Origin of the sequence: Streptomyces sp. GS7, from assembly GCF_009834125.1 — a bacterium.
Lineage (GTDB): Bacteria > Actinomycetota > Actinomycetes > Streptomycetales > Streptomycetaceae > Streptomyces.
The window spans coordinates 4861503-4919173 of record NZ_CP047146.1 but is presented as its reverse complement, the minus strand read 5'-3'; the positions used below and the strand labels follow the sequence as shown (position 1 = coordinate 4919173).

Below are 57671 nucleotides of genomic sequence, written 5' to 3'. Positions count from 1 at the left end.
ACCTGGGCAAGCACGAGTGTGAGGTCCTGTGTTCGTGGGCTCCGCCGGCTGTGATGGCGGGCGCAGGAGCGACGCCATGTGTGGCGCGCACGCCGGCCCCTGGGGTCAGGGCTGTTGGAGCGGAGTGTCTGCACCTGTCGCGGCCAGTCGATGCCCGTCCTGCCCAGGGCGCAGGGCGGCTCCCGACAGCTGCTCGTTCGCAACGGCCGTGAATCCGGCGCGTCATCGATTACCTCCGGAATATTTCGTATTAGCCTCCTATGACTGTACGAAGTCGCTATATCACGGATTGCATCCGTTCGACCACCGGAGAAAAAATGCGCAAGCTTCAGAAGGCCGCAGTCGTGGCCGCCGTCCTCGGCAGCTTCGGCTTCGTGGGCGCCGGCACCGCGTACGCCCATGGCGAGAAGGAAGGCGGGAGGGGCGGCACCGACTTCGAGGTCAGGCAGGGCAGCCAGTGCCGGTCGCACGACACGAACGTCGACGTCCTCGGCGAGGTCGGGATCCTCAACGGCGTGCTGGGTAACGCGCTCGGCGGCGAGGGCTCCCCCGGTGCGCAGAGCACCAGGATGGGCTCGTCCATGGGCTGCGACAACAGCGTCGACTTCATGGGTGACAAGGGGGGCGGCGAAGGCAGGAGCGGAGGTTCGGAGGGCAGGGAAGGCAGGGGAGACAAGAGGGGCGACGAAGGCAAGGCCGGAGGCTCGGAGGGCCGGGAAGGCAAGGGGGACGAGGGCGACAAGGGAGACAGGGGAGACAAGGGGGGCGATGAAGGTAAGAGCGGGGGCTCGGAGGGCAGGGAAGGCAAGGGAGGCAAGGAAGCCGGGGAAGCCAAGGAAGGCGGGGAAGGCCCGGTACGTGCGGTGGGTGGGGGCGCCGGGGAATAACACCGGGCCCGGCGTCCGCGCCACAGGCCGGTCCCGGACCCTTTCGGCCTCTGAAGGGCCAGACCGCGGGGCACTGCTCGACCCGCAGTCGGAAGAAAAGGCCGCCGGCCGGGCTTCTCGGGGAAGCCCGGCCGGCGGCCGGAGTTCGGCCCCGGCCGGACTCCCCTCGGGAAGTCCGCTGTCTCGGTGCTACGACGAGCCCTGCTGTCGCGCTGGCGGCATGTACGCATGGTGCGGAGCCATCGAGCCATGCTCACGCCACGCTGGCTGCCCTGCTGCTCCCCATCCGGCCGCCGCGGCACCGCTTCCCCGGCAGGTTCCCGGCGGACAACCGCGTTGCCCTGTCCGACAGTCGGCGGCTGTCGGGTCACCGCAGGGCGGCCATTGCACAGGTCAGGCGATCGAACTGTCCGCCATGTCAATGGTGTTGCCGGTCGGAGGCGCTTGCTGCTCATGTGATCACTTCCTGGACGCCGGGCCAGGCGGAAGCGCGAGGCGTACGGTCACGTCCGCGGGCGGTTCCGATCCGTGCGTCAGAGGGTCTTGATGGTCTGGGTGACCGCTGCGGTCTCCATGTGCTGGATCGAGGGCAGCGCCGCGACCCTGGTGGTGAGGTAGGTGAACAGGGCGCTGGGGTCCGGGCACAGCACGTTGGCGTAGACGTTGGTCGAACGGGTGGTGGCCGCGGCGAAGGGGTGCCGGGGCTTACGGGTGGTACTTCTCCTCGACCGTCTCGGCACCGCCGGACTTGGGGTTCATGGTGACGCGGACGGTGACGCTGTTGGTCTTCGCAGCCGTCTCCAGTTGGTTCACGGTGCACTTCGAGGTGCCGTAGCCGTCCCTGCCGATGGTCACGCTGCCGTCGGAGTCGGAGCAGATCGCGGCCGCGCCGAGGATCCGCGTGGCGTTGGAGATCAGGAATGCCTGGTCGGTGCCGCCTCCCTGGGGCTTGACGATCAGTTTACCGGGCGCGAGGTAGTTCAGCGTGCCGACGATCGTGCGGTGGTTACCGGCGTGGGCGACGCCGCCCCCGGTGGAGGCGGGCTTGCCGCCGGTGCTGCCGCCGGTGCCCGAGCCCCGGGCGGCGGACGGCGCCGCGGTGGACTTGCCGCCGTTGTGGCCCTGCGAGTTGGACTTGTCGGAGGGAGAGCCGCTCGTGGGCTGGGCCGAGGCCGAGGGGCCGGCGGCGCCCGTTGTCCCGGAGCCCTGCCCGCAGGCGGTGGCACCCAGCCCCAGCGCCGCGGTGGCGACGACGGTGGCGGCGAGGCGGCGGCCGGCACGGCCGCGGAAGCGGGTGGTGGCGGTGTTCATCAGGTCTCCCGTTGCTGTGTTCTCTTGTCTCTCACTCCGGACGAAAATCAGCTTCGAAGACCGGGTTGGCGTTCTGCTAACGGACGGCTAATGCGGTGCGACGGCACACCGCAGCGCGCTTGCCGCCGACGACGTGAGTGGCGGATCCGGAGAGGGAGCGGAACGTCCTGCCTTTGGCGGGCCCTTACGGTGCAAGGGAGTTGAGCTTCCGACCGCCGGAGTCACTGGCTTCGGCGGGTGGGCCCTCTTTGTGAGTGGGGGCGACCTTGGAGCCGTGCGGCATCGGCGGGCGCTGTGCGATGGATGTCTGACGCGTGGGCCCCGCCGGCCGTGCCCGTAGCGGCTCGCCCACGACTGTCCGCGTCGGGCCGGGGCGTGCGCGATTTTCTCGGTGCGGCGGCCGTTCAGCCCTCGCGGACGCCGAGGGGCGGATACCGGACAGCCGGCGCGTCATCGAAGGTTCGTGAGCGCGCTGTTGCCGGCTTCGTCTGGGGCGCCGTGCTTCGCGTGTGGCGCGGATACGCTCCCGGTCGTCGTGTCCGGCCGGCATCAGTCCGATCGTTCGTCGTGCCGGTTCGCGACCGGCCCGCAACCGGTCTACAGCCGACCCGCGCTGTGGCAGCTGCCCACGCTGTGCGTCTGCGCGTCGAGTGTGCGTCGTGGACCGGTGATGGAGCCGGGCGGGGAGTGAAGGGAATGAAGGGAATGAAGGGTCATGGAGCATGCCACTCCGGTTTACCAGGGGTATGTGGAAGACCGTATGGGATACGGGGAAATGCCGCCGCTGGGGAAATGTCGCCGCGGCGGCGACGTGTCGGAGAGGTCGTGATCAAGAAATGCGGCTGGAGTTGCTTAAGTGTGATCGTTGTTCAGGGAATGTGTTCCAGGGGCAAATCGCTTGTGTGTGGAAGTGGTTGGAGTGCACGTCAACGTGGGGGCTGCAGCCTTGTGTGCCGGTTGCTGAATAGCGTGATCATGCCGGGTGGAGCATCCGATTCCGCATGCGATGGTTTTGTCGAAGATCATGTCGGGAGTTGGCTCAATTTCGCTAGCCCGGGCCGCTCGGGCTCCGCGTAGCGTAAGCGCCGACGGGCGCAGGCGGATGCCCGGTGAAGAACGACGGGGGAAGCGGAAGTGTCGATCTCTGTTCGCCCTTTAAGATCAAGCAATTCGCGTGTTCAACTAGCGGACGACCTGGAGGCTCTCGGAGCAGACGAACTCGCGCGCCTGCGTAGCGACAACCTGTTGGCGACGGTGGACGCCATCGTGAAACGTCCCGCCGCGGCAGCCCGATGGCCTGGTATCGAGGGCGTCCGTACCGCGGACGACCTGTCCGAACTACCCCTCATGTCGCCCGACACGCTTGAGGACTTGTGCCCGCCCGCGGTGACCGATCTGGTGCTCGACAGCGCCGACAGCGGAATGGTGCTGCGCTCCAGCGGCACCTCGGGAAAGCGCAAAGTCCTCTACCACTCCTGGGAGTTCGACGTCCGGGTCACCCACCTCGGCGCACGGGGCGTACGCGCCGCGCTGACGACGGCCCCGAGCCGGGTGGGCAACTGCCTCTACCCCGGTGAACTGAACGGGGCGTTCTCCTTCGCCCAGGACCTCACCCGGCGCCTCGGCGCGCAGACGTATCCCCTGGGGACCTCGATGCGCACGGAGGAACTGCTGGAGGTCATCCGCGAACACCGAATCGACACGCTGATCGGCTCGCCCGCGATGGGCGCCGACCTGCTGTCCGACCCGGCGAACCTGGCGTCGCTGGCGTCGCTGCGTACCTACCTGTACATCGGCGAGAACCTCGGAGCGGCCCGCGCGGCGGTCATGACCGAGGCGATCCCCGGATTGCGGGTGAGGTCGCTGTCCTACTCGACCAGCGAGACGGGCCCCATCGGCTACCAGTGCCCCTTTCAGGGCGACGGCACCCACCATGTGCACGACGACGCGATGTTCGTCGAGGTGGTCGACCCGGAGACCGGCGCCGAGGTGGCCGACGGCGAGGAAGGCGAGGTCATCACCACCACGCTGACCGACACCGGGATGCCCCTGGTGCGCTTTCGGATGGGCGACCGTGCGATACGGCACACCACCGGCGGCTGCGCCTGCGGCAGCCCCACCTCGCGGATCACGCTGACCGGACGCGTGCCCCGCTCGCTCAACGTCGACGGCGCGACGATCTCCCAGGACCTGGTCATGGCTCAGCTGCGCGGCCTCGGAGTGGCCGACCCGGCCGACTGCCAGTTCCAGGTACGGCGCGCCCCCGACCGCGGATTCGACGTCGTCCTCCTGCTCGCCGACCGGCTCGCCGTCCGCCCCACCGGCGACGAGGTGCTCCGGCGGCTGCGCGAGGGTTACCACCTCGGCCGGGTCTTTGCCATGCCGGGCTTCCGGGGCTTCACCCTGCGGCACGTTCCCACAGCGGACTTCGTGCGCAACACACGCGGCAAGACTCCGTTCTTCGTCGAGCTCTGACCGCCGACCCAAGTCCGGATCCACCCCCCCCACTCCGGCACTCGAACGTTCCCACTCATCTGAGGACTGTCTGTGGCCCTGCTGGAGATCTCCAAGAACTGGCTGACCAACCGCCTTGAGAACACGACCGACGCGCTCGCCCTCGCCACCGAGCGCGACCTGACCTCGCACGTCTTCCACTGCCGCCGGGGCAAGGTGGTCGAACTGGCCGACGGCAGCGAGGCCGTCGAGTTCGTCTCCTGCTCCTACCTGGGGTTGGAAGTGCACCCCCAGCTCCTGCACAGCGCGAAGGAGGCCATCGACCGCGCCGGCGTGCACTTCGCCTCCGCACGGACCCGGATGCGGCTGGACGACCTGGAGGAACTGGAATCGATCCTGGACCGCATCTACGGTCTGCGATCGGTCACGGCCTTCACCTCTGTCGGCAACGTCCACCTCGGTGTGCTGCCGCTGCTGGCGGCCGACGCGCTGCCCAGCTACCCGATGGCCGAGGCCGGACCGGTGTTCCTCGTCGACCGCACCGCGCACGCCTCGATCCAGGTACTGCGCGGCATCTTCGAACAGATCGGCCCGGTCAGCCGGTTCGACGCGCACGACACCGCCGGGCTCGGCGCCCTGCTCGACGAGGCGGTGGACGCGGGACGGACCCCGATCGTGCTGGTCGACGGCATCGGCTCGATGGGCGGGCTGATCGACGTCGTCGAACTCAACGCCCTGACCGCGGCCGCGGGCGGCTACCTCTACGTCGACGACGCGCACGGGATCTCGATCGCCGGCCCCCAGGGCGGCGGCTACGCGCACGAGGCGTTCGGCACGGACCTGCCCGACTCGGTGATCCTGGTCGGCTCGCTGTCCAAGGCGTTCGGCGGCGCCGGCGGATTCGGCGTGCTGCGCGACCGCGCGGACACCAAGGTGCTGCGCAAGTTCGGCAACCCGCTGATCTTCGGCGGCCCCATCGCCCTGCCCATGGTCAGCGCCAACCTGGCCTCGGCCCGGCTGCACCTGAACGGTGCGGTGGTCCCGTTGCAGGACCGGTTGTGGCAGAACACCGAGCTGTTCGACCAGCACACCTACGGCCGACTGGTCAACGCCGGTGAACGCTCGCCGGTACGGGGCGCGGCCTTCGCCGCCGAGGCCGACGCGCTGGCCGCGGCCGAACGGCTGCGGAAGGCCGGGATCCTGGTGACCCCGGCCTTCTACCCCACCGTCGCCCGAGGCACGGGCCTGGTGCGGTTCGCCGTATCCGCGCTGCACACCGACGAGCAGATCGCCCGCGCCGCCGAAGCGCTCGGAGATCTCGACTGACCAGCACCCCATGGACGTACGGAAACCAGGAGACATGACCCGACGGCCCACCGAACCCGTACTGACCTGGATCTGCCACCCCGACGACCTGACGCCCGACTACGCCGCCGCCATCGAGGCGGACATGACCAAGGAGTACACCGCCGCCGCCGAACGCAACGGATTCACCTTCCGGTTCCTGCCGGCCAACGAACTCGTCCCCGTCGTGGCCGACCGGCCGCGGCTGCTGCACCGCGGCGAGGACCTGCTGGCGCGCCGGCACTGCTACCTCGTCGACGACGTCAGTGCCGACCCGCAGGCCGCCCACTTCCTGCGGGCTCTCTATCGCACGGTGGATGCCAGCGATTCGGTCCTGCTGAACAGGGCGTTGCGGGGCCCCGAGTGCCTGGAGCGCGACAAACTGGCGATGATGCTGCGGGCGGCGAGCCTGGACGTGCCGACCCCGCGGACGGTGGCCGTGCCGTTCGGCCGCTACGCCCGCCAGGCACTGCCTGTGGTGCGCGAGGTCGTCGGCGACGGCCCGTACGTGGTCAAGCCCCGGGAGATGGGGATGGGCGCGGCGGTACTGCGCGTGGACACCCCCGAGCAGTTGTCGGCGGCGTTGGACGTGGTCGCCCAGACCGGCCAGAACTACCTGGTCCAGGAGTGCCTGCCGATCACCGGCGACCTGCGGGTGATGCTGGTCGGCGGTGAGGTGCTGGTCTCGCTGCTGCGCCGTCCGGCCGCGGGCCGGTACCGGGCCAACCTGCGGCAGGGCGGTGTCGCCGAACTGGACCCGGACATCGCCGGCGTACGGGAGATGTGCCTGCGTATCGCCGGGAGCCTGGACGCCGGCTATCTGCACGTGGACTGGCTGATGACCGAGAACGGCCCGGTGCTGGGCGAGTGGGGCACCGCGCTGGCCGGCTTCTCGCTGATGCCGGAACCGGCGCGGACCAAGGTGGCCGACGCCTTCTTCCAGTGGGCCCACCGCATGCTGACCGGGGTGGGGGAGCGGTGAGCGGCGACGGGGTACGGCGTCGGCTGATCGGACAGATCACCGCCTATCGCACCAGCAAGTGCCTGTACGCGGCGGTCGAGTTGGGCATCCCGGACCTGCTGGCACGGCGCCCGATGACCGCCGCTGAACTGGCCGCCGAGACCCGGACCGAAGTCGACCCGTTGCGCAGGGTCCTCGATCACCTGGTGGTGGCCGAGGCCCTGGGGCTCGACGCGTCCGGCGCATACGTCGGCACCGAGGCGTCCCGGCTGCTGTGCCGGGACGCGCCGGACGGGATCGCCAACTGGGTGCGCTGCGAGCTGCAGGAGGGCTACTGGCACAGCTGGGACCGGCTCGTGGAGCAACTGCGCACCGGCACCCCGGCGTTCGAGCTGACCCATCAGGAGCGCTTCTTCGAGTGGCTCGCCCGGTCACCGGAGATCAGCGACCTGTTCGACGCGACCATGCGGGACGGTTCGCGCGACCTGGACGGCGGACTGGCGGCGGCCATCCCGCTGCGGCCGGGCCAGACCGTCGTCGATGTCGGCGGCGGTGACGGCTCGCTGCTGGCGGCGCTGCTGACGGCCAGCCCGGGGGCGCGCGGCATCCTGTTCGAACTGCCGCGGGAGAAGACCGAGGTGGTCCCCGCGCTGGCCGCGCTGATCGCCGCGGGACGCGCCCGGGTGGAGCGCGGTTCGTTCTTCGACGGGGTGCCCCCCGGTGGGGACGTCCACGTTCTCAAGCGTGTCCTGCACGACTGGGACGACGAGCGGGCCTCGCAGATCCTGGGCCGCTGCCGGGACGCGCTGGCGCCCGGCGGACGCGTCGTGGTCGTCGACATGGTGCTCGACGACGACCGCCGCGTCCCCGTCGGGCGGTCCCTGGACGTCCTGATGATGATCCTGATGGCGGGCCGGGAACGCACCGCGGCGGACTTCTCCGCCCTCGGCACCGCCGCGGGGTTCCTCCCGGCCCACGTCACCGCCACCGGTACCCCTCTGTCGGTGGTGGAGCTGTCCCTTCCCGCACCGGAGAGGCCCGAACCCCATGCAGGCCGCTGAGACGACGCCTCCTCAGCCCACGCAGACCAGCGACCGCGGATCGGTCCTGGCCGCGCTGGTGTTCACGTTCGTCACGAACATCGACATGACCACCGTGCTGACCATGCTGCCCGTGGCGGTCTTCGGCGGTACCCGGGTCGCCCCGCTGACGTTCTCCCTCGCCCTGTCCATCCAGGTCGTCGCCTCGCTGATCGGCGGCATCGTCGTACCGATGGTCTTCCGCGGCGTGAACAGCGGCTGGATGCTGTCCATCTCCGCACTGCTGAAATCGGCCGGTTTCGTGGCGCTGCTGGCCACGGTGCATCCGCCGGGACTGTTCGTCTTCGCGGTGCTCGCGGGGTTCGGCCGCGGGGTCTCGAAGGTCGCGGTGCGGGTGCTGCTGACCGACGCCACCGTGGAGAAGGACCGGGCCAGGGCGTTCCAGCTGTTCTTCGTGGTCATGAACGTGGCGCTGCTGCTGGCCCCGCTGGCCGCCGAGGCCGCCGACCGGTTCCACGTGGCACGGTACGCACTGGTGCTCCTGCTCCTGCTGGAACTGGCGGGCGGTGCCTGGGCCGGCGCGACCGCGCGACGGCTGACCTCGGACACCGGGAAGGCCAAACGGCTCGCCGTCGGAGGCGGCCTCGGGCTGCTGCTGCGCCCCGGACCGGTGGCGGTGCTGGCGTACACGCTGGTCGCGTACTTCGCCATGGGGTTCATCATGGCCATGTTCCTGCTGTACGACGAGGTCAACCCGGCCTTGTCGGGCTACCGGGAGCTGTTCCTGAGCTTCGAGCCGCTGGCGCTGATCGTGATCCAGCTGGCGATGATGCCGGTCCTCGCCCAGACCGGCCGCAGGGCGGTGTACGCCGGGGCCGCGATCACCTGCGGGACCGGGGTGCTGCTGTCGTTCACCTCGTCGCTCGTCCTGGTCCTGCTCGGCCTCGCGCTGTTCGCCTTCGCCGAATGTCTCGCGCTGCCGCAGTCACAGGTCGACGCCGGGAAGGCCGTGGCCAAGGAGCAGGTGTCCGCGATGCTGTCGCTGGTCACCATCATGAGCGCGGTCGGCGAGATGGCGGGCAACGTGGCAGCCGGCTGGATCGTGCGCAACGCGGACGACCTGCTGCCCTCGGCGACCGCGTCGGCCATGGCGGTGGCCGTGGTCGTGCTGGCCGGCTTCGCCGCCGCCGGATACGGCATCGACCGAGCAGTCTCCGCCCGAGAGGTGGCATGACGCGAACACGGTGAACACGACACCCCCCTTCCCGCCGGCGACCCGCCCGACGGCCTTCCGACCAGACTTCTCGCCAGGAGAGGAGGAGACGGCATGAGCACACCGCAGAGCACCGGCGCCATCGCGGCCAGCCGCCGCATCCCGCGCTACCGCGGTTTCGCGATCCTCGCGCACTGACCCCCGACCGCACAGACCGGAGAACACATGACCGTCATGCTCGCACCTCCCCATACCCAACCGGCCGTGCACAACGGCACGTTACCGTCCGGAGTGCTGCCACGGATCCGCGCCGTGGGCACCGCGGTGCCGCCCGAGTCGTACACCCAGCAGGACATCCTCGACATCTTCGGTGTCACCGACGAGCGCATCCGTTCCGTCTTCCTCAACAGCGCGATCAACACCCGGCACCTGACCCTGCCGCCGCCCGGTCCGAACCGCGAACGGCGCGTCGAGACGCAGGGCGAACTGCTGCGCAAGCACGTCAACACCGGAATCGACATGGGCTCCCGCGCTCTGGAGACCTGCGTGAAGGAAGCGGGAGCCGGCCTCTCCGACATCCGCTACCTGTGCTGCGTCACCTCCACCGGCTTCCTCACCCCCGGCTTCAGCGCCCTGTTGATCCGGGAACTCGGGCTCCGGGTGGACTGCTCCCGACTGGACGTGGTCGGGATGGGCTGCAACGCCGGGCTCAACGCCCTGACCGCCGTGGCCGGCTGGGCCGCCGCACACCCGGGCCAGCGGGCCGCCATGGTGTGCGTGGAGTCCTGCTCCTCGGCGTACGTCTTCGACGGCACCATGCGTACGTCGGTCGTCAACAGCCTCTTCGGCGACGGCGCCGCGGCAATTCTCGTCGAGGCCGGCGACGCGCCCGGCCAGGACACCAGCGGCCCCGCGCTGGCGGGCTTCTCCAGCCGGATCATCCCCGAGGCCGCTGACGCCATGCGCTACGACTGGGACGACGACGAGGGCAAGTTCAGCTTCTTCCTCGACCGCGACGTGCCCTACGTGGTCGGCGCCCACGCCGAGGAAGCCGTTGACGCGCTGCTGGCCGGGGCGGGCCTGCGCCGGACGGACGTCGACCACTGGGTGGTGCACTCCGGTGGCAAGAAGGTCATCGACTCGGTCCGGGTCAACCTGGGCCTCACCAAGCACGACGTACGCCACACCACCGGCGTGCTGCGCGACTACGGCAACCTCTCCAGCGGCTCCTTCCTTTTCTCCTACGAGCGCCTGGTCGCCGAGGGAACGGTGGCGCGGGGCGATCTCGGGGTGCTGATGACGATGGGTCCGGGATCGACGATCGAGACGGCACTGGCGCGATGGTGACCGCGGCGGGCACCACGAGGACCGACACGGCGACGCAGCGAAAGGACGCACGCACGATGACCCGCAAGAACGATTCTCGCGCCGACCACCAGGTGGGCACGGACGGCCAGGCACCTCCGGGACCGGCCGCCGACCACCGGGTGCACACGCACGGCCAGCCCCTCCCCGCGCTGATCGCCGACCTCGACGCCGCCCGGGAGCGGGTCGAGGACGCCGGCGCGGGCGCGGTGCTCGTACTGGCCCTGGGGCCCGCCACCACGGCGCCCTGGCCGGGCCCCGGCGTCGCCGTACACGAGGTCAACAAGTGGGAGCGGGCGCTGCGCCGGGTCGAGCGGCTGGACGCGCCGGTCGTCGCGGTGGCCGAGGGGAGCTGCGCCGGGCCCGCCGCGGACATGCTGCTGGTTGCCGACGTCCGCATCGCCCGTACCGACCTGCGGATCGCGCTGCCGCGCAACGACGACCGCTGCTGGCCGGGCATGGCGCTGTACCGGCTCGTCCATCAGTACGGCGTCGCCCGGAGCCGGCGCATCGTACTTTGCGAGGCCCGACTCACCGCCGAACGCGCCCTGGCCATGGGCCTGGTCGACGAGGTCACCGACGAGCCCCAGGCGGCGCTCGACGCGGCGCTGGCGACGCTGCGCACCGTGTCCGGGACGGACTGGGCCATCCGGCGCCGGCTGCTGCTGGAGGCCCATGACGCCACCTTCGAGGACGCTCTGGGCGCGCACCTGGCCGCGTGCGATCGCGAACTCCAGCGGATGCGCGCCGGCGAACTCCGGGAGGTACGTCCGTGAGCGCCGACGCCCACCCGCCCACCCCGCCCGCCACCGGCACCGGCGCGGACCTCGGGCCCGCTCCCGAACCGCCCCTGACCGGGAACCTCGTCGAAGACGCTGCGACCCTCGCGGAGTACGCCGCCGCAGCAGACCGGTCGCTCGCGGCCCTGCCGCCCCGCCCCGAGCGCGACGCGCCCCAACAGGCCGCGGCAGAACGGGTGTTGTCCGCAGCCCGCCGGCTGCGCGCCACCTTCCTGGACTGGCACGTCGAGGCGGTGTACGGCAGCCTGACCGGCGACCGGACCCACCACGTCCGGCTCCCGGAACTGTTGCGCGCCGCCGGTGAGCAGTGGCCCGGCCTGGTCCCCACCGAGGCCCGACTCGACGCCGAGCGCAAGCACATCCAGGCGCACAAGGAGGGACTGGAGATCGACCAGGGGCTCTTCCTGCGTGCGATCCTGCGCGATCCCGCCTCCGGTGCCCATCTGACCGACGCGATGCGGACACCCTCACGGCGGGCGCTGGACCTGCTCGCGGACTTCACCGCGACCGGCCGGGCCGAGCTGGAGTCGGTCCTCGTCGAACGCCGGGGCCCCGCCGCGCACCTGACCGTGCACAACGAACACTGCCTCAACGCCGAGGACGACACCCTGATCGCGGACATGGAGACCGCGGTCGACCTGGCACTGCTCGACGACCGGGTCCGTGTCGGCGTGCTGCGCGGCGGGGTGATGACGCATCCGAAGTACGCGGGCCGGCGGGTGTTCAGCGCCGGAATCAATCTGCGTCATCTGCACGAGGGACGCATCTCCTTCGCCGGCTTCCTGATGCAGCGCGAACTGGGCTACATCAGCAAGATCCAGCGCGGCCTGCACCGTCCGGACCGCACCGGTGCCGGGACGCACCACCCCGGCGGCGCCGTCGCCGGGAAGCCGTGGGTGGCCGCCGTGGACGCGTTCGCCATCGGCGGTGGCATGCAACTGCTGCTGGTCTTCGACCGCGTGATCGCCGAGCGCGGCGCGTTCTTCGCCCTTCCCGCCGCACAGGAGGGCATCGTTCCCGGCGCGGGCAACCTGCGCCTGAGCCGTTGCGCCGGCGCCCGCCAGGCCCGCCGGGTGATCCTGTGGGGCGACCGGATCGCGGCCGGCGACCCGGGCGCCGCGGCGGTGTGCGACCAGGTCGTGGCGCCGGAGGAGATGGACACCGCGATCGAGGAGGCGGTGTCGGCTCTCGACAACCCGGCCGTGGTGACGAACCGGGCGATGCTGACGCTGGCCGAGGAACCTCCGGAACTGTTCCGCACCTACATGGCGGAGTTCGCCTACGTACAGGCGACCCGGCTCTACAGCCTCGACGTCATCGGCAAGGTGGACCGCGCCTGGTCCCGCGCGGGCGGTCGGCCATGAGTGCGGCGCCCGGCTTCGTGCTGGCCGGGGGAGACCTGCACGCCAGCCTGGAGAACCCGGTGCTCGGCTCCGTCGCCTTCCTCAACGAGGTGATGACGCGCTACCCGTCGGCGATCTCCTTCGCCCCGGGCGCCCCGCACCTCGCCCACCTCGCCGACGTCGACGTCACCGCGTACGCCGCGCGCTACGAACGGCACCTGGTCGAGGACCGGGGCACGACGGCCGAGCGGGCCCGGAACCTGCTGCACGAGTACGGACCGAGCCGCGGCCTCATCAACGACCTGATCGCCGCCGCGCTCCGCCACGACCAGGGCATCGACGTGCCGCCCCGGTCCGTGGTGGTCACCGTCGGCGCCCAGGAGGCCATGCTGCTCACCCTGCGCGCGCTGTGCCGCTCGCGCGACGACCTGCTCGCGGTCGTCGAACCCGCCTACGTCGGCATGACGGGGGCCGCCCGGCTGCTCGACGTCGACCTCGTGCCGGTCCCGGAGACCGCCGACGGGGTCGACCTCGACGCCCTGCGCGGTGCCTGCGCGGCGGCGCGCAAGCGGGGACGGCGGATTCGCGCGCTGTACGTCGCCCCGGACTACTCCAACCCGTCGGGCAGTGTGCTGGACCTGGAGACCCGGCAGCGGCTGCTGGCCGTGGCCGACCACGACGACCTGGTGCTGATCGAGGACTCGGCCTACGGCTTCACCGCGCCGCCCGGCCATGCCCTGCCCTCGCTCAAGGCGCTCGACACCGACTGCCGGGTGGTCCACCTCGGCACGTTCGCCAAGGTGTGCCTGCCCGGCGCTCGGGTCGGGTTCGCCGTCGCCGACCAGCCGGTCGTACGGGCCGACGGCACCGAGGGAGTCCTCGCCGACGACCTGGCGGTCCTCAAGGGCATGGTCACGGTCAACACCTCGCCGCTGTGCCAGGCGGTCATCGGCGGGATGCTGCTCGCGCACGGCGGGTCGCTGGCCGCGTTGGGCGATGCCACCTCGGCGCACTACCGGCGCAACCTGGCGCATCTGCTGGCCGCACTCGACCGCGAGCTGGGCGGTGCGACGCCTCCCGGCGTGCGGTGGAACAGCCCGTCCGGCGGCTTCTTCGTCCGCGTGCGGCTGCCCGTCCGGGTGGATACCGCTCTACTGGAGTGGTGTGCCACGGAGTTCGGCGTGCTGTGGACCCCGATGGAGCACTTCTACCTTTCCGGGGGTGGGACCGACGAACTTCGCCTGTCCTGCAGCTATCTGACGCTCGATCGGATCGATGAGGGGATCGGGCGGTTCGCGGAGTTCCTCCGCGAGGTCGCCGGCCCGCCGCGCCGAGGGCGGCGGGCCCTGCCGTAGACCGGCGCCGGGTTCAGCGCGGCGGCGCGCAGGAGCAGGACGTCTCGACCCAGCCGGGCCGGTGCCAGTCGTGGCTGAAGTCCGCCTGCGCGCCCCGCAGCGGTGCTGCGATCCGGTTCCGCCGCACCGTCGTGGCCGCCGCCTGCCGGAACGGGCGGAGCAGGTCGTCCACCGAGTGCAGCCGTCCACCGGTCACGACCATGCGCACGGCCGCCGCGGCCTTGACGTCCGCCAGTGGATCGCCCGCCACGACGGCCAGATCGGCGAAGCGCCCCGGCTCCACCGTGCCGAGCCGGTCGGCCAGCCCCAACACCCGCGCGGAGTTCGCGGTGGCCGTGCGCAGGACGTCGTAGGTGCTCAACCCGCCCTGCGCCAGGGCCCGCAGGTTCAGGTGCATCGCCAGTGCCGGGGTGTCCAGCGGCGCGTCGGTCCCGGCCACCACCAGGCCGCCGGCCGCGTGCACCCGCTTGAGCAGGTCGACGGCGCCGGCCAGCAGGAAGCGGAGGGTGTCCGCCGCGGGCCCCACCGCGTTCCGCGCCAGCTGCTCCACCAACTCGTACTCCCAGAGCGGGAAGAGCGCCTTCGTCCGCGGGTCCTCCAGCAGCGACCGGTCCTCGGCGTACAGCACGGCGGCGTAGATCAGGGTCGGGGTGATGGGCATGCCCGAGCGCGCGAACAGGTCGACCACACCGTCCGAGGTACGGCCCAGGCGGCTCACCGTGTGGGTGTAGCCGAGGCGGTTGCCGCCGCCGACGTGCTCCATCGCGTCCAGGCCGGTGTGCGCGGCCGGGTAGGCGTAGTGCGAGGTGACCGGCACCCCCATCCGGTGGGCCCGGGCCACGACCGGTTCGGTGAGCGCGACCGGGAGCCGGATGTAGCACTTGAGCAGGTCGTAGGCGAGCGCCTCGGCCCGGGACAGTTCCAGGTCCAGCTGCGCCGCCGACTGCACCGGGCGCATCGCGTTGTACAGCACCCGGTTGCCGTCCAACGCCTCGCCGGTGCCGAGGAAACGCGGCATGACCCTGACGCCCGCCTCGGACGATTCGCGGGTCTCCACCATCTGGTAGACCGGGTCGGCGACCGAGCGTGCGGTGGTGACGCCGTACGACAGCCACAGCCTGCCCTGGCGGTCACCCCACCCGCGCCCCCGCATGAACCAGTGGGTGTGCAGGTCGATCAGCCCCGGCATGACGGTCAGCCCGGACGCGTCCACGATCCGGCCGCCGACGGCCGAGCCGGCCGGTACGACGCCCGCGACCTTCGTCCCCTCGATCACCACGTCGACGTCACGGCGCAGTTGCCGGGAGACGCCGTCCCACAGCGCGCCCGCCCGCAGTACGAGTCGGTCGGTGCCCTCGTGCACCCGGTATGTCAGGGGGACCGGCACGGTGCGCGGGGTGCCGCCGGCCAGCGGCACCGTGCGCAGAAGGCCGTTGGACAGGTACATCAGCGTCCGGCCCCGGTCACCGACCGAGACCGCGTCGGTGACCTCCCGGGTCAGCTGCCGTGCCGGCCCGGTGGCGCGGCCCGCGCCGTCCACGGGCAGCGCCCAGGCCGTGCTTTCCATGACGAACACCAGACTCCGCCCGTCCGGCGTCCAGAGCGGGCCGTCGTCGCCGCGGGTGGCGACGGAGCGGTGCGCGGCGGGTTCGGCGTAGGTCGTGGCGCCGGTTTCCAGATCGACGGTGAGGATCTGGTTGGTGCCGGACTTGTTGCGCAGGGACGCCGGTCTGACGGCGGCGACGGCGAGGGTGCGGCCGTCCGGCGACCAGGCCGGCCGCCCCGGCTGGAACAGCGCCGGCAGCACCTGCCGCACCGACCCGTCGGAGACCGCCAGCACCCATATGGCGCCGTCCGCGTCCTGGTAGGCGATCCGGCCGCCGTCCGGCGACCAGCGCGGGGTCATCGCGCCCCGGGGCACGTCGGTGAGCTGGGTGGAGGATCCATCGGCCAGGTTCAGCCGCCACAGGTTCGCGGTGCCGGAGCGGTCGCTGCCGTAGACGAGGCTCGTGCCGTCCAGGTGGAAATCGGGGTCGGTGTTGAAGAACCCGTCCGACACCCGTGCCGTCGGTCTGCCTCCGACCGGCATCACCCACAGCGCGTTCAGCGCCCGGAACGCGACGCTGTGGCCGTCGGGGGACAGGACGGGGCTAGCGATGCCGCGTACCGGGCGCGGCGCGGGCGAGGTGAGGTCGCGCACCTGTCTGCGGTAGTCGCGCGCGGCCAGGGGCAGGGTCGCCGTGAACGCGATCTCGCGGACGGAGCCGTCGAGGGTGCGGCGTCGGATGAGGCCGTCGGCGGTGTAGACGAGTTCGGTGCCGGACAGCCAGGTGGGAGGGAACCCGAAGACGTCCTCGCCGGAGGTCAGGGTCCGCTCGCCGACGACCAGGTCGGCGGTGCGGCCGGTGAACCGGGTGTAGGCGAGCCGTGTGCCGTCCGGGGTCCAGGCCGGCCCGCACAGGGTGGTGCCGGTGGGCGCGGTCACCGCCGTACTGCGGGCGCCGCCGGCGAGTTCGACCACGTCGATCGCCGTGTCGCCGACCGTGAAGGCGATCCGCCGGCCGTCAGGCGACCAGGTCGGCGTGATCTCACGGGCCTTGGCGGTGGTCACGCGGCGGCTGGTTCCGGCGCCCAGGTCCATGACCCAGATGGCGTTCATGTTCTCGGCGTCGGAGGCGAAGGCGATGTGCCGGCCGTCCGGGGAGAAGGCGGGCTCCTGGTGGTCGGCGGGGTCGTCGGTGAGCTGCCGCAGCCCGGTGCCGTCGGTGTTGACCAGCCACAGCTGGTAGTACCCGTCGCGGAACGACTGGAAGACCAGGCGCTGCCCGTCCGGCGACCAACTCGGCCGGCTCGCGTCCTGTGCGTCCTCCGTGAGGCGGCGGGCCCGGCCTCCGCCGACGGGGACCAGCCAGACCACCGTGAACAGGTCGAGTGCCAGCCATCGCCCGTCCGGTGAGACCGCCGCGGCGAAATTCGTGCCCGACGACACCGTCACCGACGGCTCCCGGTCACCTTCGTCCCGCGCCTGCGCGGGAGCCGCCCAGCCCAGCGCGTCGCCCGCCCACAACGCGCCCACTCCGGACGCTACTTGCCCTCCGCGTTTCAATAACTGTCGCCGGTTGAGACCTCTTGCCTGGAGGTGATCGTCCGTCACCTGGCACCGTCCCTTTCGAAAGAACAGTCGAGAAGCCCCATTCTAAGGAGACTTGACCGGCCTCACAGCGGAAGTCCCCAACGATGGACGGCAAGTTGGGCATCCGGCGCTCGGCCGCAGCCACTCGTGGCGGCGCCGGCGGCTGACCACGATCTTCCGCTTCCGCTCGGGGGCGGCGGCGCGACCGGAGGACGAACCCGCGGCGGTGCGCGGGAACCATCCAAGAGCCTGGGACGTCAGACGGACGTCGGGCGGCGCATGCCAACTCGCCTGCAAAGCAGACGTATTGCGGAGGTCAGTGGTGGCCAAGTATCTGAAGGTGTCCCGCCGGTTGAAGTACGGTTCCTCCCGTTCCGAGCTCCGCCCGGAGGACTTCACCGACGAGGGCAACGATGACGGCGGCCAAGCTGGAGTGCGCGAACCGCGCACACCGCTTCCCGACGGTCCGGGCCCGATGGCTCTTGAGCCTCCCAGAGGCTGAGTGGGTGTCCTTCGCCCGCAGTCGGAAAAGTTGATCACGCCGTCTGTGCGAGCGGGGCCACGCCACGGTATCGGCATGTCTTGATCGATGTGCCCTGTGAAAGACTCGCCACATGATTATCGAACGTGCGTACGCTCATGTGGCTTCGCGGAAGGATGAGGAGTGGCCCTGGTCCGTGCCCTGTGTGCGGGGGCTGCTGGCAGACGGACTGCGTTTCACCGCACCGGTGACCTTTCTCGTGGGCGAGAACGGCTCGGGCAAATCGACCTTGGTCGAGGCCCTCGCGGAGGGTTTCGGCCTGGACTCCTGGGGCGGCTCGCACGACTGGCGCTATGCCAGTCACCGCCCCAAATCGGTGCTCGGCGAGAGGATCCGCTTCGACGCGGCACCGCGGGGGCGGCGCATGTTGGGCAGTTGGTCCGCCCGCAAGGGGTTCTTCCTGCGCGCCGAGACCGCCCTGGACGCGTTGGGCCGGGAAGGGTTCGCGCCGGATTCCGTCAGCCATGGGGAGGGCTTCCTTGCCGCGTTCCGAGGAAAGTTCCTGCAGCCGGGGCTGTATGTGATGGACGAGCCGGAGGCGGCGCTCTCCTTCGCCTCCTGCCTGGAACTGCTCGGCCATCTCCACCAGCTGGTGAAGAACGGGGGCCAGGTCATCTGCGCCACCCACTCTCCGCTGCTGACGGCGCTGCCGGGTGCGGACATCATCGAGGTCGGCGAGCACGGTATGCGCCGGGTGGCATGGGACGAACTCGCCCTGGTCGACCACTGGCGCCGCTTTCTCGCCACCCCGCAGTCCTATCTGCGCCATCTCCTCGACTGAGGTCCTTCTCCGCGCGGACCCCGCCCGGCCGGCCCGGTCGACGGTGCGGGCCTCGGCCCACCTCCCGACGCGTCCGCCCGGCGAGCCGGCCACGGATCCGGCCGACGATGCCGGCCGCCACCATCGGCCGATGACCTGGTGCGCCAGGGCGTTCCGTAGCCGCTGCGGTTACGAGCTGAAGCGGTGCGTTGCGCACCTGACCGGTCATGTCCGTCCCATCGCGGACGGCACGCTGTATCCGGCGATCAAGCGTCTGGAGAAGGCGGGTTGGCTGAGCCGCCAGACCGAGCCTGGAAGCCGAGCGGCTCCCCGGCATGTGCTCACCCTGACCGACGAGGGCCGGGACGAGCTGCGGCGTCGACTGCGGGAAGCCCGCGGCGTGGAGATCAGCGACGAGAACCACTGGTCCACCGTCCTGGCCTTCCTGCGGCAGCTCGATGACCCGGATCAGCAGACGGCCGTGCTGCGGCGCCGACTGGACTTCCTCCGGGAGCCGAGCAGCTTCTTCTACGAGGGCGAACGACCTCTGGGGGCTGAGGAGTTGGGTGATCCGTTCCGGCAGGGAATCCTGCAGATCGCGCGTGCGACAAGCCAGGCAGAGGTGCGCTGGTTGAACGCGACCCTGAAGGCACTCGCGCGTCAGGACCCGTGCTGACGCAGGTCGATGACGCGATGGTGGCCCAGGGCGCTCCGGGCTCGTGCAAGTTGCCCGCCCCCTCGACGCCGACCAGCCTGCCGGACGGCAGGCTGCGCGGGGAGAGCGGGCGGGCGGGCAGTCGCTGGTGCGTGTGCGGGTCGGCGATCAGTGCCCCGCGGCCGGGCCCTGACCGAGAGCGTCCAGGAACGCGGTGAGCTCGGCGGTTTCGGGGGCGCTCAGCTCGCCGTGGATCGCGAGCGCCCGCTCGGCGTGGTCGCGGGCGGAATCGGGGTCGTCCGGGGCCAGGGTGTAGGCGATGCCCTGGTGGGCGCGGGCGATTTGCGGGCTGCTGTCGATGGCGCGGGCGATGTCCAGCGCCCGCAGGTGTCGACGGCGGGCGGCGTCGCGGCGGCCGGCCGCGTGGTAGGTGGCACCGAGGTCGTTGAGGATCTCGCTCTCGGCGCGCCGGTCGCCCATCCGGCGGCTGAGGGAGAGCGCCTGTGCGTGGTGGTCGACGGCCTCCCCGAACTGTCCCAACTGCCGGTAACCGGTGCCCATGTTCGTGAGGGTGAGGGCCTCGCCCCACGGGTCACCGATCCCCCGGTAGCGGTCGAGCGCCCGCCGGTGGTGGTCGAGAGCCTCCGCTGCCCGCCCGAGCCGGGCGTAGACCGTTCCCAGGCTGGTCAGGCTCAGGGCCTCGCCCCAGGGGGCGTCGACGCCGCCGTAGAGGGCCAGGGCCTGCTGGTGAAGGTCGATGGCCTCCTCGCTCTGCCCCAACTGCCCTTGGACGATGCCGAAGTTGGTGAGGATGACGGCCTCGCCCCATGCGTCGCCGATCTCCCGGCACAGGGCCAGCGCCTCCAGCCCCCGGTTGAAGGCGTCCTCGTAGCGCCCGGCGTGCCAGCAGGCGACGCCGAGGCTGGTCAGGATCTCGGCGTGGGCCAGGCGGTTGTCGAGGTCCCCAGTGGTGGCCAGGGCGAGTTCGTGGGTGCTGACCCAGTCCAGGGTGCGCCCCCGGATGTCGAAGAAATGCTGGAGGAGATGGGTGTACTGCCAGACATGCTCGTTCCTGCCCCGCGCGGCGGCATGCGTGATCATCGCGACGAGGTTGGCGTGCTCGGCCTCGTACCAGGCCAGGGCCGAGGCCCGGTCGCTCACGTCCGGGGTGTCGGCCGGTGGGCGGGCGACCTCGAAGGGGAGCAGCCGCTGTCCCGGTGCCACCAGGGGGCGGGCGTGCAGCGCGGTGTGCAGGTAGTGGTCGAGGAGCCGGAGTTCCGCCTCTTCCCGCTGTGCGGGGGGCTCGGTCTCGTGCAGGACCTCCTGGGTGTGTCGGCGGAGCAGATCGTGTAGTTGGTAGCGATGGGGTTCGTACTGCTCCAGCAGGTGTACGTCGACGAGTTCCTCCAGCCACTGCCGTGCCGTCACCGCGTCCGTACCCGCCAGGGCCGCGGCCGCGTACGCGTCGAGATCGGCGCCGGGGTGCAGGCCGAGCAGCCGGAACAGCCGCTGACGGCCCGGGCTCAGGCGTGCATAGGACAGGGCGAAGGCCGCGCTGACCGCCTGATCGTTGCCGCCGGGGCCGGACCGGCGGCGGCCCCTGCGGAGCTCGGCGGTGAGATCTTCCGCTGTCCACGCGGGCCGGTGGGCGAGCCGGGCCGCTGCCATCCGGATGGCCAGCGGCAGGTAGCCGCACAGCTCGGCGATCTCGGCGACGGCCTCGGGCGCGTCGGCGACCCGGTCGTGTCCCGCGATCCGGGCCACCAGCGCGCACGCCTCCGCCTCGGACAGCACACCGAGCGAGAGCGGGACGGCACCCTCCAGTGCCAGGAGCCGCCGCCGCGAGGTCACCAGCACCGCGCACGAGGCGGAGCCGGGCAGCAGCGGACGCACCTGCGCCGCGTCGGCGGCGTTGTCCAGCACCATCAGCGCCCGCCAGTCCGACAGCGTGGTACGCCACAGGGCCGACCGCTCCTCCAGGGTGTGCGGGATGCGTGCGCCGTCGACACCGGCCATGCGCAGCAGCGCCTCCAGCGCCGAAGCCGGGCCCACCGGGTCGTACCCCGGGGTGAAGCCGTGGAGGTCGCAGTAGAACTGGCCGTCCGGGAACCCGTCGGCCAGGAGATGGGCGGCGTGCACCGCCAGCGTGGTCTTGCCGACGCCCGCCATGCCGTCGATCGCCGACACCACCACCGCGCTCGCGGTGCCGCCGCCGACGAGCTCCGCGAGCCGGGCCACCTCGGCGGTGCGCCCCGTGAAGTCCGGTATGTCATAAGGCAGATACCGTCGGCGCCCCAGGGACACGGACCCCGCCGCCCCCTCCCGCTCGTCGGCCGCGGCGAGCAGGCGCCGCTGGTCGTCCGCCCCCAACCCGAGTGCCTTCGCGACCTCCCGCACCGAGGCCATGCGGGGCACCCGTCCCTGCCCGGACTCCAGCGCGCGGATGGTCCGGGCCGACAGCCCCGCCCGCTCCGACAGCTCCTCCTGGGTCAGCCCGGCCCGCCGTCTGTAGGCGCGCAGCACTGTGTCGAACCGTTCCGGCATGCCCTCTCCTCGCCCCGCGGGCCCGGACCGCGCGGCCCCCGGCCACACGGCTTCACTTCCGATGAGGCACTGTGGCCGACCCGGGAGAACGTCCGCTAAACGTCCGCTGGACGTCCTGTCGGCGGCGCGGGACGGACGGCAGCATCATGCATGCCCCGCTTCCCAGGGGGCGCGCGGAGTGCCGCACTGCGGTCAACCCGCAACGGGGGAAGGTCTGTTGAAGCGCCGCGAGGTCGTCACGCGGCCGACGCGTCTTCCTCGTATTCCGATCCGCCGTCGGAGGGGACGCCGCCGACGGCCCGCATCTGAAGGAGCACGGTGAATACACCGCGAAGAATCGTCGCCACCGCATCCGTCCTCGCCGCGAGCCTCGGTTTCCTGGGGATGACCTCCTCCTCGGCCTCGGCTGACGACGGGGTCCGCGTCACCAAGAAGGCCGCAGCCGCGTCGGACTGCGCCTTTGCCGTCTTCACCCCCGGCAACAAGTACTGCTACAACGACGCAGGCAGCTACGACATCGGCCCCATCACAGGCGTCAGTCAGGTCTGCGTCTACTCCGGCTGGGCGGTCTACGCCTGGGCCCCCAACCCCGGAGAGCCGCACCAGCGCAAGCTCCAGCACGCGGCTGACCAGTGCGACGACTACACCAACGTACCGGGCAACACGGTCGTCGACTGGGTCGAGCTGCACCCCTAGCAGACAAGCGAGGGCCGAGCAGGGCCCCGCAGCTCCGGGCCGGAGCTGCGGGGCTTCTTCGCGTCAGGAACTGGTCACCGACAGCAGACGCTGCAAGCCGTCCGGGGGCGCGTTCCTTGCCTGCTCGGCGAGCGTCCAGCAGTTCCGGCGCGGCAGGTCCGACAACGGGCCAAGCGCGAACTCCCCTGCCCGGCACCGCGGTTCCACCCGCGCGAACCGCGACGCGATGCGGCCCATCAGGTACTCGAACGTGTCCTGCCGACGAGCGGGATCATGATCTGCGGGTGACGTGAGGCCCGGCCCAACCGGTGGCGGCCACTACCTCCCGCGCGATGTCAACGACGAGCCGTCCGTCCGTCGCCACTCGCACGGTCTCTCCGAGGGCCCGCTGGTCCAGGAGCCGTGCCTTGCGGATGCTTCCCTCCAGCTCCTGCTCCAGCTCCGAGCCGAGTTCTCGTCCCACCAGCCGCGTGCGGGCGGTGGCGTCGGAGGCGGTGAGCAGGACTCGTGTGATCCCCACTCCGGCCCCCATGGCACGCTCGAACATGCCCGTCGCCTCCGGGAGCACACTCGTGGTGTTCGTATAGATCAGGCGTCGGTAGCCGCGCTGGGCGAAGTTCGCCCACACGGCAGTCAGATTGCTCTCGGTGACCTCCGCGCGGTGAGGGTCTCCCTCTGGTGCCGGATGTACCTGCCCCATGAAGTCACCATCGATGATCGCGTGAGCGACCGACTCGGAGCGCAGCAGCGCCGAAACCTCCCACCCCACCGTCGTCTTGCCGACACCAGCACGTCCTCCGATGAGCAGTACCTCTGTGTGATGCATGCGTGCAGCGTGCCAGCGGGCGACCACCTCACGCGATCCGGCTCAGCTTACCGGTAGTCAGTGGCACCGAGCAGCCCGCGTGACACCCAGAGCGACGGACGCCATCGACGCGCTGACCGCGGTGTCCGAGCCTGGGTGGGAGCGCCCCGGCCGGGTCACCAGCCCGCGCGGTGGCGGGGCTCGTACGCGCCGAAGGCGCACACGCCGCCGGCGGGTGGGTCCGCCCGGCCTCGGTGGACGGAGTCCGCGGCGCTGACCTCGGACACCGCACCCTCGTCGGCCTCCCGCGCCCAGGGCGGCGCCGGAGGCGGCTGGCAAGAGCGGCGAATGCGACAGGAGGTGTGTGCTTCAGGTCAGTTACGGCCGTGGGCCATCAAGGAGGCGCATCGTTTCTCCACAAGCGGAAGCATGTTCGCCATACGTTTACCTATCGTCTGTCTCTCCTTCCCGTTCTCTCGGATCCGTCCGATCTCCGCACCGACAGGGAGCACAGCCATGGAATCGTTACGGCACCTCATCGCCCACCTCGGGCTCGACCTCGCCGCCGTCGGCGTGCTGACCTTCGCCATCTACTATCCGCGGCACCGCCGGCGTGACCTCGTACCGGCCTATCTCGCCCTGAACACCGGCCTCTTCACGGTCGTCACCGCCCTCGCCGAAGTGCGCGGCGCCGGGGGAGCGGCCCTGGGCTTCGGTCTCTTCGGCGTGCTCTCGATCGTCAGACTCCGCTCCGACGCCGTGCAGCACGAAGAAGTCGCCTACTACTTCACCACCTTGGTCCTCGGCTTGCTCTGCGGACTGCCGAGGCTGCCGTTCGTCCTCACCGCCGGACTGTGCGCCGCCCTGCTCCTCATTGTCTGGGCGGCTGACAACCCCCGCCTCCTCGCCGGCACTCGGCGCGCAGTCGTCACCCTCGACACCGTCCACGAGGACCCCGCCGCCCTCCGCGCCGACCTCGCCCGGCGACTGGGCGAACCCCTCCACTGGACCGTCATGGAAGTGGACTTCGTCCGGGACCTCACCGTCGTCGACGTCCGCTACCGCGAGCCCGCGGCGGCGCCGGCCGAGCGGGGCACCGTCCCCGCCGCCGGACCCGCCCCCCGGACCACGCCCGCCTGGGAGACGGTATGACCACCGCACCGGTCCGCTCCGCAGCCGCGGTCCGCGCCATCGGCGACGCCGCCGACGGCGCCGGCCCCATCTCGCTCGACGAACTCAACGAACGGGCCGCCCTCCTCGCCCGCTTCGACCACAGCTATCTCGTGCCCGCGGACACCTTCCTGCGCATCGTCGGCCGGCTGACAGACCCGCGCCGGCCCGGCGGGCGCCCCTTCCGCGCCCTCGCCATCGACGACCGGCGTGCCTTCCGCTACCACTCCGTCTACTACGACACTCCCGAACTCCGCTCCTTCCACGACCACCGGCAGGGCCGCCGGCTCCGCTTCAAGATCCGGGAACGGGTCTACGCGGACACGGGGGAGCGGCAGTTCGAGATCAAGCTCAAGGGGCCGCGCGGCGACACCGTCAAACGCCGTCGCCCGCTGACCGGAGCCGGCACGCCGCTCGACCCGGACTGCCGGGGGTTCCTCGCCGAAACCCTGCGGACCGCGTACGGCATCGGTGCCCCGGCCGTCCTCGAACCGTCCCTGAGCACCGACTACATCCGCGCCACCTTCGTGGCCGACGGCGAGCGCATCACCTGCGACGCGGCACTGGTCTGCGACGACCTGCGCACCGGACACACCGTGCGGTGCGCGGACGACCTCGTGCTCGTCGAGACCAAGACCACCGGGCATCTCACCGAGGCCGACCTCCTGCTGCACGCCCACGGGATACGCCCCGCCGTCTTCACCAAGTACTGCGGAGCCTTCGCCGCACTGCACCCCGCTCTCCCCGCCAACCGCTGGCGTCGCGCGGCCCGCCGTGCGTTCGGTTAGGCGGCCCCGGGAACCGGCGTGCTGAACGGCCGGTGACAGCGCGGCGGCGCGACAGTCCCCGCCGCCGGGAAGAGCCCTGCGGCCGGGAGGTGATGTGCGACCTCCCGGCCGCAGACGGGCCCCACCGGCCGCCGCCGAACGAAGCCGATGCCCGGTTCGGCGAACACCCCACAGGCGGCGGTGGAGCAGGAGGCCCGGCCCCACCGTGAGGGCTTCGGCTCGGGTACTCCGAAGACGTCGGACGTCCCGCTTCCCGTTGGTTCCGGAGATCGGCGGCAGCCGCGACAGAACGCCGGGCACCTTACGTTCGGAATGCGCGAGTGACGGAGAGTAGCGCAGTGGCGGTGGTGCCTGGAATGCCTGGGACACGTCCAGGACGTCGCGGCTAGCATGGCTTGTCCGGCGCGCACCTCGCGGTGAGGGCGCGACCTTTCTTCGGCAGGAGTGTGACGCTGTGCTGCGCACCATGTTCAAGTCCAAGATCCACCGGGCCACCGTGACCGAGGCCGATCTGCACTACGTGGGGTCGGTCACGATCGACGCTGGGCTGATGGAGGCCGCCGACCTGCTGCCTGGCGAACTCGTCCACATCGTCGACATCGACAACGGTGCCCGGCTGGAGACGTACGTCATCGAGGGCGAGCGGGGCTCGGGCGTCATCGGTATCAACGGAGCCGCCGCACACCTGGTTCATCCCGGTGATCTGGTCATCCTGATCAGCTATGCGCAGGTGGACGACGCGGAGGCCCGTACGCTGCGGCCGAAGGTCGTGCACGTCGACGGGGACAACCGCATCGTGGCCCTCGGTGCCGACGCCTCCGAGCCGGTGCCCGGCAGTGACACGTCACGCAGTCCGAGGGCCGCGGCGGTCTGAGAAGCACGGACCCAGGCTTCTCCGGCAGATCCCGGTGATCCTCGGCGGAGTCGTCGGATTGCCGATGCGCCGGTCGCTCCCTTGCCGACGGCGGTGGATCCCCTCCGGTGGGGGGCGCTGATCGTCCTCCTCGTGGCGACCTTCATGGACGCGGTGGACGTGACCGTCGTCGGCATCGCCATCCCGCACATCCAGGAGGACACCGGGGCCTCGAGGCCCCAGAGGGGTGAGCGGGTGTTTCGCCCGGTGTCTCCGACGGTGGAGGTCCCAGCGGGACGCCCTGGTGATGGAGCCGGCGCGCCCTCCTGACAGGCCCACCACCGCCCGGCGGGCCTACGGTCGCGGCCCACCGGTCCGGCCGGAACCAGGGTCGCAGGTCCGCCCGCCGGCGTACGGGGACGAGCGGTGTCCCCGGGCTGTGATGCCCGTGAGCAGACCTGCGTAGGGGTCAGGAGGCGTAGGGGAGCATGTGGGTGGACTTGCCGTCCGGCTCCACGTCCAGGGCGTTGGCGAAGCCGCAGACAAGACGGTAGTAGCCGACCAGGATGAGGGTCTCGGTGACTGCTCGGGCGCCGCAGAGCAGGTGTGCACGCTGGATGGCCTCGCCCGTGCAGGTGGCGCTCTGGAGGAGTTCACGGCCCACGGCCAGGAGCGCGGCTTCTTCTGGGAGGAAGGGGCCCGGCAGTGGTTCCCGCTGCCGAATGAAGGACGCTTGCTCGCCGGTGATGCCCACGGCTTGCCCGAACGGGACATGAGCCTGGGTCACGTAGGCGGATCCGGTGCTGGTCGCGGTATCGAGGATCAGCAGTTCACGTTGCCGTGGGGTGAGGACGAGCTTGCCGAGGCCGACGAGGCCGAGGTCGATGAGGCCGCCGGTGTAGGCGGGGGCATTGCCGAAGGCGCGGAACAGATTGAGCGGCGGCACCTCCTTCAGCGGCTCGGGGTGGTCCTCGGGGCGTGGGTAGGGCAGGCGCACCGCGGTCACCACCTGCCTGCGCGGCGGTCGGTGAGGGCCGACCGCAGGCTGGTGACGCGGGTGCCGAGTGCCCAGGGGACCTCGGAGGGGTCCACGTGAACGTCGATGAGGAAGGGGCTGTCGGCTTCCAGGGCCTCGCCGAGGGCTTGGGTGAAAGAGTCCAGGTCCGCTGCGGTGCGGGCTTGGGCGCCGAGTCCTCGGGCGATGGCTGCTGCGTCGATGGGGCAGTCGTACATCGAGCGGGATCCGTGGCCGTAGATGCTCTCCTGGATGTTGAGGACCATGGCGTTGCCGCCGTTGTTGAGGACGACCCAGATGACGGGGAGACCGAGTTCGGCGGCAGTGTGCAGTTCCATCCCGCTCATCGCGAATGCCGCATCGCCGGTGACCGCTACGACGGTACGTCCCGGGTGGGCGAGCTGGCCGCCGATGGCGGCCCCGGTGCTGTACCCCATGGACGCGACGTTGAAGGAGAAGTGGATCTGCCCGTCGGGCCGGGACCGGTAGTGCTGGCCGACCCAGCTCAGGCAGTTGCCGTTGTCGACGTAGAGGATGGTGTCCTCAGGCAGCTGCTCGCTCATCCTGCTCACCACGGCCGACGCGGACAGGACCTTGTGGTCCTTCTGTATGGCGGACGCCGGAACACGCACCAGGAGCTGGTCCTGTGCCGCGCTGAGCACGGCGTCGGGGACACATGGTGCGGCGGGCGCATCCTCCAGTTCGGCAAGCAGTGCGCGCAGCACGGTGTCGGCGTCGCCGGCGACGGCCAGGTCGAGATCGCAGCCGGCACCCAGACGCAGCGGGTCGAGGTCGATCTGGATGACCTGACGTCCCGTCACCAGGCGGGAGTCGAAGGCGTTGGCGGCCGCCTCGCCCAGCCCACTGCCGACGATCAGCAGCAGGTCGACTTCGGGGGAGAGCAGATAGTCGAACGCGGCAGGGTTGCCGCCGAGCCCGAACACGCCCAGCGCCCACGCGTGGTCTTCAGGGAAGACGCCCTTGCCCTTCAGTGTGGTCGCGACCGGTATGCCCGCGGTCTGGGCGAGCTGTTGCAGCGAGCCGGCCGCGCCGGACAACTTCGCGCCCTGCCCGGCAAGGATCACCGGCCGCCGCGACCGTCGAAGTTCCTGCGCGAGCACCGCCACCGCAGCCGCATCAGGCACGGTGGACGCCGCGTGGCAGGGCGAGGGTATGGAAACGTCCGGCACGGGGCTGCTCATCATGTCGGAACTCAGGCTCAGATGGACCGCGCCGGGACGCCCGTTCCAGATGGTCCGCATCATGTGGCAGAACAGCCACGGCAACTGGCCGGGATGGGCGAGCCGGGTCGACAGCTTGGTCGCGGTTCGCAACATCTCCACGGTGTCGACCGACCAGTTCCCGCCGCTGCTGTCCTGCAGTCCGCTACGGCCGAACGCCGAAGCCGCGGTCTGCGCGGTGATCACCACCAGCGGCATCGAGTCGCTTGTCGCGCTGGCGACACCGGTGAGGGTGTGCATCGCGCCCGGCCCTGTCGTCGCACACACGACCGCCAACCGCCCGCTCGCCTGGGCGTACCCGTCCGCCATGAAGGCCGCGGCTTCCTCATGCCGGGTCAGGACCAGCCTCACCCCTGGTGAGTTCGCAAGCTCCTCGTACAACGACAGCAGCGGCCCACCGGGGACAGCGAATACGTACTCCACTCCTTGGGCGCGTAATGCGTTCACCAGCCAGCCGGAGACCGACAACGGCTCCCGCGATGCGAAGGACACGCTGGGCTCGCTCATGATGTGACACACCGCTCCGTCGGAGCCACCGCCTTCAACCGCTGGGGCTTGCGCGAACCGGGCCCGCAGGTCTTCGGGCAGATTCCCGAGACCCTCCCCTGGGCCGGCCCACAAGCCTCCGGATCCGATATGTCCGCCCGAGCCTGATGCGTAGCGCGCAGGTCCCGGACCGTTTCATTCGACGTCACTTGGCACTCCGTTGTCGCTGCTTTGCTATCCGCGGACTTCCCTTGAGGTCGCAGGCCCATGGCCGGCGCCGGACGCACCGCCATACCCGCCGCGGCGCCCCTGGCAGCGGTGACCACAGCCCGGGCCCGGTCCGGAAACGCACGACAGCCCGGTCGGCACCGCACGCATGGAGGTGGGCACGGCAGCCCCCTCCGCCCAGCCAGCGCACCCCCACCGACGCCGGGCCGCAGCGGCCCGGCCGCGGAGCACCACGGCACCGGCACGGCGACCAGGCAGGCCCCGGCGCCGCTTGGGAGTCCGCACCGTTCGGTGCGTGCCCGCCGCAGCTGCCGTACGTTGCCGAATCGGCAACGGGTCTTTCAGGCCAGCTAGTAGTTCCGCCGTCTACAACACTCGCCGCAGCCCGCCCCGGCAACTCCTGGCCCAGGGCGCACAGAGTCGACACGGCACAGTCAAGCCATCTTGCATATGACAGGGGCACGTCGCATGCAGGCGCACGCCGACCACGCTTCCGTACGCCGCGCGGCGCACGGGCGACGTCTACCCCGGGCTCGCGCTGGAGCGCTTGAGGGGACGTGAGCGCCGGTGTGCACCGTGAGCCGCTGGCGCGGGCACGCCCTCCTACGTCAGCTTTCCCGCCCCTCGTTCACGCCACCCCGAAGCCGGCCGGGCTCCCCGCACCGCGTGGTCTGCGATGCCAACGGCATCCCCCTGGCCGTTACGTTGACCGGCGGCGATCGCAACGACGTCACCCGGCTGATACCGCCGCCGGCAGCCGTTCCGCCCGTCCGCGGCGAACGCGGGATCGCGTGGCGTCGTGTGGCGCGCCTTGTGCGGCGAGGTCAGGTGGCGGGTGGGGTGCGTAGGGCGAGGATGGCCATGTCGTCCTGGCCGTTGCTGGGGTGGTGGTCGGCGAGGGTCCGCACCAAGTCCTGCAGTGGCTGGTCCGCATGCGTGGTGGCCAGTGCGGCCAGGGCGTCCAGCCCCTCGTCGATGGCGTGGGCGGGGTGTTCGATGAGTCCGTCGGTGAAGAAGATCAGCGTTGCGTCTGCGGGGAGCGGGCGGCTGTGGTCGGGGCGGCTGTGGGCGGCGTTGATTCCGAGTGGGACGCCGGGGTCGGCGCGGAGGTATTCGGCCCGCCGATCGGGGGTGATCAGCAGTGGGGGGAGGTGTCCGGCGGTGCTCCAGTGCAGCGACCAGCCGTGGTCCCGGGGTTCGATGCGGGCCAGCAGTGCGGTGGTGATGGGGTTGGGGGTGGTGGCGTGCAGGGTGTGGTCGAGCTGGGTGAGGATGTTGTTGGGTGGAGTGCGGTGGTCGTAGAGCAGGGCTCGGAGCATGCTGCGGGTCTGAGCCATTGCGGCGGCGGCGTGCAGGTCGTGGCCGACGACGTCTCCGATGACGACACCGACGGCTCCGTCGGGCAGGATGACGGCGTCGTACCAGTCCCCGCCTAATCGGTTGGGTTCAGCGGCGGGCCGGTAGATCGCGGCAGCGGTGAAGGGCCGCAAGTCTGGGAGGGTCGGCAGGAGCAGGCGTTGGAAGGTTTCGGCGCTGTCGCGGATCTGGCAGAACAGGCGGGCGTTTTCGATCGCGATGCCGGCGGCGCCGGCAAGGGCGACGACGACTTCCTCGTCGACTTCGTCGAAGGGGCGTCCATCGTGGCGCTCGGAGAGGTAGAGGTCGCCGTAGATCTCGCCGCGGACGCTGACGGCCACCCCCAGGAGGGTGCGCAGGTGGGGGTGGCCGGGAGGGAATCCGGCCGACGCCGGGTGGGAGTGGATGTCGTCGACCCGCAGGGGTTCGGGGTGGCGGATCAGGTGTCCGAGCATGCCGCGGCCGTGGGGGAACTCCACCCCGGCCAGATTGTCCCGCTCCTGCTCTGTCAGTCCGGCGGCGATGAACTCTTCCAGGTACTCGCCGGACTCGTGCAACACCCCCAGGGCGCCGTAGCGGGCGCCGACCAGGTCCATGGCGGTGGTGACGACGCGGTGCAGTACGGACGGCAGGTCCAGCTCCCGGCTGATGGCCAACACCGCGTCCAGCAGACCGTGCAGTCGGTCCTTGGCGGCGGCCAGCTCCCGCAGTCGCTCGGCGATATCGCCCGGATCGGCCTCCTGCAGTCGCCCCGGATCGGGGATGGGCGGCCGTTGCGGTTCTCCTTCGTGCCTGGCCATCATGAACCCCTCGTGGATCGGCCCTCGTTCCGGGTGGCCTTCGGCCGGCAGGAGTCGGGGCCGGTCTGGATGAGGGTGCCTGTGGGTCGGTCGGCGAACGCCGCGCGGAACCGGGGGCCGGTGAAGGTCTTGTTCCACTCGCTGAACGGAGCGTCGGAGGCCACGCCCCCAGCATGGCACGGCCCAACAGCCCGACCCTGCCCGTCGCGCCGAAAGCGATGTGCCATACCCGAACAGACCCGGGTGGCGCCCAGTCCCACCGCCGGGGGAGCAGTGCCCACGATCTCTCGGCCCCGAAAGTTCCGGTTCACCGTGTGACGGCCGTTGTGGCGTCGACGTAGCTGTCTGGCAGGGGTACAGGTCAGGCGGGGGCGATCCTCTCCGCGGTCGCCCCGGGACGACATCGTGGCCCGCCCGATCGACGGCCGGGCACTGGCCCGGCGGATCGGTGTGGCCGTGCCGCGCACCAGCACGGCCGGCAGCGCCGATCCATTGCTGGCCGAGCTGCGGAAGGAGCCGAACGGATCCGGGCCGAACATCATGGGCCGGGACCCACGCCGACGGTCACCTTCCACCACTGATCGTGGCACGAGGCCCCTTGCGGGGCCGCGGCTCCCCGATCGCCCGCCGCCCAGGGCGCCGACCACGGGCCGGTGACCTCGCCCTGCGCCTGGACGCTTGGGTTCCGGGCATGGCCGAAACCGCCTACAGCCGGGGCCTGTTGAGCAGACGGGACAGCACGATCACGCTCTCGGTGCGGTCGATGACGGGAGCCTCACGGACCCGCTGGATGGCCTGCTCCAGGTGCGCGATATCCCGGGCCAGCATGTGGAGCATCGCATCCGCAGCACCGGAGACCGTGCACGCCTCGACGACCTCCGGGATCTCCTCCAGGGCCCGGTGCAGTTCGGCGGGGGTGGGATTGCCCTTGCAGTACACCTCGACGAACGCCTCGGTCCGCCAGCCCAGCGCCTGGGTGTCGACGAGCGCGGTGAACCCGCGGATCGCCCCCGTGGCAACGAGGCGGTCGAGCCGCCGCTTGGCGGCCGGCGCGGAGAGCCCCGCCGCCTCACCGATCTCGGCATAGGTACTCCGGGCATTCCGCAGAACGCAGCGGATGATCTCTTCGTCGATGGCGTCCACGCCGTTACCTCCGGGGGAGGGGCACACACTGCGTGCGCAAGAAAACTTCACAGCAGCCCGCATTAAGCAAGAAATCGAGTCCAACAGACAAGATATGGCAATTGATTGCGTCAATCGCCCGAACATAGCATCCGGACCCATCCGCTCAGCCGCGATGTGACAGGAGTGACCATTGACCGCAGCGCTCAGTGCCGAGGAGTCCGCCGCTCTGGCGGAAATCGATGAAGGAGCCATCGCCCGGACGCTCCTGGAGCTGCTCGCGATCCCCAGCGTGACCGGGAGCGCCGCCGAGTCCGACATGCAGCACCGCTTGGCGGGACATCTGGACCGGCTCGGTCTCGACGTCGACCTGTGGTCCATGGACCTGTCCACGCTGCGCGCGCAGCCCGGCTTTCCCGGGACCGAGGCACCGCGCGACGAAGCGTGGGGGCTGGTGGCGACCACGCCGGACGGCGGTGACGGACCGGCCATGATCCTTCAGGGGCACGTCGACGTCGTTCCGCCCGGCGACCTTCGGCAGTGGGACGGCGACCCCTTCGTCCCGCGCGTGGCAGGGAACGTCGTCCAGGCCCGTGGCGCCTGCGACATGAAAGCCGGGCTGGTCGCCAACCTCGCCGCCCTGGCGGCGATCCGCGCGAGCGGGGCCAGGCTGCGCGGCCGGGTGGCCGCGCACTGCGTGGTCGGTGAGGAGGACGGCGGACTCGGCGCCTTCGCCACCCTCCAGCGCGGACACACCGGTGACGCCTGCCTCATCACCGAACCGACCGGCGGCACGCTGGTGACCGCGAACGCCGGTGCGCTGACCTTCCGTATCGAGGTCCCGGGCCTGGCCACGCACGCGAGCACCCGCGACGCCGGCGTCAGCGCCATCGACGCGTACCTGCCCCTCCACCGGGCGCTGGCCCGGCTGGAAGTCCGGCGCAACGCGGAAGTCGAGCCGCTCATGGCGGAGTCACGCATCCCGTACGCACTCTCCGTCGGCACGCTCCGCTCGGGTGACTGGGCGAGCAGCGTGCCGGACCACCTCGTCGCCGAGGGCCGGCTGGGCGTCCGGCTCGGCGAGGATCCGGCCGAGGCGGTGGCCGACTTCGAGAGCTGCGTGGCCGAGGCGTGCGCGGACGATCCGTGGCTGCGCACTCACCCGGCGACCGTCAGCTGGCCCGGCGGCCGGTTCGCGAGCGGCCGGCTGCCGAGCGGCCATCCGCTCGGGTCCCTGGTCCGGGACGCACACGCCGACGCGGTGGGCGGGCCGCGGCTGCGCGAGCGCGGCGCGCCCTACGGAAGCGATCTGAGGCTGTACGCCGCCGCGGACATCCCCACCCTGCAGTTCGGGCCCGGCGACGTGCGCCTGGCGCACAGCTCCCGGGAGCAGGTCTCCCTCCCCGAGATCGTCGCGGTGACCCGCACCCTCGTACTCGCGGTACTGCGCACCGTCGGCACCGCATAGGACGCACAAGTCGCCGTCCCTGAGCGGATGTTGGGGCCATCCACCTCGGGCGGGACGGGTGGCCCCCAGAGGGTCCGGACGAGTCGGCCACACCGAGCAGGACAGAGCAGGACAGCACGTGGAGCATCGAGCCGTGGAGCGAAAGGGCACCACCATGACCTCAGCGAAGACCGCACCACCCCGTCTCGGCGGCGACGCCGGCACGGAAACACCCGACGAGGGCTACCGGCGCGGACTGAGCGCCCGCCAGATCCAGATGATGGCCATCGGAGGCGCGATCGGCACCGGGCTCTTCTACGGTTCCAGCACCGGAATCGCCGAGGTCGGGCCGAGCCTGCTGGCGTGTTACGCCGTGGCGGGCGTCGTCATCTTCTTCGTCATGCGGGCGCTGGGTGAACTCCTTACCTACCGCCCCACGTCCGGCAGTTTCGCGGACTACGCGCGCGAGTTCTGCGGCCCGTTCGCGGGCTTCGTCACCGGCTGGTCGTACTGGGCCGCATGGGTCGCCGCGTGCATGGCCGAGGTGACCGCGGCCGGCCACTACGTCGCCTACTGGTGGCCCGCCGTCCCGGTCTGGGCCACGGCCGCAGCGGCCCTGATCGTGCTCTTCGTCGCGAACCTGGTCTCCGTCGCGCTCTTCGGCGAGCTGGAGTTCTGGTTCGCCACCATCAAGGTCGTGGCGATCACCGCCCTGATCGTGATCGGCGTCGGCGTACTGACCTTCGGCTTCTCCTCCCTCGGGCAGGACGCCTCCATCCGGCATCTGTGGGCCGACGGCGGGTTCGCGCCGCACGGCGCCTGGAAGACCATGGCCGCCATGCAGGGCGTCGTCTTCGCCTACCTGGGCATCGAACTCATCGGCCTCACCGCCGGTGAGGCGGAGAACCCCAAGCAGACGCTCCGCAAGGCGATCAACACCCTTCCCGTCCGTATCGCCGTCTTCTACATCGGCGCGCTGGTCATCCTGCTCTCCGTCCTCAGCTGGACCCGGTACACCCCCGGAGTCAGCCCCTTCGTCCAAGTCCTCGCCCAGGTCGGCATCCCCGGAGCCGCCGGGATCATGAACTTCGTCGTCCTCAGCGCCGCCCTGTCCTCCTGCAACTCCGGTATCTACTCCGCCAGTCGGATGGTCCGCGGACTGGCCGTCAACGGCGAGGCCCCGAGGGTCATGAGGAACCTCACCAAGCGCCACCTTCCGCTGCCCGCACTGGTGCTGTCCACCGTCGTCATGGGCATCGGCGTCGTCGTCAACGTCGTCTCCCCGGACAAGGCGTTCGTCTACGTCACCTCGGTCAGCGCCTGCGCCGGCCTGTGGACCTGGGCCGTGATCCTCATCGCGCACCTGCGCTACCGGTCCAGGGCGCGCGCCGGGCTCCTGCCCGCCGTCGACTTCCGGATGCCCGGCGCCCCGGTCACCAACTGGATCGCCCTCGCCGCGCTCGTCTTCGTGGTCGTGCTGATGGCCGCCTCCAGCGACACCCGCCTCGGCCTGTACGTATGGGCCGTGTGGTGCGCGATCCTCACGATCGGCTACCAGGCCACCAAGCGGCGCGCCCGGCGGTCGGCTCCCGCCCGCCGGTAAGGGCGGGGAAGGCGCCCAGTCGCCCCTGCCCGGCCTGCCGTGCTTGTCGGCGGGCGATGTCCGCAGGCATGGCCAAGTCGTCGACGTTCCGGTTCCCTTGGTGCCGGGTCTGGGGTTGAGTTGCGGATGCGGGCGACGTGACCGGCATCCTTTCAGCTCAGGGGTGGTGTGATGTGCTTCTGGCACATGTGCGTGCATCGCCGCCTGTCACCACCTCTGAAGGGATGGAGGCTGACCTCATGCTGCACCCGCCCTCTCTGAAACGGCCCGGCTCGCCGCCCAACCACCCGTCAGGCCGACGACACCGCTTCCCCCTACCCGGTTAAGGAATCACGCCATGACCAGCCCGCACGCCTTCCCTCTGGAACCCACCCCGATCCATGTGCCCGACGAGGTCCTCGATGACCTGCGCGCCCGTCTCGCACTGACCCGTCCGCCGCTGGACGAGGGGAACGAGGACTGGTCCTACGGCGTCCCGGACAGCTATCTCCGTGAGCTGGTCGCCTACTGGCGGGACGGCTACGACTGGCGCAAGACCGAGGCCGCGATCAACGCCTACGAGCACTACCAGGTGAGCGTCGACGGTGTCCCGGTGCACTTCATGCGCAGGCCCGGCCGCGGCCCCCGCCCGATCCCGCTGATCCTCACCCACGGCTGGCCGTGGACGTTCTGGCACTGGTCGAAGGTGATCGACCGGCTCGCCGACCCGGCCGCGTTCGGCGGTGACCCCGCCGACGCGTTCGACGTGATCGTGCCGTCCCTGCCCGGCTTCGGCTTCCCCGGCCCGCTCACGGGCTTTCCGGACGTCAACTTCTGGAAGGTCTCCGACCTCTGGCACACCCTGATGACCGAGACCCTGGGATACCAGAAGTACGCCGCCGGCGGCTGCGACATCGGCGGCATCGTCTCCAGCCAGCTCGGCCACAAGTACGCCGACGAGCTGTACGGCATCCACATCGGCTCCGGTCTGCCGCTCGACTTCTTCACCGGCCCCCGCGCCTGGGACTTCGCCCGGAACCGGCCCCTCACCGACGACCAGCCCGCCGACGTGCGCGCCCGCATCACCGAGCTGGACCACCGCTCGGCGTCCCACCTCGTCGTGCACATGCTCGACGGCGCCACCCTGGCCCACGGGCTGAGCGACTCACCCGCCGGACTGCTCGCCTGGCTGCTGGAGCGCTGGAACGCCTGGAGCGACAACGGCGGTGACGTCGAGTCCGTCTTCACCAAGGACGACCTGCTCACCCACGCCACGATCTACTGGGTGAACAACTCCATCGCCACGTCGATGCGTTACTACGCCAACGCCAACCGCCACCCCTGGGCCCCCGCCCACGACCGCACCCCGGTCGTGCAGGCCCCGGTCGGCCTCACCTTCGTCACGTATGAGAACCCGCCCGGCATCCACACCGCCAACGAGCGCGTCCGGGCGTTCAAGGCCGGCCCGCAGGCCGATTGGTTCAACCACGTCAACGTCAACGCCCACGACCACGGCGGCCACTTCATCCCCTGGGAGAACCCCGACGCCTGGGTGAGCGACCTGCGCCGCACCTTCCACGGCCGCAGGCCCTGAACGACCCTGCGGGCTCGTCCGCCGACGGGCCCGCAGGGTCCGCCGAGGCCACGTGGTTTCCCCTGCGGCAGCTGGCCCCAAGCCCAAGGCACACGACGCTCTACGGCTGAAGCAAGGGCAGTGAGGCCTGTTGCGACATGACCGTCGTCAAGCTCTTGGGATTCTCCCTGGCTGCCGCACTGTCGGTGGACGCGGTGGTGGTCCGCTCCGATCTCGTACCTGCGGTGATGCACCTCGTCGGCATCCATACCTGGTGGGAGCCACGGAAGGGCTGGTTGCGGCGTGAGACGGCGAACGAGCAGTCACCGCCCGCTCGTTGCTCCCGAGGGACTCACGACCTGCTGAGTCTCACCACATCCCCCGCCGCATCGCCCGCGAGCACGTCGATGCGGACGCCGTCGTCCGGGTCCGTGAAGTGTTGGCCGGGTGTGTACGCCGCCAGGTCGAGGGCGGTGCAGCCGGCTTGCGGCTTCGCGGACGGGTGGCCGTTCATGACCCGGACCGGTCCCTCGCCGGTCCGGGTGGCGGAGTTGACCTTGTAGATGAGGACGCCGCGCGAGCACGAGTCGGTGTCGTGGCCCTCGGCCCTGCGGGACTCCGCGACGTATGCCGTCGTCGCACCGGTGCGCAGTACGGCGATCTTGGTGCCGGCGCGTCGTTCCACCGGGGTCAGGCGCACGGTGCGTCGGCCGGGTGCGGCCAAGCACGCGACCTGGGCGTCACGGGTCCAGCCGAGCTTCCAGGAGTGCCAGCCCAGGTACTGGGGTGCGGGGCCGGCGATGTTGCCCATGACGTCCCAGCCGCCGACGTACTGGTGGGTGGCGCCTGTGAAGGAGTACAGGTCGGGCAGGCCGAAGGTGTGGCCGGTCTCGTGGTCGGCGACCTTGGGGCCCCAGTGCCACAGGTCCTGGCCGAAGGTCACGGCCCACTTGATGCGGGTGCCGTCGGCGGTCACCCCGGGCGTGGTGGGGTCGTAGAGGTAGGTGGGGGAGAAGGAGATCGCGGAGGCCGCCCTGGTGGGGACGACGTAGACCATGTCGTAGCGGGAGAAGTCCGCGTACGGGTCGGCGGCGGTGATCGCGTCGCGTACGTACTTCTCGTGGGCCTCGAAGGTGAGGCCGCGCCGGAATCCGTACGAGTCCGAAGTCGCCGGCATGCGGACCCAGCGGTGCAGTGCGGTGAGGGCGAGGCGCGTGCGCCCGTAGCTGGCCGTGCGCATCCAGTCGGCGGCGGGGGCGAGTTGAGCCGCGTACTGCCGTGTCGAGCCGGTGGCCTTGGCGTCGGGGAAGTCCACGAACAGCATCAGGACGCGCCTGGTTCCGGTGGCGCGCTGGAACCGGGTGTGGTCCGTGTCGTGGCCTTCGTCGGTCCATCCGGTCCTGCCAGGCAGTGCGCAGTCGGCGGCGGGGGACGAAGGACGAGGGGGCGGCGGTGGCGTGGCCCCGTTCGCCGATGCGGGGGTGGCGAGGCAGGACGTGAGGGCGAGTGCCGCGGTGAGGGCGCGCAGACGTGTGGGGCGGGGGGACATGTCACTCCTGTCGTGGGAGGGAGGAGGGGCGGCGCGAGGCGAGAGGACTACGCGCGTCCGGCGGCCAGGTCCATCAGGCGGGCAAGCACACGGCCGTTGGAGACGGTGACGCCGTCGTGCTCCCATTCGTTGGTGACCCAGGTGCGGGTGGCGCCGACGTCATGTGCCGTGCGCAGGGAGAGTCCTGCGTCGACGTACATGTCGTCGTGATAGACGACCGCGGCCAGGGGGACCTGGTTGGAGGCGAGGCGTCGGGGATCGTAGAGCGGGGGCCAGTCGGTGCGCCGGGCGAGGAGGTCCGCGGCGCCCGCGAAGGGGCGCAGGCCCTTGATCTCACGGAACATCCAGGGGTAGATCATTTCTCCGGTGAGGAGGAGGGGGTCGGCGTCCTCGGCGAACTCGGGGAGGCCGGTCAGTGACCGGGTGGCGGCCCAGTCGGTCGGGCCGGCCCCCTGCCCGTACAGCGTCTCCTGCATGACGGCGAACAGCGGGTTGTCGGTGAAGCCGGTCAGGGACTCGACCTGGTGGAGGAAGGTGTCGGTCAACTCGCCGTCCGGGCCCCGGGATTCGTCGAGCAGCCAGTGGAGGCGTTCGAAGCCGTCACCCATCCCGAGGACGAGGCCGAGGGTGCGTAGACGGCGGATGGTGAGGCGGTCGCCGCCGGGCAGCCGGATGTCGTCGGACGCGAGGAGATCGGCGATCTTGCGGAGGCGAGCGGCGTCGTCGGGGTAGCGGGCGTAGAAGTCGAGGACCCGGGCCCGTACGCGGGGGTAGGTGCGGGCGTAGACGTCGTCGGCGGTCGCGGTGAGTCCGGGCAGGCCGCCGGTGACGTAGCAGGCCCGCAGGCCGTGGGGGGCCCGGGAGAGGTAGGTGAGGGTGATGAAGCCGCCGTAGCTCTGGCCGAGTGTCTCCCAGGGTTCCTCGCCGCACAGTTGCCTGCGGATCAGCTCCGCGTCGGCCACGATCGCGTCGGCGCGGAAGTGGGCCAGGTGAGCGGCCAGTTCGGACGGAGAGGCGAACCGGGAGGCCGTTTTGGCGGTGACCGGAGTGGAGCGGCCGGTACCGCGCTGGTCGAGGAGGAGCACCCGGTGGGTCTTCAGCGCCTGGGGCAGCCATCCCGGCGATCCGGCCGAGGGGCGAGGTGCCTTGCCGCCGGGTCCGCCCTGCAGGTAGAGGAGCCAGGGCAGTTGGTCCTGGGTACGAGCCGGGTCGACGACCTCACGTGCGAACACCTGGAGGGTCGGGCCGTCCGGGAGGGAGTAGTCCAGCGGGACGGTGAAGATGTGATCGGTGGTGGCGTAAGCGGGGTTCATGGTGCCCTTTCACGGCGAGGCACGGTGAAGGAGGGGTGGCGGATACGGACGCGCTGGTGAGGTGTGACATTGCATATGTGCCACAGGTCAGCGTGCCTCAGCCGGCTGCTTCCGGGGAGCCCTTGTTTGGGCATAGCGCGGTGTTATGGAAGGCCCTCCGCCGCCTCAGTGCCTCAACGCCTCAGGACGAACGCTTCCCGGAACGCCGCGTCGCGCCCTGGGTTTCGGCCGGGGAGGAGCTGCCGCCGCCGGCCCACAGGGAGCGGACGTGGCCCAGGTGCTTGGCCATGCACCGCTCGGCCTTCTTCGCGTCGCCCGCGAGCATCAGGTCGAGGAGCTCCAGGTGCTCCTCGGCCGAGGGGATCAGTTCGCCGCGGTTGTCGAGGGCGGTGAGCCCGTACAGTCGGGAACGCTTGCGCAGGTCGCCGACGGTCTCGACGAGGCGGTCGTTGCCGGAGAGCGCCAGGAGCGAGAGGTGGAACTGCCGGTCGGCCTCCAGATAGCCGATGAGGTCGTGATCGCGGGCGGCCCGCACGATCTCTTCGGCAACCGGGCGCAGCGCCTCCAGTTCCTCGCGGGTGGCGGTGCGTGCGACCTGGCCGACCGTGGGGATCTCGATGAGTGCGCGGATCTCGGTGTACTGGTCGAGGTCGCGCTCGTTGACCTCGGTGACCCTGAAGCCCCTGTTGCGGACGGGCTCGACCAGGCCCTCGCGGGCCAGGTCGAGCATCGCCTCGCGCACGGGGGTGGCGGAGATCCCGAAGTCCTCGGCGAGGACCGGTGCCGAGTACACCGTGCCCGGACGCAGTTCACCGGAGATCAGGGCGGCCCGCAGGGCGTTGCTCACCTGATCGCGCAGCCGCTCCCGGCCGGCGTTGAGATCGCGGTGCTTCAGGTGCCCCATGGCGCTCGTGGTCCCTTCGGTCTGGTGTGGACCACCGTACAATGTCACGTTGCCTGCGAGGGTGACAGGGTGTAGGTCCGGGTGGAGGTGTAGAAGTCCAGCGCCGCATGGCCTTGTTCACGCGGCCCATGGCTGGATGCCTTGGTGCCGCCGAACGGCAGGTGGAAGTCGACACCGGTGGACGGTGCGTTGATCCGGATCATTCCGGTGTCGAGCCGGTCGAGGCCGCACAGTGCCGCGTCCAGATCGGCGGTGTGGACCGACGTGACCAGGCCGTACGGCACGGAGTTGGTGAGCTGTACGGCGTGGGCGAGGTCGTCGGCGGGCAGCAGGACGGCGAGGGGACCGAAAATCTCTTCACGCAGCAGGCGGTGTCCCGGTGGGACCTTTTCGAGCAGCGTCGGGGCCGCGTACCAGCCGGCCCCGTCGGGCACTGTTCCGCCGGCCGCCGGGCTCAGGCCCTGCCAGGCGTCGCCGACCTGGTCGCGGGCCGCTTCGCTGATCAGCGGCCCGCACACGGTCGCCGCGTCGGCCGGATCACCGACGGGTACGGCTCGCAGCGCCGCGGTGAGCGCCTCGCGCAGGGGGGCGAGGGCCGCGCCGACCGCGATGACGCGGCTGGTGGCGGTGCACTTCTGCCCCGCGTACCCGGCGATGGCGGCGGCGAGGTGTGCCGCGGCCCGTTCGATGTCTGCGTCGGGGAGGACGATCGCCGCGTTGAGACCGCCCATCTCGGCCTGGACCGGGACACCCCGTTCCGTGGCGGCGCGGGCGACGTCCCGGCCCACGGCGGTCGAGCCGGTGAACGAGACGACGTCGGCGGTGGACACGAGCGCCTGACCTTCGGTGGCTCCGCCGGGCAGGAGGGTGAACACCCCGCCGGGTAGGGCCTGTTGAACGATCTCGGCCAGTCGCCGCGCACAGGCGGTGGCCTCGGGTGCGGGCTTGAGGACGACCGCGTTGCCGGCCGCGAGCGCCGGGGCGGCCTTCCAACTGGGGATGGCGAACGGGAAGTTCCAGGGCGTGATCAGTCCAGCCACGCCGTGCGGACGGCGACGGGTGAGAAGCAGGCCAGGGCCGGCGGCGGTCTCGTGGACAGCGCCGACGGGTTCGTACGGGGCCTGGGCGTAGTAGTGCCAGATCGCGGCCGTGCGGGCGACTTCGGCCCGGGCCTCGGTGAGCGGTTTGCCCACCTCGCGGACGGTGAGTGCCGTCAGCTCGGCCGCGGCGGCGTCGATGGCGGCGGCGACCGCGCCGAGTGCGGCGGAGCGCGCGGCCGCCCCGCCGAGCAGCCAGTCGGGCTGGGCGGTGCGGGCCCGCCCCACGGCGTCGGCCGTCCCGGAGGCGCCGGGCGCCGGGATCTGGAGTAGGACGTCGGTGGGGTCGGCCGGGTTGTGCGAGGTGATGAGGGAGGTGGGGGCGGTCACAGGAGGAAACCTCCGGGGAAGGGGTCGTCCGGGTCCAGGAAGTACTGGGCGGTGCCGGTGATCCAGGCGCGTCCGGTGACGGCCGGTACGACGGCGGGCAGTGCGCCGACCGTGGTCTCCTCGATCAGACGGCCGGTGAAGCGCGTGCCGATGAAGGATTCGTTGACGAAGTCGCGGTTCAGGGGAAGTTGGCCGCGCGCGTGCAGCTGGGCCATCCGGGCCGAGGTGCCCGTGCCGCACGGGGAGCGGTCGAACCAGCCGGGGTGGATGGCCATCGCGTGCCGCGAGTGGTGGGCGTCGGAGCCGGGAGCGGCGAGGTAGACGTGCTTGACTCCGGCGATCTCCGGCCGCTCTGGGTGTACGGGCCGCTCCGGAGAGGTGTTGACGGCGTCCATGATGGCCAGTCCGGCGGCCAGTAGGTCGTCCTTGCGGGCGCGGTCGAACGGCAGCCCCAGCGCGTCGAGTTCGACGAATGCGTAGAAGTTCCCGCCGAACGCGAGGTCGTAGGTGACCGTGCCGTGGCCGGGGACCTCGACCGTGCGGTCCAGGGCGGCGCAGAAGGCGGGAACGTTGGTGAGCGTGACGGACGTGGCGGCGCCGTCCGCCACCTGCACGTCGACGCTCACCAGTCCCGCCGGGGTGTCGAGCCGGACGGTGGTGACCGGTTCGGTCACCGGCACCATGCCCGTCTCGACCAGGACGGTGGCGACCCCGATCGTGCCGTGTCCGCACATCGGGAGGAGCCCGGAGACCTCGATGTAGAGGACCCCGTAGTCGGCGTCGGGGCGGGTGGGCGGTTGGAGGATGGCGCCGCTCATGGCGGCATGACCGCGTGGTTCGTACATCAGGAGCGTCCGGAGGCGGTCCATGTGCTCGATGAAGTACGTCCGCCGCTCGGCCATGGTGGTGCCGGGGACGACCCCGACGCCACCGGTGATCACGCGGGTGGGCATGCCCTCGGTGTGGGAATCGACGGCGTGGAAGACATGGCGGGTGCGCACGGGCTTCCTTTCGGTGGGCGGGGCGCTCTGGTCGATGAGCGGGTGACGTGGTCAGCGGTGACCGTCGGCGACGGCCTTCTGGGTGGCGGCCCGCACCGCCGCCTCGGACTGCCCGGTGAGCGGAGAACGCGGTGGGCGCGTGGGTCCGCCCCGCCGCCCGACGAGGTCCATGGACAGCTTGATGGACTGCACGAACTCCGTCTTGGAGTCCCAGCGCAGCAAGGGGTGCAGGGTCTTGTAGAGCGGGCGGGCCGTGGCCAGGTCGCCTGCGACGGCGGCGTGGTACAGCGTGGCGCAGCTGGTGGGGAAGGCGTTGGGGTATCCGGCGATCCAGCCGACGGCGCCGGCGAGGGCGAGTTCCAGCAGGACGTCGTCGGCGCCGATCAGCAGATCGAGTTCCGGGGCGAGTTCGGCGATCTCGTAGGCCCTGCGGACGTCGCCGGTGAACTCCTTCACGGCGACGATGCTGCCGTCCTGGTGGAGGTGGGCCAGCGTGCCCGGGGTGAGGTCGACCTTGGTGTCGATGGGGTTGTTGTAGGCGACGATCGGCATCCCGGCGCGGGCGACCTCGGCGTAGTGGGCGCGCACGCCCGACTCGTCGGCCCGGTAGGCGTTCGGGGGCAGGAGCAGTACCGAGCCGCAGCCCTCGTCGGCCGCCTGCTCCGCCCAGCGCCTGGCTGCGCCGCTGCCGTAGGCGGAGACGCCGGGCATGACCCTCGCCCCGTCGCCCGCGGCCTCGACGGCGGTACGGACGACGCGGGCCCGTTCCTCGTCGGTGAGGGTCTGGTACTCGCCGAGCGAGCCGTTGGGCACGACTCCGTCGCAGCCGTTGTCGATCAGCCAGCGCACGTGCTCCGCGTAGGCGTCGTGGTCGACGGAGAGGTCGTCCCGCAGGGGCAGGGTGGTGGCGACCATGATTCCGCGCCACGGACGGTCGGTGTGCCAGGTGGTGGAGTCGGTCATGTCGACAAAGCACCTCTCTATGGAATGTGACATTTCACTGGGTGGTGTGGTGCCTCGGGAAAGGCTTGGCCCGGGGTCAGCCGTCGCCGGGGGAGGCGTCGGGCCCCGATGCGGTCGTGGTGTGGCCCCCGGGTGCGTCGGCAGAGCCCTCTGGCTCGGTGACGAAGGGTGTGTCGGGGGCATCGAGGACGGCGAGTGCCGAGAGGGGGACGGGAGTGGCGAACGGGCGGCGATCGGCCGGAGGTTCGGCGGGTTGGCCGCGGGCCGCGAGGCAGGCCACCGCCGCACCGCACATCCGGCCCTGACACCAGCCCATACCGGCTCGGGTGAGCAGCTTGACGGTGCGTGCGTCCCGCGCTCCGAGGTCCTCGATCGCCTCCCGGACCCGCCCGGCGGTGACCTCCTCGCAGCGGCACACGGCGGTGTCGTCGGTGAGCCAGCGCGGCCACCCGGGGCCAGGCGCGTGGACGGCGGCCATCGCGTCGGCGAAGGCGCGCATCCGGTCCCGGCGGCGCCCGAGCTCCCGGACCCGGCCGCCATGGGCGGGACGTCCGAGGATGCGTGCGGCTACCGCCACTGCCGCCAGTTCCCCTTCCACCCGGGCCAGTTGGGCCCCGCCCACCCCTCCGGTCTCACCTGCCGCCCACAGACCGCGCACCGAAGTCTCCTGGAGGTCGTCCAGGGTCAGGGCCCGGGTGCCGTCGGACAGCGGGCGGGTGGCGCAGCCGAGCGTCGTGGCCAGCTCGATCTGAGGGACCAGGCCGTGTCCGACGGCCAGCGCGTCGCAGACGATCCGACGCCCCGACCCCGGTACGGGGCGCCAGTCGCGATCGAGACGCGTGACGGTGACGGCCTCCACCTGGTCCGTGCCGTGCACCTCGGTGACCGCGCTGCGCACCCGCACCCGCACCCGGTGCCACAGCAACGCCGCACCATGGAGCAGCGCCTCGGCGGCCTTGTGCGGATTGGTGGCCAGCGCCCGGGGGTGCCGGGCGTAGCGCAGATAGCCGGACGCCTCGACGACGGCCGGCACTTGCGCGCCGGCGGCTGCCAGCGAGGAGGCCACCGCGAGCAGCAGAGGGCCACTGCCCGCCACGACGATTTGCCGCCCCGGCAGCACCAGACCCGACTTGAGCATGGCCTGGGCTCCACCGGCCCCCACGACACCGGGCAACGTCCAGCCCGGGAAGGGGAGTTGACGTTCGCAGGCGCCGGTCGCCAACAGCACCGCACGGGCCCGTACGCGCACGGGGCGCTCACCGCCGCCGTCGGCGCCGGTGACGGCGTGTACCGCCCACAGTCCGTCGCCGGCCCCGACACCCGCACCCTCCTCCTCGTCCTTCGTCACGCTCCACACGTGATGCCCGGGAAGATGACGGACGACATCGCTCCGGGCCAGCCGTCGGCGCAGGTCCGTGTAGGCGGACCAGTCATGGTGCAGGGCCTCGGGTCGGACGGCTCCCAGGGCGGGAGCGGGGGTGCGGTAGAACTGTCCGCCCGTCTGTGCGGAGGTGTCCAACAGGGCGACGGACAGTCCGAGTTCACCGGCCGTGACGGCTCCGGCGAGACCGGCGGAGCCGGCACCGATCACCGCGAGGTCGTACGGTTCAGATGCCGAGAGCGGCACGGCCGTGTCCTTCCTGAGTGGTGACGGCGTCCCCCGGCCGGGCCGGAACCAGGCAGGCCCGCCGGTTGGGCTCTCCGTTGATGGTGGCGAGGCAGTCGTAGCACTGGCCGATGCCGCAGAACGCGCCCCGCGGGCGTCCGCCGCCGCGCGTGGTGCGCCAGGCCAGGATCCCGGCTCCCCACAGTGCGGCGGCGACGGACTGGCCGGGCAGAGCCGTCACGGCGCGCCCGTCGAAGGTGATACGGAAGGGCGGACCGGGCTGAGCACCGACCAGTTCGGCGGGGGTGCGGGCCATGGCTCCTCCTCTCGTGACTGTGGGGCAGGTGGAATCAGGCGGCCGGAGAGAAGCGCTCCGGTCTGAAGGGGGTGATGTCGAGCGGCGGTTCGCCACCGGTCAGCGACCGTGCGATGGCCAGTCCGGTGGCGGGGGCCAGCCCGATCCCCGCGCCCTCGTGGCCGCAGGCGTGCAGCAGGCCGGGGACGCGCGGATCGGGGCCGATGGCGGGCAGGTGGTCCGGCAGGTACGGACGGAAGCCGACGTACGTGCGCATCGCCCGGATCCCGGCCAGGACCGGGAAGAGAGCGGTGGCCTGGGCCGCCAGGCGCCGCAGCACCTCGGGCGAGAGCGTGCGGTCGTAGCCGACCCGTTCCCTGCTGGCGCCGATCAGGACCGGCCCCGCCGCAGTGCCCTCCACCACCGCCGACGTCTGCAGCGCCGCGGAGCCGCTGGCCACGTCGGCGACGTAGTCGGCCGCGTACACCTTGCGGCGCACGACGCGTGGGAGCGGCTCGGTGACCAGGACGAAGCCCCGGCGGGGCCGGACGGGAAGCGCGACGCGCGCCAGGCGGGCGATCTCTCCGCCCCAGGTCCCGGCGGCGTTCACCACGTATGGGGCATGGAGTTCCCCGACCGTCGTCCGCACTCCCCGGATCTCACCACCCGCCTCGGTGAGCAGACCTGTGACCTCCTCGCCGAGGCGCAGCCGGACCCGCTCGCCACCCGCGCGCAGCAGATGGGCGGCGGCGAGCGCCGGCATGACCTGCGCGTCCTGGGGATAGTGCATGCCACCCGCCAGTCCGGCGGCGAGATGGGGTTCCAGGTCTCGCAGGCGGTCGGCCGGGACCTCCTCCGCCGTGACACCCGCCACGCGCTGCCCGGACGCGAAGTCGCGCAACGCGGCCATCCCCGCCTTGTCGGAGGCGACGACCAGCCCGCCTTTGGGTTCGTACTCGATGTCCGGCGGGAGTTCCTCGGCCAGCTTCCGCCACAACTCGCCGGAAACCTTGGCCAGTTCGAGTTCGGGGCCCGGCTCCTTGTCGGACACCAGGAGGTTGCCCTCGCCGGCCCCCGTCGTACCGCCCGCCACGGGGCCACGGTCCAGTACGGCGACGCGGAGGCCGGACCGGGCGGCGTAGTAGGCGCAGGCCGAACCGACCATGCCTGCCCCGACGACGATGACGTCTGCGGAGTTCCTTGTCAGCACGTCAGTAATATTTCACATTGCACTCTGCATGCCAAGGGTCAGCGGTCAACTGCCTTCCTGCGGCGACGAGTTCCGCCGGGACCGGCGGGTCGTGACGCGCCCTGCGGATGCCGGAAGTCGCGCTGGTCCAGGCGGCTTTGCGGTCGCCCGCGACGGCAGCCCCTCGGGCGTGGGCGAGCTAAAGAAGTCACCGACACCTTGTCAGTGCAATTTCACATTACTATGTTACCGGTCACACTCCAGCCAGCTCTGGCTGTCCGATCTCTTGCGGAGTGACCACCCATGAACAAGAGCACTTCCACCGCCCTGTCCACCGCACTGGCGGCGGCCCTCGTCCTCGGCGCGGCCGGTTGCTCCGGCGAGCGGCAGGCGGCTGGCGCCCACGGAAGGAACCTCGCAACGGCCAACAACGGCCGGGTAGTTGGCGGGGCGCCGCACAAGGGCGGGACCCTCACCATCCTGTCCGACCAGGACTTCACCCACCTCGACCCGGCCCGCAACTGGGTGGTCAGCGGGATGGATTTCGGGACCCGGCTGCTCTACCGCACCCTGGTGTCGTACAAGGCGGCCCCCGGAACCGCCGGCGGCGAGCTGGTCCCCGACCTCGCAACCGACCTCGGCACGCCCTCGGACGACGCCAAGACGTGGACCTTCCACCTCAGAACAGGGATAAGGTACGAGGACGGGACGCCCGTCACCGCCCGGGACATCAAGTACAACGTGGAGCGGTCCTTCTCTCCGGACCTGCCCGGCGGCGCCGACTACGCGGCCCGCTACCTCAAGGACGCCGCGGGATATCAGGGCCCGGCCGACGGCAAGCACCTGGACTCCATCAAGACGCCGGATGACAGGACCATCGTCTTCGAACTGCGCAGGCCCTTCGCCGAGTTCCCCAACGCGACGGTGATGCCCACGTTCGCTCCGGTGCCGGAGGCGAAGGACACCGGGCCCCAGTACGACAACCGGCCGTTCTCCTCGGGCCCGTACAAGGTCGAGACGTACCAGCGCAACAAGGAGCTGGTCCTGGTCCGCAATCCCCACTGGGACCCCAAGACGGACGCGATACGCAAGGCGTACCCGGACAAGCTGGTCATGGTCATGGGGCTCAGGGCCAACCAGATCGACGACCGGATGATCGCCGGCCAGGGCGCGGACGCCTCCACCGTGCCGTGGTCCGCGCTCCGACCGGAGAGCGCGGGCAAGGTCCTGCCCAGAGCCGACGTCCGCGAGCGGCTGCTCGCCGAGTCGACCAACTGCACCGACATGGTGCAGATGCACACCGGGCGTGCGCCTTTCAACGATGTGAAGGTCCGTCAGGCCGTCCAGTACGCCCTCGACAAGGAGGCCGTGGTCACCGCCTCCGGCGGTCCCGCCTTCAACGACGTGTCCACCGCCTACATGCCCGCCGCGCTCTTCGGCGGTACCCAGCCCGACACTCTGAAGATCCCCACCACCGGGGACGCGGACAAGGCAAGGAAGTTGCTGGAAGAGGCCGGCAAGGCGAACGGTTTCACCACCACGATGACGGTCTCCAACGGTGACAAGGGGCGGGCCGAGGCGATCCAGCAGGCGCTCGCCAAGGCCGGCATCAAGGTCACCATAGAGACGGTCGACCCGTCCGCGTTCTACGCCACCATCGGCGACACCACCCACCGCACCGACATGGTCTACACCGGCTGGTGTCCCGACTACCCGTCCGGCTCCACCTTCCTGCCCTTCGTCTTCGACGGCCGCTACATCAAGGAGAAGGGCAACTCGGGCAACCACTCCCTCTTCCGCGACGCTCCGACCATGAAACGGATGGACGAGATCGCCGCCATGACCGATGCCAGGAAGGCGACCGCGGCCTGGCGGAAGCTGGACGGTGAGATCCTCGCCAAGGCCCCGGCGGTACCCGTCCTGGTACGGCGCTGGCCGCTGGTGGTGGGGACCAACGTCGCGGGCGCGTACGGGCAGACCTCCTTCGGCGGCCAGCTCGACTACGCCTCGGTCGGCCTCAAGGACCCCGCCAAGAGCGAAGGCTGAAGGAGGCCCCGTCATGGCCATCACCTCCACCGTCGCCCCGGCGGGCAGCGGCCCCTGGCAGGGTGCCTGGCAGCAGCTGCGCCGACGCGCCTCCGTGAAGACCTCCCTCGTCGTGATCGCGCTCTTCGCGATCACGGCGGCGGCCGCCCCGCTGCTGAGCACTCTGGGCGGCTGGTCACCCGAGGAGTTCGACAAGACCGCGGTCGACCCCTACCTGGGCGGGCAGCCCATCGGCCCGCTCGGCGGAATCTCCGCCGACCACTGGCTCGGTGTCGAACCCGTCACCGGTCGCGATCTGTTCGCCCGGGTCGTGCAGGGCGCCCAGGTCTCACTGCTCATCGCCTTCACCGCCACCGCGATCGTCGTCGTCGCCGGCACGGCGGCCGGTATCGCGGCCGGCTACTTCGGCGGCCGCACCGACGCGGTGCTCTCCCGGCTGATGGACCTCACCATGTCCTTCCCGTCCCTCATCTTCATGATCGCGATGATGTCGGTGGCACGGGACGTCAACCGGATCATGCTGATGACCGCCGTGATCGGGCTCTTCGGCTGGCCCGGTATCGCCCGTGTGGTACGCGGCCAGACGCTCTCACTCAAGCACCGCGAGTACGTCGACGCCGCCCGCGTCGGCGGCTCCGGCCCCTGGCGGATCCTCACCCGTGATGTCCTCCCGGGCGTCGCCGGACCGGTCATCGCCTACACCACCCTGATCATCCCGGGGATGATCGCCACCGAGGCGGCTCTGAGTTATCTGGGCGTCGGCGTCCGCCCGCCCACTCCCTCCTGGGGTCAGATGATCGCCGAGAGCGTCGCCTTCTACGACACCGATCCCATGTACTTCGTCATCCCCAGCACCTGTCTCTTCCTCACCGTGCTCGCGTTCACGCTGCTCGGCGACGCGCTGCGGGACGTCCTGGACCCGAGGAGAAGCCGTACATGATCCAATACGTCGGGCGTCGGCTGCTCAGTGCGATCGGCGTCCTGATCGCCGTCGCCGCCATCACCTTCGTCATCTTCTACGTCCTGCCGTCCGACCCGGCGGCCGCGGCCTGCGGCAAGTCGTGCAGCACCGAACGACTGGCGGCGATCCGTGCGCACATGGGTCTCGACCAGCCGCTGTGGCGACAGTTCACCGACTTCGTCGCCGGCATCTTCACCGGCCGCTCCATGGGCAGCGGACAGTACACGCTGCACTGCCACTTCCCGTGCCTGGGCTACTCCTACGAGAACAGCGAGGATGTCTGGGATCTCATGACGGACCGTCTGCCGGTCTCCGCCTCACTGGCTTTCGGCGCCGCCGTGATCTGGCTGGTCCTCGGGCTGTCGGCAGGGGTCGTCGCGGCCCTGCGCAAGGACACCCTCACGGATCGCGCTCTCATGGTCGGTGCCGTGGCCGCCGCCTCGCTGCCGGTCTACTTCACCTCGATGATGCTGATCTACGGCGTGATCCGGATCGCCGGCCTGCTGCCCTATCCGGGGTATGTGCCCTTCGGCGACGACCCGTTGCACTGGGCGTCGAACCTGATACTGCCCTGGGTGGCCCTGGCCATCCTGTACGCGGCGATGTATGCGCGGCAGAGCCGCAGTTCGATGATCGAGACGATGGCGGAACCCTACATCCGCACCGCCCGCGCCAAGGGCCTGCCGTACCGGACCGTCGTGGTGAAACACGGCCTACGGGCAGGTATGACCCCCATCTTGACCATTTTCGGCATGGACCTGGGCGGGCTCCTCGCCGGCGCGGTGATCACCGAGTCCATCTTCGGGCTCCCCGGCATCGGACGGCTCTTCTACGGTGCGCTCTCCAGCGGCGACCAGCCGGTGATCCTCGGAGTGACGCTCCTGGCGGCCACCTTCATCGTCATCGCCAACCTGGCCGTCGACCTGCTCTATGCCGTCGTGGACCCGCGAGTGAGGTACTGATGAGCACCCCCGACCCCCTCCTGTGCGTAGAGGACCTGACGGTCACCTTCGCCACCCCGCGCGGCACGGTACGGGCCGTGGACGGCCTGGGCTTCGCGGTACGGCCGGGAGAGACACTCGGCATCGTCGGCGAGTCCGGCTCCGGCAAGTCCGTCACCTCCCTGGCCGTGATGGGGTTGCACACCGGCGCCTCGGTCAGCGGTTCCATCACGCTGGGCGGCCGGGAACTGACCGGGCTGGCGGAGCGCGAGCTGAACCGGCTGCGCGGCCGGAGGATGGCGATGATCTTCCAGGACCCGCTTTCCAGCCTCCACCCGTACTACACAGTGGGCGAGCAGATAGCCGAGCACCACCGCGTGCACTTCGGCAGTGGCAGACGAGCCGCCCGTGCGCGTGCCGTGGAAGCGCTCGCCGAGGTCGGCATTCCCGACCCGCGGCGCCGGGCGCGCGACCACCCGCACCAGTTCTCCGGAGGCATGCGCCAGCGGGTGATGATCGCCATGGCCCTGGCCTGCGAACCCGACCTGCTCATCGCGGATGAACCGACCACCGCCCTGGACGTCACCGTCCAGGCACAGATCCTGGAACTCATCGCCCGGATCCAGCAGGAGCGGCAACTGGCCGTCATCATGATCACGCACGACCTCGGCGTGGTCGCCCGCGTCGCCCACGAGGTGCTCGTGATGTACGGCGGCACGGCCGTCGAACAGGCCGACGTGGACACCCTCTTCGCCACACCGGCCCACCCCTACACCCGCGCCCTGCTCGACTCCCTGCCCCGCCTCGACGACGACGGCGACGAACCCCTGCGAGCCATCACCGGCAGCCCGCCCTCCCTGCTCACCCCCGCCCCCGGCTGCGCGTTCGCGCCCCGCTGCCCCCGCCTCGCCTGCGCGACCGCCGAGGAGCGCACTCGCTGCGAGAGCGACCGCCCCCTCCTCGACGGCCCGGCCGGACATCCGGCCGCCTGCCACTTCCCCACGTACGAAGGCGTGATCTCATGACGTCCGCTGAACCCCTGCTCTCCGTACGCGACTTGACCATGACATTCCCCGGGCGACGGAGAGCCGCTGCCCCGGTCCGGGCCCTCGACGGCATCACCTTCGACGTGGCCGCGGGCGAGACACTGGGACTGGTCGGAGAATCCGGGTGCGGCAAGTCCACCACCGGCCGCCTGATCGTCCGCCTTCTGGAGCCCACCGCAGGATCGGTCACGTACGACGGCCGGGACATCAGCCACCTGTCACCGCGCGAACTCAAGCCGCTCCGCAAGGACCTGCAGATGGTCTTCCAGGACCCCCACTCCTCCCTCAACCCGCGCCAGACGGTGGCCCGGATCATCGCCGACCCACTGCTGGTGCAGGGCACTCCGGCGGCCGAAGCACGTACGCGCGCCGCCGAGCTGATGGAGCTGGTGGGGCTCATCCCCGAACACATCGACCGCTATCCCCACGAGTTCTCCGGCGGCCAGGCACAGCGCATCGGCATCGCCCGCGCCCTGGCCACCGGCCCCCGCCTGGTCGTCGCCGACGAACCCGTCTCCGCCCTCGACGTCTCCGTCCAGGCCCAGGTCGTCAACCTGATGGAGCGGTTGCAGCACGAACTCGGCCTGGCCTACCTCTTCATCGCCCACGACCTGTCGGTCGTCAAGCGGGTGTGCGACCGGGTTGCCGTGATGTACCTCGGCCGGATCGTCGAGATCGGTCCGAAGGAGCAGGTGTACGCGGCCCCGGCGCACCCCTACACGCGTGCGCTGCTGTCCGCCGTCCCGGTGCCCGACCCGGCCGTCGAACGAGCGCGCGAACGGGTCTCCCTGCTGGGGGAGCCCTCCCCAGGCTCTCCGCTTCGCTCGCGCGGGCGAGGCCCCGACAGCCCGGCCGCCCGCCCGCTGGGCTGCGCCCTCCGCCCGCGCTGCCCCAAGGCCCAGGGGATCTGCCGCACGGACACCCCCGCGCTGCGCCCGGTGGAGCCGGGCGCGGCGCGGCGGGTGGCATGCCACTTCCCGGAAGCGGCCTGAAGGGCCCGAGCGTGGTGGTGCCCGGCTCACGGATGACGGAGCCGGGCATCACCACCCTTGTCCCACTACGACTTCGTGATCCGCACGGTCTCTCCGTACCCGTCGGCGCTCAGCACCTCGATGGCAACGCCGGCCGCGGAGTCGGTGAACGTCTCGCCGGCCCAGTACGGGGCGCCGTCCAGCGGGCGGCAGCCCGGCTTCGGCGTGGTCTTCGGCTTGGCGTCCACGACCTGGATCGGCCCTGCACCGGTCTGTACGGAGGAGTCGACCTTGTGGACCAGCGCACCGGTGGAGCACAGACCGGCATCCGCCTGGACCGCGCGCCGCGACTCGACGACATAGGCGGTCGTGGGACTCGTGGGTATCACCGCCGTCTTGTTACCCGCCCCGTACTCGACGGCGGTGAGGCGCACGGTGTCACTGCCCGCCGAGGCCCGGCACACGACCTGACGGTCATCGGTCCAGCCCAACTTCCAGGACTGCCAGGCGAAGTACTGAGGCCCGGCCCCTCCTATCAGACCCATCACATCCCATCCGCCCACGAAGCGGTGGGCGTCGTCGCCCGCGTCGAAGGCGTAGAGGTCGGGCAGTCCGAAGGTGTGCGCGGTCTCGTGGGCCACCAGCTTCTTCCCCCAGTGCCACATGTCCTGGCCGAAGGTCACCGCCCACCTGATCCGGGTGCCGTCGGCGACGACGCCCTCCGTTCCCGGCTCGTACACATAGGTGGGCGTGTAGGAGATCGCCGAGGCATTCCTCGTCGGCACGACGTAGACCATGTCGTACTGCAAGAAGTCCACATCCGGATCGGCCGCGGTGACCGCGTCCCTGACGTATGCCTCGTGCTGCTCGTGCGTCATCCCGCGCTGGTACCCGTAGTCGGGCCGCGTCACTGGCCGGGGGCTCGGTGGCGGGCGCGTCCGGGAAGTCCACGAAGATCATGGCGATCTTGATGGTTCCGGCGGACGCTCGAATACGGAGTAGTCCGTGTCGTGGCCTTCGTCCGACCAACCGGTGGTGCCGCGCAGTGCACAGGCAGAGGGCTGCCGGTGGACGTGGAGGCGGCATGGGCGGGCGGGACGCCGAAAAGTAGCGGCAAGGGGAGCAGGCCGGCGAGCAACAGCCGTACGAGCACCGGCCGTACGCCTGGCACGCCCCGTGTACCGGACAGAAGATGTGGCGGTCTCACGTCATCACTACCTCTCCATGAACGGCGTGTGTCATGTCACATAAGACTGCGGTGACACGCCCCTGTCCGAAAGCTGTCGACAGTCCATAACATCCGCGCCATGAACGTGGAGATCCGGCATCTGCGGGTGGTGTGCGCGATCGCGGAGGCGGGGAGCCTCACCCGCGCCGCCGCCTCACTCCGTATGACGCAACCAGGGCTCAGCACCCAACTGCGCCGCATCGAGGCCGAACTGGGCGGGCCGCTGTTCGACCGGCGACAGGCGGGCACCGTCCCCACGCCCCTGGGGGAGCTGGTCATCGGGCGGGCTCGAGCCCTCCTGCCGGGCTTCGACGGGCTGCTCTCCGACACGGCCCGTGCGGCCAGGCGGATGGCGTCCGCGGACCGCATACGAGTCGGTTCGGTCGGCGCCCCGTTCCTCGGCCATCTCCTCCTGGCCGTCCAAGGGTTGCTGCCCACGGCCGACCTGACCTGCCGTTGCCAGTATTCGCCCGCCGCTCTCCTCGAAGACCTCGCTGCGGACCAGCTTGAAGTGGCGGTCCTCGGTGACCACCCGGACCAGGAGCTGCCGCAGCCTGCGGGCGTGGCACTCCACACGATCGCCACCGAACCGGTCTTCGCCCTCATGCCGGCGGCACACCCGCTCGCCATGCGCGATGAAGTCCCGTTGGCCGAACTCCTGGAGGAGGACTGGGCGGTTCCCCGGCCCGACGGCGACCGGACCCGCGAATACTGGGAATCCGCCTGCTCGCGCATGGACCGCGCCCCCTCCGCCCCGTACGAGGCGGAGGGACGACAGCTGGTCGAGATCGTGCGTGCGGGCCTGGCGGTCAGCCTCTGCCAGGCCACGTTCTTCGAGGTACCCGGCGTCACAGTCCGTCCGCTGACCGGGAACCCCTTGTGGTACCGGCACATTCTGGCCTGGCACCACGAGGGCCCGCTCGCACCGTACGGCACCGAAATCCTGCGCCGGGTCACCGACGGCTATCTGTCCACGTGCGCCGACAGCCCCGTGTACGCGCGCTGGCGGGCACAGAACCCACAGATCGCCGCACTGGCAGGCCAGTCGCCTTCAGCACACTCGTAGCGGGGGCCGCCGGTCCGAGGCCCAGCCGCAGGCAGCCCGCTCACATCCAAGCGCGTACTGGTCCACCATCAGCGCTCGGGTGGTCGTTCGATTCGAGGAATTGAACTCCCGGCCCCTGTACGGTAATTCAGTCGGCACTATCCGCTGTCTCCCGGCTGTGGCCGGCCCACTGGATCACGTACGGCATGGCGATACCGGAAGCGACGAATATGCCGCCCATCACGAGCCAGCCGGGCGTCCCCCAGGTCACGCAGAGCAGGCCGAGCAGGCTCGGTGCGACGACGTAGCACAGGCCCATGCCCATGCCGAACACTCCGGAGTACTGGCCCTGGGCATGCGCGGGAGCCAGCCGGAACCGGAGCTCCAGCGACCCGGCCGCATGCCACAGCGAGCCCACTGTGTGAACGGCAACGCCGGCCAGCATGATCGTCACGGCGGCCCAGCCGGGCACTGCGGAGGCCGTCGCGATGACGGACATGCCGACCAGGAACGCGAGACCGGCACGGCGGATGCTCGGGCCGGCGACCGTGCCGCCCTTGATCCCGCGACTCGTACGTATCTGCAGGAACACCACCATCATGGTGTTGACCGCGATCGCCAGGCCGACGAACCAGCGTGGCGCTTCTGTGCGCAGAACCACCCACAGCGGCAGGGCGTAGGACAGTACCTCGCTGTGGATCCACATGATGCCGTCGAGCACGACGAACATCACGTACGGCTTGTCCCTGAGCGCGAGCCACCGGCCTGCCTCGTGCGGGGACGGCAGGGGTTCGAGCTTGGGCAGCCTGACCAGGACGGCGGCACTGCCGAGGAACGTCAGTGCGTTGCCGAGGATGAGGGCGCGGTATGCGGTGTCCGTATCGATCTGCACCGCCGCACCGGCCGCCAGCGCGCCGAAGGTGCTGGCGAGCATGGCCACCGACCGCAGGTAGGAGCGGAATTTCGGTACCTCGTCACCGCCGAAGCGGCGGATCAACGGGCCACGGGCCGCACCGCCGGACGACCCGGCGAGGTCGGTCACGGTCACGGCCAGGACGAACGGCCATAACGAGTGGGCGAACAGCAGCGACGTCATAGACAGGCTCTGGGTCAGGAGCGTGATGAGAAGGATGTCCCGCGGCCAGCGACGGTCGGCGAGATGCCCTACCGGGATACCGGCGATCAGTCCGACCACGGCCGCGATGCTGAGGCCGAGGCCGACCTGCCCGATGGACAGGTGGATCACCCGCAGCGCGTACAGCGGCACGGTCGTCAGGAAGGCCGCGGTGCCGAGCTGGTTGACGAAGCCGGCGAGGGCCAACTTCCGTTGGGGACCGGAATCCCACAGCAGTCCCCGCCGTACCGCCCAGGATCGTTTCGCATCGCCCATCTTCCCGGGGTTGCTGTCGGTTGACGTGGTGGGGGCTTGACTCACCCTGTACTCCCATGTCTGTCCGGTGTGTTGTGTCGAAATCGGGGGCGGGCAGGTGAAGCGGGTGTGCCGCATGGCTCCGCTGCGAAGGTCACGGGGAGGCGAGCCGCTCGTCGAGGGACTGGGCGATCACAGACGCTCCTTCCCAACTGCCCCCGTACCTGCCGGGTTTGAGAAGCGGCAGGCGTGGAGTATGCCCAGGTGAGAGCCACGATGAGAAGGTGTCTGGTGGTGGGCGAATGTCACAGCGAAACCGGGAATCCGCACACGGCGCAACCGGTTGTCGATAGTGGTGCTTCCCTCTCATGGACTCCGGTCACGAGCGCGGGCAGATGAGGGGTGCCGGCTGCGGCGGTGCCGAGCCGGTGAACGAACCCGTTGACCACTTGCCGGTCATCCCGCCGGCGCCGGTTGCTGCTTACCGGCAGCAGCGGCTCCAGCACAGCCCACTCGGCGCCAGTCGGATCCCCCTGCTGAGCAGGACCACGCCCTCGACGCCATCTTGGACCTCCTACTACGCGGGGCCGGAACCTGCGCCACCTGCGGACGTCCCCTCCCCGCCCGAAGAGGCCGACACCGACCCGGCGCCGGCCGCGCCGAGGCACCGACCTGACGCAGCACTACGAGTCATCGGTCGTGGGGGAGCTGGGGGCTGGGGGCGGGTCGCCAGGAAGGTCGCGGACCTCGCCGTCCTTGTGCTGGACGTCGTCGGTGCCGATCCGGACCCGGTCGCGAAGCGGCTGAGCGCTACCGGCGAATTCCGGTCCGGTCTCCCAGGGGCCGATGAGGACCGGCTGAGGGTGGCCGGCGCACGAGGTGGGCTCGGTCCAGCTCAGCTCACCGCCCTGGCCGCCGCTCCCGCCCTGGCCACGGCTGCACCCGGCGC

General features: G+C 70.8%; 45 protein-coding genes and 2 pseudogenes. 26 read left to right on the top strand and 21 right to left on the bottom strand.

Translation table 11 applies throughout. The annotated features are described in order from the left end of the window. The first annotated feature begins 317 nt into the window (after positions 1–317). Positions 318–887, top strand: coding sequence for a hypothetical protein (locus GR130_RS21755; RefSeq protein WP_159506250.1), 570 nt, complete (start codon positions 318–320; stop codon positions 885–887). 533 nt (positions 888–1420) lie between these two features. Here GR130_RS21755 and GR130_RS21750 read toward each other — a convergent pair. Beyond that, entirely contained in the window at positions 1421–1627 is a 207-nt protein-coding gene (locus GR130_RS21750; protein WP_159506249.1) for a hypothetical protein, read from the bottom strand. Continuing rightward, entirely contained in the window at positions 1593–2198 is a 606-nt protein-coding gene (locus tag GR130_RS21745; RefSeq protein WP_159506248.1) for a hypothetical protein, read from the bottom strand. Before GR130_RS21745 ends, GR130_RS21750 begins: the two co-directional genes overlap by 35 nt. A gap of 1266 nt (positions 2199–3464) precedes the next feature. Here GR130_RS21745 and GR130_RS21740 point away from each other — a divergent pair. The 9 genes from GR130_RS21740 to GR130_RS21700 all read left to right on the top strand — a co-directional run bounded on the left by GR130_RS21740 (position 3465) and on the right by GR130_RS21700 (position 14073). Then, on the top strand, positions 3465–4673 hold the full coding sequence (locus tag GR130_RS21740) for a phenylacetate--CoA ligase family protein (RefSeq protein ID WP_159506247.1): 1209 nt from the start codon (positions 3465–3467) through the stop codon (positions 4671–4673). A gap of 72 nt (positions 4674–4745) precedes the next feature. Next, positions 4746–5978 carry an aminotransferase class I/II-fold pyridoxal phosphate-dependent enzyme gene (locus GR130_RS21735; RefSeq protein WP_201304963.1) on the top strand — a complete coding sequence of 411 codons (1233 nt, stop codon included), beginning with the start codon at positions 4746–4748 and terminating at the stop codon, positions 5976–5978. A 34-nt stretch (positions 5979–6012) separates the two neighbouring features. Continuing rightward, positions 6013–6978 carry an ATP-grasp domain-containing protein gene (locus GR130_RS21730; protein ID WP_159506246.1) on the top strand — a complete coding sequence of 322 codons (966 nt, stop codon included), beginning with the start codon at positions 6013–6015 and terminating at the stop codon, positions 6976–6978. Beyond that, positions 6975–8018 carry a methyltransferase gene (locus GR130_RS21725; protein WP_159506245.1) on the top strand — a complete coding sequence of 348 codons (1044 nt, stop codon included), beginning with the start codon at positions 6975–6977 and terminating at the stop codon, positions 8016–8018. Before GR130_RS21730 ends, GR130_RS21725 begins: the two co-directional genes overlap by 4 nt. After that, positions 8005–9231, top strand: a complete 1227-nt coding sequence (locus GR130_RS21720) for an MFS transporter (RefSeq protein WP_159506244.1) — start codon at positions 8005–8007, stop codon at positions 9229–9231. The genes GR130_RS21725 and GR130_RS21720 overlap by 14 nt, the downstream gene beginning before the upstream one ends. A gap of 204 nt (positions 9232–9435) precedes the next feature. Beyond that, complete coding sequence (gene dpgA / locus GR130_RS21715) at positions 9436–10557, top strand: 3,5-dihydroxyphenylacetyl-CoA synthase DpgA (protein WP_236573332.1); 1122 nt, start codon at positions 9436–9438, stop codon at positions 10555–10557. A gap of 56 nt (positions 10558–10613) precedes the next feature. Next, positions 10614–11351: an enoyl-CoA-hydratase DpgB gene (dpgB, locus tag GR130_RS21710; protein ID WP_159506243.1), complete on the top strand. Its 738-nt coding sequence runs from the start codon at positions 10614–10616 to the stop codon at positions 11349–11351. Continuing rightward, a complete protein-coding gene (gene dpgC, locus GR130_RS21705) occupies positions 11348–12739 on the top strand; it encodes a (3,5-dihydroxyphenyl)acetyl-CoA 1,2-dioxygenase DpgC (RefSeq protein WP_236573330.1) in 1392 nt (463 codons plus the stop codon). Before dpgB ends, dpgC begins: the two co-directional genes overlap by 4 nt. Beyond that, the gene (locus tag GR130_RS21700; RefSeq protein WP_159506242.1) at positions 12736–14073 is read left to right on the top strand and encodes an aminotransferase-like domain-containing protein; all 1338 of its coding nucleotides are present in this window, start codon (positions 12736–12738) and stop codon (positions 14071–14073) included. The genes dpgC and GR130_RS21700 overlap by 4 nt, the downstream gene beginning before the upstream one ends. A 13-nt stretch (positions 14074–14086) precedes the next feature. On the opposite strand, the gene GR130_RS21695 is transcribed toward GR130_RS21700, so the two are convergent. Next, entirely contained in the window at positions 14087–17149 is a 3063-nt protein-coding gene (locus GR130_RS21695) for an amidohydrolase family protein (RefSeq protein WP_159506241.1), read from the bottom strand. Between the two features lie 671 nt (positions 17150–17820). On the opposite strand from GR130_RS21695, the gene GR130_RS21690 reads away from it, so the two are divergent. Both GR130_RS21690 and GR130_RS21685 read left to right on the top strand, forming a co-directional pair. Then, a complete protein-coding gene (locus tag GR130_RS21690; protein ID WP_159506240.1) occupies positions 17821–18528 on the top strand; it encodes an AAA family ATPase in 708 nt (235 codons plus the stop codon). A 130-nt stretch (positions 18529–18658) separates the two neighbouring features. Then, positions 18659–19183 carry a PadR family transcriptional regulator gene (locus GR130_RS21685; protein ID WP_159506239.1) on the top strand — a complete coding sequence of 175 codons (525 nt, stop codon included), beginning with the start codon at positions 18659–18661 and terminating at the stop codon, positions 19181–19183. 147 nt (positions 19184–19330) lie between these two features. Here GR130_RS21685 and GR130_RS21680 read toward each other — a convergent pair whose 3' ends face one another. After that, positions 19331–21706, bottom strand: coding sequence for an ATP-binding protein (locus GR130_RS21680; protein ID WP_159506238.1), 2376 nt, complete (start codon positions 21704–21706; stop codon positions 19331–19333). Between the two features lie 318 nt (positions 21707–22024). On the opposite strand from GR130_RS21680, the gene GR130_RS21675 reads away from it, so the two are divergent. Continuing rightward, positions 22025–22402 (top strand): hypothetical protein, encoded by a 378-nt coding sequence (locus GR130_RS21675; protein WP_159506237.1) that lies wholly within the window; start codon positions 22025–22027, stop codon positions 22400–22402. A gap of 81 nt (positions 22403–22483) precedes the next feature. Here GR130_RS21675 and GR130_RS40840 read toward each other — a convergent pair. Next, a pseudogene (locus GR130_RS40840) lies at positions 22484–22639 on the bottom strand (IS701 family transposase); the annotation flags it as partial. 34 nt (positions 22640–22673) lie between these two features. Continuing rightward, the gene (locus GR130_RS21670) at positions 22674–23228 is read right to left on the bottom strand and encodes a hypothetical protein (RefSeq protein WP_159506236.1); all 555 of its coding nucleotides are present in this window, start codon (positions 23226–23228) and stop codon (positions 22674–22676) included. Between the two features lie 495 nt (positions 23229–23723). Here GR130_RS21670 and GR130_RS21665 point away from each other — a divergent pair, with 495 nt between their 5' ends. The 3 genes from GR130_RS21665 to panD all read left to right on the top strand — a co-directional run bounded on the left by GR130_RS21665 (position 23724) and on the right by panD (position 26039). Then, positions 23724–24359: a DUF4956 domain-containing protein gene (locus tag GR130_RS21665; RefSeq protein ID WP_159506235.1), complete on the top strand. Its 636-nt coding sequence runs from the start codon at positions 23724–23726 to the stop codon at positions 24357–24359. Beyond that, positions 24356–25165 carry a polyphosphate polymerase domain-containing protein gene (locus tag GR130_RS21660; RefSeq protein ID WP_159506234.1) on the top strand — a complete coding sequence of 270 codons (810 nt, stop codon included), beginning with the start codon at positions 24356–24358 and terminating at the stop codon, positions 25163–25165. Before GR130_RS21665 ends, GR130_RS21660 begins: the two co-directional genes overlap by 4 nt. 454 nt (positions 25166–25619) lie before the next feature. Further along, entirely contained in the window at positions 25620–26039 is a 420-nt protein-coding gene (gene panD / locus GR130_RS21655) for an aspartate 1-decarboxylase (RefSeq protein WP_159506233.1), read from the top strand. 448 nt (positions 26040–26487) lie between these two features. Here panD and GR130_RS21650 read toward each other — a convergent pair whose 3' ends face one another. Together GR130_RS21650 and GR130_RS21645 are read right to left on the bottom strand one after the other, a co-directional pair. Continuing rightward, positions 26488–27015: a carboxymuconolactone decarboxylase family protein gene (locus GR130_RS21650; RefSeq protein ID WP_159506232.1), complete on the bottom strand. Its 528-nt coding sequence runs from the start codon at positions 27013–27015 to the stop codon at positions 26488–26490. A 5-nt stretch (positions 27016–27020) separates the two neighbouring features. Continuing rightward, positions 27021–28781 carry a thiamine pyrophosphate-binding protein gene (locus tag GR130_RS21645; protein ID WP_159506231.1) on the bottom strand — a complete coding sequence of 587 codons (1761 nt, stop codon included), beginning with the start codon at positions 28779–28781 and terminating at the stop codon, positions 27021–27023. Positions 28782–29627: 846 nt separating this feature from the next. On the opposite strand from GR130_RS21645, the pseudogene GR130_RS40830 reads away from it, so the two are divergent. Next, positions 29628–29801: pseudogene (locus GR130_RS40830) on the top strand (IS5/IS1182 family transposase); the annotation flags it as partial. Positions 29802–29812: 11 nt separating this feature from the next. Here GR130_RS40830 and GR130_RS21640 read toward each other — a convergent pair. Further along, a complete protein-coding gene (locus tag GR130_RS21640) occupies positions 29813–31144 on the bottom strand; it encodes a PP2C family protein-serine/threonine phosphatase (RefSeq protein ID WP_159506230.1) in 1332 nt (443 codons plus the stop codon). Between the two features lie 705 nt (positions 31145–31849). Beyond that, positions 31850–32287: an Lrp/AsnC family transcriptional regulator gene (locus GR130_RS21635; protein WP_159506229.1), complete on the bottom strand. Its 438-nt coding sequence runs from the start codon at positions 32285–32287 to the stop codon at positions 31850–31852. Between the two features lie 172 nt (positions 32288–32459). Between GR130_RS21635 and GR130_RS21630 the strand changes: the two genes are divergently transcribed. The 3 genes from GR130_RS21630 to GR130_RS21620 all read left to right on the top strand — a co-directional run bounded on the left by GR130_RS21630 (position 32460) and on the right by GR130_RS21620 (position 36889). After that, positions 32460–33734 (top strand): ArgE/DapE family deacylase, encoded by a 1275-nt coding sequence (locus GR130_RS21630; RefSeq protein WP_159506228.1) that lies wholly within the window; start codon positions 32460–32462, stop codon positions 33732–33734. Positions 33735–33888: 154 nt separating this feature from the next. Further along, complete coding sequence (locus GR130_RS21625; protein ID WP_159506227.1) at positions 33889–35316, top strand: amino acid permease; 1428 nt, start codon at positions 33889–33891, stop codon at positions 35314–35316. 337 nt (positions 35317–35653) lie between these two features. Next, positions 35654–36889 (top strand): epoxide hydrolase family protein, encoded by a 1236-nt coding sequence (locus tag GR130_RS21620; RefSeq protein WP_159506226.1) that lies wholly within the window; start codon positions 35654–35656, stop codon positions 36887–36889. Between the two features lie 331 nt (positions 36890–37220). Here GR130_RS21620 and GR130_RS21615 read toward each other — a convergent pair whose 3' ends face one another. From GR130_RS21615 to GR130_RS21575, 9 genes are all read right to left on the bottom strand, one after another. Continuing rightward, positions 37221–38417 (bottom strand): M6 family metalloprotease domain-containing protein, encoded by a 1197-nt coding sequence (locus tag GR130_RS21615; RefSeq protein ID WP_159506225.1) that lies wholly within the window; start codon positions 38415–38417, stop codon positions 37221–37223. A 47-nt stretch (positions 38418–38464) separates the two neighbouring features. After that, positions 38465–39730 (bottom strand): alpha/beta fold hydrolase, encoded by a 1266-nt coding sequence (locus GR130_RS21610; RefSeq protein ID WP_159506224.1) that lies wholly within the window; start codon positions 39728–39730, stop codon positions 38465–38467. A 181-nt stretch (positions 39731–39911) separates the two neighbouring features. Beyond that, a complete protein-coding gene (locus GR130_RS21605; protein ID WP_159506223.1) occupies positions 39912–40634 on the bottom strand; it encodes a GntR family transcriptional regulator in 723 nt (240 codons plus the stop codon). Between the two features lie 44 nt (positions 40635–40678). Continuing rightward, positions 40679–42061: an aldehyde dehydrogenase family protein gene (locus GR130_RS21600; RefSeq protein ID WP_159506222.1), complete on the bottom strand. Its 1383-nt coding sequence runs from the start codon at positions 42059–42061 to the stop codon at positions 40679–40681. Further along, on the bottom strand, positions 42058–43062 hold the full coding sequence (locus GR130_RS21595; protein WP_159506221.1) for a proline racemase family protein: 1005 nt from the start codon (positions 43060–43062) through the stop codon (positions 42058–42060). Before GR130_RS21595 ends, GR130_RS21600 begins: the two co-directional genes overlap by 4 nt. A gap of 51 nt (positions 43063–43113) precedes the next feature. Then, a complete protein-coding gene (locus GR130_RS21590; RefSeq protein ID WP_159506220.1) occupies positions 43114–44025 on the bottom strand; it encodes a dihydrodipicolinate synthase family protein in 912 nt (303 codons plus the stop codon). Positions 44026–44101: 76 nt separating this feature from the next. Further along, positions 44102–45652: an NAD(P)/FAD-dependent oxidoreductase gene (locus GR130_RS21585; protein WP_236573328.1), complete on the bottom strand. Its 1551-nt coding sequence runs from the start codon at positions 45650–45652 to the stop codon at positions 44102–44104. Continuing rightward, positions 45633–45947, bottom strand: coding sequence for a (2Fe-2S)-binding protein (locus GR130_RS21580; RefSeq protein WP_159506219.1), 315 nt, complete (start codon positions 45945–45947; stop codon positions 45633–45635). The genes GR130_RS21585 and GR130_RS21580 overlap by 20 nt, the downstream gene beginning before the upstream one ends. Before the next feature lie 34 nt (positions 45948–45981). Continuing rightward, positions 45982–47136 (bottom strand): NAD(P)/FAD-dependent oxidoreductase, encoded by a 1155-nt coding sequence (locus tag GR130_RS21575; protein WP_159506218.1) that lies wholly within the window; start codon positions 47134–47136, stop codon positions 45982–45984. A gap of 282 nt (positions 47137–47418) precedes the next feature. Between GR130_RS21575 and GR130_RS21570 the strand changes: the two genes are divergently transcribed. From GR130_RS21570 to GR130_RS21550, 5 genes are read left to right on the top strand one after another with little or no spacing between them, the layout of a single operon-like run. Continuing rightward, positions 47419–49161, top strand: coding sequence for an ABC transporter substrate-binding protein (locus GR130_RS21570; protein ID WP_159506217.1), 1743 nt, complete (start codon positions 47419–47421; stop codon positions 49159–49161). A gap of 13 nt (positions 49162–49174) precedes the next feature. Then, positions 49175–50101 carry an ABC transporter permease gene (locus GR130_RS21565; protein ID WP_159506216.1) on the top strand — a complete coding sequence of 309 codons (927 nt, stop codon included), beginning with the start codon at positions 49175–49177 and terminating at the stop codon, positions 50099–50101. Next, positions 50098–51084 carry an ABC transporter permease gene (locus GR130_RS21560; RefSeq protein ID WP_159506215.1) on the top strand — a complete coding sequence of 329 codons (987 nt, stop codon included), beginning with the start codon at positions 50098–50100 and terminating at the stop codon, positions 51082–51084. The genes GR130_RS21565 and GR130_RS21560 overlap by 4 nt, the downstream gene beginning before the upstream one ends. Then, complete coding sequence (locus GR130_RS21555) at positions 51084–52088, top strand: ABC transporter ATP-binding protein (RefSeq protein ID WP_159506214.1); 1005 nt, start codon at positions 51084–51086, stop codon at positions 52086–52088. The genes GR130_RS21560 and GR130_RS21555 overlap by 1 nt, the downstream gene beginning before the upstream one ends. Then, positions 52085–53101 carry an ABC transporter ATP-binding protein gene (locus tag GR130_RS21550; protein ID WP_159506213.1) on the top strand — a complete coding sequence of 339 codons (1017 nt, stop codon included), beginning with the start codon at positions 52085–52087 and terminating at the stop codon, positions 53099–53101. Before GR130_RS21555 ends, GR130_RS21550 begins: the two co-directional genes overlap by 4 nt. A gap of 65 nt (positions 53102–53166) precedes the next feature. Here GR130_RS21550 and GR130_RS21545 read toward each other — a convergent pair whose 3' ends face one another. Continuing rightward, positions 53167–53958: a hypothetical protein gene (locus GR130_RS21545; protein WP_236573327.1), complete on the bottom strand. Its 792-nt coding sequence runs from the start codon at positions 53956–53958 to the stop codon at positions 53167–53169. Positions 53959–54387: 429 nt separating this feature from the next. On the opposite strand from GR130_RS21545, the gene GR130_RS21540 reads away from it, so the two are divergent. Then, entirely contained in the window at positions 54388–55374 is a 987-nt protein-coding gene (locus GR130_RS21540; RefSeq protein WP_159506212.1) for a LysR family transcriptional regulator, read from the top strand. 127 nt (positions 55375–55501) lie between these two features. On the opposite strand, the gene GR130_RS21535 is transcribed toward GR130_RS21540, so the two are convergent. After that, positions 55502–56788 carry an MFS transporter gene (locus GR130_RS21535; RefSeq protein WP_236573325.1) on the bottom strand — a complete coding sequence of 429 codons (1287 nt, stop codon included), beginning with the start codon at positions 56786–56788 and terminating at the stop codon, positions 55502–55504. Between the last annotated feature and the right edge of the window lie 883 nt (positions 56789–57671).

Coding starts and splice junctions, on each gene's coding strand:
- GR130_RS21680 (WP_159506238.1), bottom strand. CDS start 21,706: ATGCCGGAACGGTTCGACACAGTGCTGCGCGCCTACAGACGGCGGGCC.
- GR130_RS21605 (WP_159506223.1), bottom strand. CDS start 40,634: ATGGGGCACCTGAAGCACCGCGATCTCAACGCCGGCCGGGAGCGGCTG.
- GR130_RS21560 (WP_159506215.1), top strand. CDS start 50,098: ATGATCCAATACGTCGGGCGTCGGCTGCTCAGTGCGATCGGCGTCCTG.
- GR130_RS21700 (WP_159506242.1), top strand. CDS start 12,736: ATGAGTGCGGCGCCCGGCTTCGTGCTGGCCGGGGGAGACCTGCACGCC.
- GR130_RS21660 (WP_159506234.1), top strand. CDS start 24,356: ATGACCACCGCACCGGTCCGCTCCGCAGCCGCGGTCCGCGCCATCGGC.
- GR130_RS21540 (WP_159506212.1), top strand. CDS start 54,388: ATGAACGTGGAGATCCGGCATCTGCGGGTGGTGTGCGCGATCGCGGAG.
- GR130_RS21685 (WP_159506239.1), top strand. CDS start 18,659: ATGACCTGGTGCGCCAGGGCGTTCCGTAGCCGCTGCGGTTACGAGCTG.
- GR130_RS21570 (WP_159506217.1), top strand. CDS start 47,419: ATGAACAAGAGCACTTCCACCGCCCTGTCCACCGCACTGGCGGCGGCC.
- GR130_RS21755 (WP_159506250.1), top strand. CDS start 318: ATGCGCAAGCTTCAGAAGGCCGCAGTCGTGGCCGCCGTCCTCGGCAGC.
- GR130_RS21665 (WP_159506235.1), top strand. CDS start 23,724: ATGGAATCGTTACGGCACCTCATCGCCCACCTCGGGCTCGACCTCGCC.
- GR130_RS21690 (WP_159506240.1), top strand. CDS start 17,821: ATGATTATCGAACGTGCGTACGCTCATGTGGCTTCGCGGAAGGATGAG.
- GR130_RS21730 (WP_159506246.1), top strand. CDS start 6,013: ATGACCCGACGGCCCACCGAACCCGTACTGACCTGGATCTGCCACCCC.
- GR130_RS21720 (WP_159506244.1), top strand. CDS start 8,005: ATGCAGGCCGCTGAGACGACGCCTCCTCAGCCCACGCAGACCAGCGAC.
- GR130_RS21670 (WP_159506236.1), bottom strand. CDS start 23,228: ATGCATCACACAGAGGTACTGCTCATCGGAGGACGTGCTGGTGTCGGC.
- GR130_RS21550 (WP_159506213.1), top strand. CDS start 52,085: ATGACGTCCGCTGAACCCCTGCTCTCCGTACGCGACTTGACCATGACA.
- GR130_RS21610 (WP_159506224.1), bottom strand. CDS start 39,730: ATGAACCCCGCTTACGCCACCACCGATCACATCTTCACCGTCCCGCTG.
- GR130_RS21745 (WP_159506248.1), bottom strand. CDS start 2,198: ATGAACACCGCCACCACCCGCTTCCGCGGCCGTGCCGGCCGCCGCCTC.
- GR130_RS21625 (WP_159506227.1), top strand. CDS start 33,889: ATGACCTCAGCGAAGACCGCACCACCCCGTCTCGGCGGCGACGCCGGC.
- GR130_RS21590 (WP_159506220.1), bottom strand. CDS start 44,025: ATGACCGACTCCACCACCTGGCACACCGACCGTCCGTGGCGCGGAATC.
- dpgA (WP_236573332.1), top strand. CDS start 9,436: ATGACCGTCATGCTCGCACCTCCCCATACCCAACCGGCCGTGCACAAC.
- GR130_RS21580 (WP_159506219.1), bottom strand. CDS start 45,947: ATGGCCCGCACCCCCGCCGAACTGGTCGGTGCTCAGCCCGGTCCGCCC.
- GR130_RS21565 (WP_159506216.1), top strand. CDS start 49,175: ATGGCCATCACCTCCACCGTCGCCCCGGCGGGCAGCGGCCCCTGGCAG.
- GR130_RS21640 (WP_159506230.1), bottom strand. CDS start 31,144: ATGGCCAGGCACGAAGGAGAACCGCAACGGCCGCCCATCCCCGATCCG.
- GR130_RS21620 (WP_159506226.1), top strand. CDS start 35,654: ATGACCAGCCCGCACGCCTTCCCTCTGGAACCCACCCCGATCCATGTG.
- GR130_RS21555 (WP_159506214.1), top strand. CDS start 51,084: ATGAGCACCCCCGACCCCCTCCTGTGCGTAGAGGACCTGACGGTCACC.
- GR130_RS21645 (WP_159506231.1), bottom strand. CDS start 28,781: ATGAGCGAGCCCAGCGTGTCCTTCGCATCGCGGGAGCCGTTGTCGGTC.
- dpgB (WP_159506243.1), top strand. CDS start 10,614: ATGACCCGCAAGAACGATTCTCGCGCCGACCACCAGGTGGGCACGGAC.
- GR130_RS21545 (WP_236573327.1), bottom strand. CDS start 53,958: ATGACGCACGAGCAGCACGAGGCATACGTCAGGGACGCGGTCACCGCG.
- GR130_RS21615 (WP_159506225.1), bottom strand. CDS start 38,417: ATGTCCCCCCGCCCCACACGTCTGCGCGCCCTCACCGCGGCACTCGCC.